The following is a 42,796-nucleotide window of genomic DNA, read 5'->3' as shown; positions in this document are numbered from 1 at the left end:
CGCCCGGTAACATTCCGAACCCGGAAGCTAAGCCTCTCAGCGCCGATGGTACTGCCCTGGAGACGGGGTGGGAGAGTAGGACGCCGCCGGACAACACTTCACGAACGGGGGTCAGAGCATTTGCTCTGACCCCCGTTCGCTTTTCCCGTTCCGCCGCCGGTTCGTAGCCGTGCAGGCGATCACCGAAGAGGTATCCACAACTGATGAGTGCTCCGCGACGCGGATCCGATGGTCCCGGGTCGGGCCGACCGACCGGCGATCCCCGATCGGGCTCGCGTGGGTCCCGGCCCCAGGCGAACCGGGGAGCCGCCGCCGGCGGTAACCGCCGTGACGGATCCTCGAGCTACCGTCCACGCGGTGACTGGCAGAGCCGTCGTCCGCGGGGTGAGCGCCCGCAGCGTCCGCAGGGTGATCGTCCGCAGCGATCGGACCGGCCGCAGGGCTCCTGGCAGGAGCGCCGCCCGCAGGGTGAGCGCCCGCAGCGTCCGCAGGGTGATCGTCCGCAGCGATCGGACCGCCCGCAGGGCTCGTGGCAGGACCGTCGCCCCCAGGGTGATCGTCCCCAGCGTCCGCAGGGGGATCGTCCGCAGCGCCCGCAGGGCGACCGGCCGCAGGGTTCGTGGCAGGACCGCCGCCCCCAGGGTGATCGTCCGCAGCGTCCGCAGGGGGATCGTCCGCAGCGGTCTGACCGGCCGCAGGGTTCGTGGCAGGACCGCCGTCCGCAGGGTGATCGTCCCCAGGGTTCGTGGCAGGACCGCCGCCCCCAGGGTGATCGTCCGCAGGGGGATCGTCCGCAGCGGTCTGACCGGCCGCAGGGCTCGTGGCAGGACCGCCGTCCGCAGGGTGATCGTCCCCAGGGTTCGTGGCAGGACCGCCGCCCCCAGGGTGATCGCCCGCAGGGGGATCGTCCGCAGCGGTCTGACCGGCCGCAGGGCTCCTGGCAGGACCGCCGCCCCCAGGGTGATCGCCCGCAGGGCGACCGGCCGCAGCGATCGGACCGGCCGCAGGGCTCCTGGCAGGACCGCCGCCCCCAGGGTGATCGCCCGCAGGGCGACCGGCCGCAGCGATCGGACCGCCCACAGGGCTCCTGGCAGGACCGCCGCCCCCAGGGTGATCGCCCGCAGGGCGACCGGCCGCAGCGATCGGACCGCCCACAGGGCTCCTGGCAGGACCGCCGCCCCCAGGGTGATCGCCCGCAGGGCGACCGGCCGCAGCGATCGGACCGCCCACAGGGCTCCTGGCAGGACCGCCGCCCCCAGGGTGATCGCCCGCAGCGCGTCGAGCACGCTCGGGGGAACTGGAAGGACCGTCGACCGTCGGATGCCCGAGGGTCGTCCGCCGGCCGGCCCGGAGGCGAGGTGCAGGATCGCCGTCCGCCCGTGCCCGCCGGCCCGGAGATCCCTGAGTGGGCCGACCCGCGTGACCTCGATCCGGCGATCCGCGCCGCGCTGCGCGGGCTCGACCCGCGGAACTCCGTGCAGGTTGCCGGTCACCTGGTCGTGGCCGGCTCGCTGGTCGACGAAGACCCCGAGACGGCGCTCGCGCACGCACGCGCCGCCCGCGACCGGGCGTCGCGGCTGGCCGTGGTCCGGGAGGCAGTCGGGGTGGCGGCATACCACGCCGGCGACTTCGCCGAGGCCGCGCGGGAGATCCGTGCCTACCGGCGCATGAGCGGCGACCACGGGTACCGCGCGGTGCTGGCCGACTGCGAGCGGGCGCTCGGTCGCCCCGAGGTCGCGCTGCGGCTGGTCGCCGACGCGCTGGCGGAAGGCGTGGACGCGGAGGAGACCGTGGAGCTCCGCCTGGTCGAAGCCGGTGCACGCCAGGACCTCGGCGAGCACGCGGCTGCCCGGCTCACCCTGGAGGCGGCTCTCGGCGGCCGCCGCGAGCCCGACGGCCTCGACCCGGCCGACGAGGGCCAGCTGCGGCTCGCGGCTGCCTACGCGGACCTCCTCCGGGCTCAGGGCGAGGACGAGCGCGCCGACCGGTGGTTCGACGAGGTGGCAGCGGTGGCCCCTGAGCTCGTCGGTGAGGAGCTCGGCGTCGAGTTCGCCGAGCAGGGCGACGACGAGGACCAGCCTGTCGACCTGACCGGCGATGACGTTGCCGTCGACCCCGCGGTGGACGCGGCCGTCGAGGACGAGCTCGTGGTGGACGCTGGTGCGGAGGACGACGCCCGCGGCGTGCCGGAAGCCGGAGAGCTCGCCGAGGCGGCCTCGGCGGACGACGCCGACGCTGACGCCGACGTGGCTCCGGTGGCGGCTGACGTCCCCACTCCGGTCGTCGGAGACCTCAGCGTGTCGTTCTCGAGCTTCGCGGACGATGTCGAAGCGGAGGTCGCCGAGCTGCTGGGTGAGGACACCGAGGAGGACGGGCCTGCTTCGGCGCACTGACTGCTGACAGCCCGCGGCGCTCCGTCCACATGCGGGCAGGGCGTCCACAGATCGGCCGCCGCAGGGCCACCGGCCTCGTCCGGCGGCGAGGCTGCGGTCATGACCGTGGCTGTGATCGACCGCAACGACGTGGTTCTGCGGGGGCGGGTGTCCGCCCCCGCAGAACTGCGCACACTTCCCAGCGGAGACCCGCTGGTCACCTTCCGGCTGGTGGTGCGCCGGCCCGTTCCCAGGGCCAGGGGCCAGTCGGTCGACGTCCTCACCTGCATCACCTACGACCGCGCACTGCAGCGGCGCATCGCCGCGTGGCAGCCCGGCGACGTGGTGGAGGTGGAGGGGGCACTGCAGCGCCGGTTCTGGCGCACCGGCTCCGGCACGGCCTCGGTGTGCGAGGTGAACTGCCGCCGCGGCCGCAAGATCCCCAGGTCGGCCGCACGGACGGCCGAGGAGACGGCGTGATCGACCCGTCCGCCGGCCCGACGCCTGCCCGGCCCTCAGCCGCCCAGCGGGCGCAGCACCAACCCGGTACGCGGCTTCGGCACGAACAGCGTCGACTTCCGCGGCATCCGTGCGCCGGCTCGGGCGACGGCGGCGACATCGGTGGGGGAGGGGGCCCGCAGCAGCACCGCCACCCCGGAGCGCTCGGCGGCGGTGCGCACCGCCTCCTCCAGGCTGTGCGCGATCAGCACCGAGTCCACCGTGTCGGGGCGGCCCCACAGATGCCCCATCAGGCCGTGGTGGGCGAGGACCACGTCGAGGTCCCGCCAGGACGCAGGGGCCTCGACAGGTACCGCCGCCCGGACGGCGGTGGACGCCGCGCTGAGGCGGACCAGCCGCCGGCCGTCGGTGAGCAGCAGCCCCCGCTCGGCCGGGTCGCCGAGCCAGGCCCTCGCCGCCGCGACCACCGCCGCCGCTTCCGCCCCGTCGACCGGGACGTCGGCGGTGACGAAGCCATGACCGGCGGCGGCCACCGCCGCCGGCAGTCCGAGGTCGGGGACGACCCGGTGGATCGGATCCACCCGCAGGCCGCCCGGCCCCATCGGGGTGACCAGCGCGAGGACGGCGTCGGTGCCCGAGGCGCACCGCTGGGCCCGGGCGTTGGCCCGTGCCGCCGCGAACCGGTGGTGCCCGTCGGCGATGACCGCCCCCGTCCGGCGCAGCGCCCTGCCCACCGAGTCGTGCACGGCCGGGTCGGCGACCCGCCAGAGCCGGTGGCGGACGCCATCGGTGTCGAGCAGCTCCATCGTCGGCGGCGTCTGCCGGACGGCCTCGGCGAGCTCGGCGACCTCGGGCTCGGGATCGTGCGCCAGCACGATCGGCTCCAGATCGGTCTGCGTCGCCGCCAGGAGTGCCCGCCGTCCCTCGACCGCTGCCGGGTAGGTGTCCTCGTGCGGGAGCACGGACGGCGCGTGCTCCGGGGGGAGGGTCACCGCACCGAGCCAGCCCACGGTCGCCGGGACCCCGTCGGCCGGCTGCAGCTCGTAGAGCCACAGGGCCGGGTCCGCGTCCCGCTCCAGGACACCGCTGGCCTCCCAGTCGCGCAGGGTTCGAGCGGCCTCCTCGACCGTCTCGCCGCCGCCGCCGGTGGTCGCGCGGGGCAGGATGAGCCGGACGATGTTGTGCGGATCGGCCTGGGCCAGCTGATCCCGGCGGGCGGGGCTGACCAGGTCGTAGGCTGGCGAGCTGACCCGGGCGAGGGCGTCGCCGTTCCGGTGCCCGTACGTCAGCGCGCGGAACGGGCGGACCTCGAGTCCGGGTACGGGTGGGGAGGCGGCCCGCGGGCCCGCCGACGACGACAGCACGACCAGAATCGTAGGTGGGGCGAGGTGGTCCGCCGGCCCGGAGCCGGACTGGCCCGGCGAGCGACGATCTGGCCGACGCGACCGACAGGAGGGCGGCGGTGTCCGAGAGGGTTCCCCGGGGGGACGGAGCGGAGGCCGCCACCGGTCCCGGCGGCGGGGTCTACGAGTGGTACCGGCGCGGGCTGGAGCTGCTCGACGACCGGAATCCGGCCGCCGCGGCCACCCTGCTCGCCCGGGCCGCCGACGCGGAGCCGGACTCGCGGAGCATCCGGGAGGCGCTGGCCCGGGCGCAGTACGACGCGCACCGGTACGGCGAGGCGGTCGCCAGCTTCGCCGCCCTGATCGCGGCCGACCCCACCGACGACTACGCGCACTTCGGCCTGGGCCTGGCCGCCGGCCGGGCCGGGGATCTCGGGGTCGCGGCCGAGCACCTCGCCCTCGCCGCGGCGATGCGTCCCGACCGGCCGCACTACGCCAGGGCGCTGCGCGACGTGCGCGCCCGCCAGACCAGGGAGTCGACATGACCGAGCCGGTTCCCACCCCGACGGGCCCGGGCCTGGCCGCCGGCTGCGCCGAGTCCCCCAGCGCGCGGTACGACGTGGCGCTGCTCGACCTCGACGGGGTGGTCTACGTCGGCCCCGACGCCGTCCCGGGCGTACCCGGAGCCCTCGCCGCCGCCCGCGCGGCCGGTATGCGGCTGGGGTTCGTGACCAACAACGCGTCACGCACCCCCGACGAGGTCGCCGCCCACCTCACCGAGCTCGGCGTGCCCGCGGACCCCGCGGATGTCATCACCAGCGCGCAGGCGGCCGCCGGCGTGGTGGCCGGCCTGCTCGGGCCGGCGGGTCGGGTCCTGCCGGTCGGCGGTCCCGGCGTGACCGCTGCTCTCCGGGCGGCGGGGCTCACCGTCGTCGGCGGCGCCGCCGACCGGCCGGAGGCGGTCGTGCAGGGCTACGGCCGGGAGGTCGGCTGGGTGCAGCTCGCCGAGGCGGTCGTCGCCGTCCGAGGGGGCGCCCGGTACGTGGCCACGAACGCCGACGCGACCGTTCCCTCGCCCCGGGGCCCGCTGCCGGGCAACGGCGCCATGGTGTCGGTCGTCCAAGGCGTCACCGGCGTCGACCCGCTGGTCACCGGCAAGCCGGATCCGGCCATGCACGCCGAGTGCGTCCGCCGCACCGGCGCCCGCCGTCCCCTGGTGGTGGGCGACCGGCTGGACACCGACATCGAGGGCGCCCGCCGCGCGGGGGCCGACAGCCTGCTGGTCCTGTCCGGGGTCACCGATCCGGCGGCCCTCCTGGCCGCCGCCCCGGTGCACCGGCCGGACCTGCTCGCCCCCGACGCCTCAGGTCTGCTGCGGCCGCATCCCCGCGTGACCGGGGAGGCCGGCACGTGGCGCTGCGGGGAGTGGTCGGCGCGCACGGCCGAGGGCGGCGGCGCGCTCGAGCTGATCGGACCGGCCGCCGGCGCGCCCGCCGGCGGCCGGGTGGACGACGACGGGCTCGACGCCCTCCGTGCCCTGTGCGCCGCCCACTGGGCGACCCATCCCGATGCGGGTGCGCCGACCGGCGTCATCGGCGCCGGGGAGGCGGCGGCCGTCCTGGTCGGCGGCTGGGGCCTGGCTCCTGCCGGCCGGCGGTGACCGGCCGTGCGGTCAGAGCAGCTTGCGCAGCCGGAGCAGGTCGCGCAGCCCCGCCTCGAGCTTCACCCGGCCGCTGGCCCACGCCGGGCCGAAGGACAGCCGGCCGTCGGTGAGCGCCACCAGGTCGTCACTGGCCATGGTCAGCCGGATGTCGGCCTTCGGTACGGCCGGGGTGTCGGCGACGGCGTGCAGGTCCCGCACCGCCCCCGAGCTCAGCCGTCCCAGCACGACCTGGTCGAGGTCGGGCAGCCGGCAGGACAGGCTGCGATCCAGCCCGGCCGCCGCCGGATTGGCGGCGAGGTCGCCGAGGATGCCGGTCAGGGCCGTCATGCATTCGTCCATCGTGGCCACGCGGGCGGGTCTCCCAGGAGTCGGCGGATCCGGTCGCACGACGCTATCGCGCTCCTCCGTCGGGGCCATCCGGGTCGGACCGGGCCGGTAACCTCCGCAGGAGACGCCGGGGAACCCGATCGAGCCCGTTCCCCGGCCATCCCGTCCCGCTCCCCGAGAGGCGAACCATGACCCAGCCGACCGCGCCGCGACCGGTGCCCGGGCCCTACGGCCCGGCGTCCGGTCCCGCGTCCGCCGCGGACCCGGGTCAGGGCGGAACCGCCGCGGAGCCGGTTCCCGCCGGCGCAGCGCAGCCCGCGGACGACGACGCCCGGCGTCCCGCGCCCGGCGGGCAGGCGCCGGAGGACCGCAGGTCGGCCGGCCTGGCCGGCCTGGACGGGCTGCCGGTGTCCGAGCACGTCGCGGTGTTCGAGGCCGAGCACGGCCGGCTGCAGCGCGAGCTCGGCACGATCGACCCCCGCTGATGGGCCGTCGCAGCAGGCTCGACGCCGAACTCGTCCGCCGCGGTCTGGCCCGGTCCCGGGAGCACGCGGTCGCGCTGATCGGGGAGGGCCGGGTCACCGTCGGCGGGCAGGCCGCGACGAAGCCGGCCACCGGTGTCGAGCCCGGAACGCCGGTGGTCGTGCGCACCGACCCCGACCAGCCGACCTGGGTGTCTCGCGGGGCGCACAAGCTGCTGGGCGCGCTGGAGGCGCTCCCGGTGGCCGTGGAGGGCCGCCGAGCGCTCGACGCCGGTGCGTCCACCGGCGGATTCACCGACGTCCTGCTGCGCCGCGGTGCCGCCGAGGTGGTCGCGGTCGACGTCGGCTACGGGGAGCTGGCCTGGTCGCTGCGCACCGACGACCGCGTGCGGTTGTACGAGCGGACCAACGTCCGCACGCTGACCCCCGAGGACATCGACGGGCCGGTGGACCTCGTCGTCGCCGACCTGTCCTTCATCTCCCTGCCCAAGGTCCTGCCCGCGCTCGCCGCCTGCGCCCGCCCCGATGCCGACCTGCTGCCCATGGTGAAGCCGCAGTTCGAGGTCGGCAAGGCGCGGCTGCCCGCCGGCGGGGTGGTGCGCGATCCGGAGCTGCGCGTCCAGGCCGTGCTGGAGGTCGGACGCGCCGCCCAGGAGCTGGGCTGGGGCACCGCCGGCGTGGTCGCCAGCCCCCTGCCCGGCCCCGCAGGCAACGTCGAGTTCTTCCTCTGGCTGCGGTCCGACGCCGGGCCGATCGAGGAGGACGCCGTCCGTCGAGCTGTCCAGGAGGGACCGCAGTGAGCAACCCGAGCACGGCCACGCCGCAGGAGCAGGGCGCCCGCCGGGTGCTGCTGACCGTGCACACCGGGCGGCGGGACATCGTCGAGCTCGCCCGCACCTCGGCAGCCCGGCTGATGCGCGGCGGGATCGGGGTGCGCGTCCTCGAGGAGGAGGCGCCCGATCTCGACATCGAGGGGGCCGAGGTCGTCCCCTGCGACGAGACCGCGGCCAAGGACGCCGAGATCGTGATGGTCTTCGGCGGGGACGGCACCTTCCTGCGCGCCGCGGAACTGGCGCGCTACACCGATGCCGCGCTGATGGGCGTGAACCTCGGCCGGGTCGGCTTCCTCGCCGAGACCGAGCCCGAGGCGGTGGAGGAGACGCTCACCGCGATCGAGAACTGCGAGTACTCGGTCGAGGAGCGGCTGGCCATCCGGGTGGACGTCCGGGACGGCGCAGGCACGGTCGTCGGCGGCACGTGGGCCCTCAACGAGGTCTCGGTCGAGAAGGCCGAGCGCTCGCGGGTGCTGGACGTCGTCATCGCCATCGACGACCGGCCGCTCACCAGCTTCGGCTGCGACGGCGTCCTCTGCGCGACCCCCACCGGGTCCACCGCCTACGCCTTCTCCGCGGGCGGACCGGTGGTCTGGCCCGACGTGGAGGCGCTGCTCCTGGTGCCCACCAACGCGCACGCCCTCTTCGCCCGTCCGCTGGTCACCTCGCCCGACTCGGTGCTCACCGTCGCCGTCCCCGCGGACGGGAACCGGGCCCGCGTGTCCGCGGACGGCCGGCGCACGGTGGAGGTGCCCGACGGCGGCCGGGTGGACGTCCGCCGCGCGAACCGGCCGGTGCGCATCGCCCGCGTGCACGTCTCCACCTTCGGCGACCGGCTGGTCGCCAAGTTCGGCCTGCCCGTCCGCGGGTTCCGGGACGCGCGGCACGTCGGCCCCGGGCACGAGCTGTTCCCCGGCCGGGACGTCCTGGCCCGCGACGTGGTGGTGCCCGACGGCGGGGACGGCGGCGTCCCGGCAGGGGAGGTGAGCGGTGGCGGCCCGCGCGAAGACGTCTGAGCGCCCGGTGCCGGCGCCGGTTCCCGCGACGCCGGCTCGGACGACGCCGGGGCGGCTCTCGGAGCTGCGGATCCGCGGCCTGGGCGCGATCGACGACGTCACCCTGGAGCTGGGCCGGGGGCTCACCGTGGTGACGGGGGAGACCGGGGCCGGCAAGACCATGGTCGTCACCGGGCTGACGCTGCTGTTCGGCGGCCGCGCCGATCCCGGCCGGGTGCGGGCGAACGGGCGGGCCGGGGTGGAGGGCCGGCTCGAGCTGCCGCCCGACTCGCCCGCCTGGGCGCGCGCGGCCGACGCCGGCGCCGACCCGGACGACGACGGGAGCCTGATCCTCGCCCGTACCGTCAGCGCCGAGGGCCGGTCGCGCGCGTACCTCGGGGGGCGCAGCGTGCCGGTCGGTGTCGTCGCCGAGCTGGCCGAGAACCTGCTGGCGGTGCACGGGCAGACCGACCAGCTCAGGCTGTCCCGGCCCGCCGAGCAGCGCCGCGCCCTCGACCGGTACGCCGGTGCCGACCACCTGGGCCTGCTGGACTCCTACCGGACGGCGTACCAGCGGTGGCGGTCCCTCGCCGCCGACCTGGAGCGCCGGCACGCCCAGGCCCGGGAGCTGGCCCAGGCCGCGGACGTGCTCCGGCACGGGCTGGAGGAGATCGCCGCCGTCGCCCCCGAGCCGGGGGAGGACGAGGAGCTGGACACCCAGGCGAAGCGGCTCTCCGACGCCGATGCGCTGCGGGCCGCGGCCGACGAAGCCCGCATGGCGCTGATCGGCGACGTCACCGGCGATCTCGGCGGCGGTGAGCTGCCGCAGGACGCCATCGCCGCGCTCTCGATCGCCGAGCGGGCGCTGGCCGGCTCCGACGACCCCACCCTGGTGCTGCTCGCCCAGGACCTCGCCGACGCCGTCGCCGTGGTCTCCGACGTCGCCGGCCAGCTCGCCGGGTACGTCGCCGACCTCGACGCCGACCCCGGCCGGCTGGCCGAGGTGCTCGACCGGCGCGCCGCCATCACCGCGCTGGTGCGCAAGTTCGCGGACGCCGGCGCCGGGGTGGCGGGAGTGCTCGCGTGGGCGGAGGACGCCCAGCACCGGCTGGCCGAGCTCGACGTGTCCGACGAGGCGCTGGCGTCGCTGGCCGCGGAGCGGGACGCCGCACGGGCCGAGGTCGACCGGCTCGCCGCCGGCATCTCCGCCGGGCGGCGGGCGGCGGCCGAGGGCTTCGCCGCCGAGGTCGGCCGGGAACTGGCCGGGCTGGCGATGAAGAGCGCTCAGGTCTCCTTCAGCATCGACAGCCACCCCGACGATCCGGGCGCCGACGGCATCGACGAGGTGGCCCTGCTGCTCGCCGCCCACCCGGGAGCGCCGCCCAGGCCGGTGCACAAGGGCGCGTCGGGGGGCGAGCTGTCGCGGGTGATGCTGGCCATCGAGGTCGTCTTCGCCGGTGCCGACCCGGTTCCGGTCATGGTGTTCGACGAGGTCGACGCCGGGGTCGGTGGCCAGGCCGCGGGCGAGATCGGCCGCCGGCTGGCGCGGCTGGCCCGTGACCACCAGGTGGTGGTGGTGACCCACCTGGCGCAGGTGGCGGTCTTCGCCGACACCCACCTGGTGGTGGACAAGGCGCCCGACACCGGCGCGGGCGTCACCGCCACGGACATCCGCTCGGTGCGGGGGGAGGACCGGGTCCGGGAGCTGGCGCGGATGCTGTCGGGCCTGGCCGACAGCGACACCGGGCAGGCGCACGCACGGGAGCTCCTCGCCGTGGCCGGCGCCGACCGCTGACGCCCCGGTCGGGTGAGCGGGGAGTGGTCGGGCCGTCACCCGGGTAGGGACCCGCGGTGACCTGCTTCTCCTCCGTCGACGAGTCCGCCCACTACGGCATGTCGGTGGCCGTCCTTCTCGGTCAGTACCGGGATGCGCTCGGTTGGGTGGAGGGCGGGGTCGACGAGCTCGGCACCGGTGACGCGACCGCGATCGCCGACGTCGTGGCCGGGCTGCCGGAGCTGCGGGTGCGGAGCTTCGACATCAACGCCGCCTCGGTGGACCGGGCCCGCGCGAACATCGCCGAACGCGGGGTGGCCGACCGGTACACGGTGGAGGCCGGCGACTTCTTCGACCACGCGGACGCCGCGGGTGGGCCGCTGGCCGCGACGGTGATCGCCAACCCGCCCTACATCCCCGCGCCGGACCGGGACATCCTCATGCCCGAGCTGTGGGGTGGGGTGCGCGGCAACGACCTCGTGCTGCAGCTGCTGAAGGCCGGCTACGCCAACGCGATCTGCGCGGTGGCGAGCTACTCCGACCCGGAGACGACGGTGCGGACGGCGCAGGACCTCGGCTACCGGGTGGCCAACTTCCTCGCGATGGGGCTGGACTTCGGCCCGTACAGCAACGAGCCGAAGGTGCGCGAGCACATCCGGCGGCTCTGCGCGGAGGGCCACGGGTGGGCCGGCGAGGACGGCTACCTGGTGGCGATCGCGCTGTTCACCCGGAACCCCGAGGTCCCCGGCGACCGCGCCGACGAACTCCTCAAGGCGCTCCAACTGTCTTGACGAGCGGGGGCCCGAAGGGTCTCCCGAGGCAGGACGGGCAAGCCGCGGCACGAAGGGGAGCAGGCACAGACCGGCGGACCAGAGGGCGAGCCGCCCCGCGAGGCGGCGTGAGGAGAGGCGGCCGGAGGCCTCCTCGACGAGGGCCGGGAACGGCTCAACGCAGCAGGGGAACGGCTCCTGGCCGCGGTGCCGTCCGGAGGACGGCGAGAGTCATGGCCGCGGTGTGATCCGGAGGATCACAGATGTCATCGCCTCTTGGCGTAACCGGCCAGCCCGAACTGCAGCAGCGCCAGCCCGCGGCGGCCCTGCCGGCGCAGCTCGGCGGACAGCTCCGGCCCGCTGACGCCGGCGAGCACCTGGTCGCGGGCGAGCTCCAGGAGCGAGGCGTACAGGCCGAGGACGGCGTGGGCGGCGAGCCACGGCTCGATCTGCCCCGGCCGCACCGCGGTCTCCTCGGTGATGAGGTCGGCGAGCGACGTGGTGAGCTCGCCGAGGATCTCCCGCTCGCGGATCTGCAGGGTGCGGCTGCCCCGGATCACCCGCGCCATGGCGGCGACCCCGTCGGCCGCCTCGGGGGTGCCGAGCAGGCTCACCGCGCCGACGACGAAGCTCCCGGCCGCGGCGGACACCGACTCCCCGGCGGGGCGTCGCCGCACCGCGTCCAGCAGGGCGGCGCGCATCGGCGGGTCGGCGTCGAAGACCAGGCCCTCCTTCACCGGGAAGTGGTTGAAGACCGTCTTCTCCACGACCCCGGCCCGCTGCGCGATCTCCACGACGCTGACCGCGTCGAAACCGCGCTCGTCGAAGAGCTCGGTGGCGGCATCGACGATCCGGTCGCGGGTCTGCTGGCGGCGGCGTTCGCGGATGCCGGTCCCGCGCCGGGCCCGCCGGCCGCGGCCGGGACCGGGCGCGTCACCGTCGGTGACGCCCTCGGCGGCCGGGGGCTGCGCGGCGGCCGTGCCGCGGACCCCGGCCGCGGCGGGATCGCCGGTGGCCGGTGCGGCTCCGGGGACCGGCACGGGCGGAGCCGGCGGGGCGACCGGCCCGGGCGTCGCAGGCCGGCCGCGCGGGGGAGCGACCGGTGGCGCGCCCAGTGCGACCGGGCCGCGTTCGGGGCCGGGTGCGGATCCGCCGAGGTCGGTGCCCGGTACGGCACGGATCACGGCAGCGCCGACGGGCGCCGCGGCGTCCTCCTCCGGCCTCGGGAGGGACGCTGCGGTCGAAAGGGCACCCGCCACACCAGTCACGGCAGCAACGCTAGTCACAACTCGGTAACGGTCCGGCGGAGGCGCTCCCGTCGGGCGCGCCGGCGTGTCGCCCAGAGGTGGTGTCGGACACGGTGCGTGACCGGAGCGTCGCCGAGGCGCGTCGGAGGGCTGACCGGCATGGCGCGCGTGGCAGCATGCGGTGTCATGCGCATCGGCACCGTTCGCCGCGGCCGGGCACAGGACACGGGGCCCGGCGTCGCCGGCCCCGTCCGTCTTGACCGCCGCACGAAGAACCTGACGAAGCGACTGCGCCCCGGCGACATCGCCGTCATCGACCACGTCGACATCGACCGGGTGAGCGCGGACGCGCTGGTCGGCTGCCAGGTGGCCGGAGTGGTCAACGCCGCGCCCAGCATCTCCGGCCGCTACCCGAACCTGGGGCCGGAGATCCTCATCAACGCCGGCATCCCCCTGCTCGACGACGTCGGCAAGGAGGTCTTCACCAAGCTCAAGGAGGGCGCCCAGGTCCGGCTCGACGGCACCCGTCTCCTCGACGAGGACGGCGCGGTCGCCGCCGAGGGCAGGGCGCACGACCCGCAGACGGTCGCCGCGGCGATGGCCGAGGCCAAGGCCGGGCTGTCGGCGCAGCTCGAGGCGTTCGCCGCGAACACCATGGAGTACATGAAGCGCGAGCGTGCGCTGCTGCTCGACGGGGTCGGCGTCCCGGACGTCACCACCTCGATCGAGGGCCGGCACGTGCTCGTGGTCGTCCGCGGCTACGACTACAAGGAGGACCTGCAGGCCCTCCGCTCCTACATCCGCGACTACCGGCCGGTGCTCATCGGGGTGGACGGCGGTGCGGACGCGCTCGTCGAGGCCGGCTACACGCCCGACATGATCATCGGCGACATGGACTCGGTGAGCGACGACGTCCTCCGGTCCGGCGCCGAGGTGGTCGTGCACGCCTATGCCGACGGGCGCGCCCCGGGCCTGGCCCGCGTGCAGGACCTGGGGGTCGAGGCCATCACCTTCCCCGCCGCGGCCACCAGCGAGGACATCGCCATGCTCCTGGCCGACGAGAAGGGCGCGACGCTGATCGTCGCCGTCGGCACCCACGCCACGCTGGTCGAGTTCCTCGACAAGGGCCGCGGGGGGATGGCGTCGACGTTCCTCACCCGCCTGCGGCTGGGCGGCAAGCTCGTCGACGCCAAGGGTGTCAGCCGGTTGTACCGCAGCCGCATCTCCACCACGGTGCTCGTGGTCATGGTGCTCGCGGCCCTCGTGGCCATCGGTGCGGCGCTGGCCGTGTCCGCCGTCGGCCGGGTCTACCTCGACCTGCTGCTCGACCAATGGAACAGCTTCGTCTTCTGGCTGGAGAACCTCTTCTCGTGATCGACTTCCGCTATCACCTGGTCTCGCTGATCGCCGTGTTCCTCGCGGTCGCGCTGGGGATCGTCATCGGCACCACCGCCCTGAACGAGCCCATCCAGGCCGACATCGAGGGCCAGGTCGCCGAGCTCGAGCAGGACAAGCGCGCGCTGGAGGACCGCACCCAGGAGCTGCAGGCGCAGCTGGACACCAGCTCGGCCTTCGAGGAGGCCGTGGCCGGGCCGCTGGTCGAGGGAACCCTCACCGACCGCAGCGTCGTCCTGCTGCCCACGAACGAGACCGTCACCCCGGAGGTCGTCGAGGACGTCACCGCGCTGGTGGCGGAGGCCGGAGGCACGGTGAGCGGCGTCGTCCGGCTGGAGCCGGAGTACAGCGACCCGGCCACCGCCTCGGCCCTGGAGAGCTACGTGACCGGCTCCGGTCTGCCGGCCGGGGTGCAGCTGCCCCCGGACGGCGACGCCGACGCCCTTGTGGCCTCGCTGCTCTCCCAGGTGCTGGTGATCCCGCCGGGTGGGCCGGTGCCCGACGCCGCCGCGCTGTCCTCGGTGCTCGCCGGGCTGCAGTCGCTGGACGTGCTGGTGGCCGAGGGCGCCTCCGTCTCGCCGGCCGACCACGCGATCGTGCTCACCGGCGACGGCTTCACCGGGGACGACGCCGAGCGCCGCAACGCAGCCCTGGTCGAGCTGGTCACCGCGCTCGACAGCACCGGCGCCGGCGCCGTGGTCTCCGGTGACGCGCCCTCGGCCCGCGAGAACGGCCTGATCGGCGTCATCCGGGCCGACCCCGCGCTGGCGGCCGCCGTCTCCACCATCGACAACATCGGCACCGTCGTGGGCCGGATCAGCACCGTGCTGGCCCTGGGCCAGGAGTCGCAGGGCACCTCCGGGATGTACGGCACCGGCGAGGACACCCAGCCGGTGCCGCCGCTGCCCGCCCCGGCGCAGTGAGCGCCCGCCAGCCGGTGCTGACCGCCCTGGCCGGCGCGGCCGCGGCCCGGGCCGCGCTCGCCACGGCCGCCGCGCTGACCGCGCGACCGGTGGGCGCGCCGTGGCGGCGGACCAACTACGCCGGCCGCCCGGTCAGCCTGCTCGGCGGGCCCGCGCTCGCGCTGTCGGCCACGGCCTCGGCGGTGCTCGGCGCCCCGGCCGGCACCCGCGCCGCGGCCGCCGTGGTCGGCACCGTGTCGGGGCTGGTCGGCGGCTACGACGACCTCGCCGGCGCCCGCCCCGAGCAGGCCCGCGACAAGGGGCTGGCCGGGCACCTGCGCGCCCTCCGCGAGGGGCGCGTCTCCGCGGGCGCGGTGAAGGTCGCGGGCATCGGCGCCGCCGCCGCCGTCGCCGCGCTGCTCACCGGCCGCCGCCGGGGCGCCGGCGCCATCGCCGACGGCGTGCTCACGACCGGCCTGGTCGCCGGCACCGCCAACCTGCTGAACCTGCTGGACCTGCGCCCGGGCCGGGCGGCCAAGGCGGGCGTCCTCGCCGCGGTCGCGGGCCTGCCCGGCCCCGCCGGGGGCCTGGTCGCCGGGCCACTCGGCGCCACCCTCGCGGTGCTGCCCGCGGACCTGCGCGAGCGGGTCATGCTGGGCGACTGCGGCGCCAACGCCCTCGGCGGGCTGCTCGGCCTGCGGCTCGCCGCGATGCCGTCGCCCGCCGCACGGGCCGGTGCGCTGGCCGTCGTCACGGGCCTCACGCTGGCCAGCGAGCGGATCAGCTTCACCCGCGTCATCGAGGCCACGCCGGGCTTGAGGGAACTGGACCGCCTCGGTCGCCTCCCCTCGTGAACGCGCGGCGGGTCGCGGGCGGGGTGGCCGGGGCCGCCGCGCTGATCGCGGTGCTCACCGTGCTGGCCCGGACCGCGGGCTTCGGCCGCACCCTGGTCTTCACCAACACCGTCGGCGCCGACAGCACCGGTGACACCTACCTGGCGGCGAACAACGTCCCGAACATCGTCTTCGAGGTCGTGGCCGGCGGCGCGCTGGCCAGCCTCGTCGTCCCGATGCTGGCCGGCGGCATCGCCGCCGGGGACCGCGAGCAGGTGCGGCGGACGGCGTCGGCGCTGCTGGGCTGGACCCTGCTGCTGCTCGTGCCGCTCGCCGTGCTGCTCGCCCTGCTGGCCGAGCCGATCGCCCGCCTGCTGCTCGGCGGCGGGGACGAGGCGGAGGTGGCGCTGGCCGCCCGGTTCCTGCTGGTGTTCGCGCCCCAGGTGGTCCTGTACGGGATCGGCATCGTGCTCACCGGCGTGCTCCAGGCCCATCGGCGGTTCGCCGGGCCGGCGGTGGCCCCGCTGCTGTCCAGCCTGGTCGTCGCGGGCGCGTACCTGGTGTTCGCCGCCATGGGCGGCGACCGGGAGGTCGCCGACCTGTCGACGCCGGCCGAGCTCGTGCTGGGCGTCGGGACGACGCTCGGCGTGGTGGCGCTGAGCCTCAGCCTGCTCGTGCCGATGCGCCGGCTGGGGCTGGGCCTGCGCCCGGCGCTGCGCTTCCCGGTGGGAGCGGCACCGCGGGTGCGGCGGCTGGCCGTCGCCGGGGTGCTCACGCTCGCGGGGCAGCAGCTGCTGGCGGCGGTCGCCATCCGGCTGGCCACCGACGGCCCCGACGGCACCCAGGTCGTGTACGCCGCCGGGCTGACCGTGTTCCTGCTGCCCTGGGCGGCCCTGGCCGTGCCGCTCGCGACCTCGGTCTACCCGGGTCTGGCCGAGCGGGCGGACGGCGGTGACGAGGACGGCTACCGCCGGGCCCTCGCGCCGGTGGTCGTGCTGACGGTGGCCGCCTCCGCGGTCGCGGCGGCGGCGCTGGTCGCGGCCGCCGGGCCCATCGCCCGCGTGTTCCTCGCCGCGGAGTCCCCGACGCAGGTGGCGGCGCTGCGGGACGCCGTCGTCGCCTTCGCGCCCGGCCTGCTCGGGTACGGCCTGGTGGCCGTGCTGACCCGTGCCCTCTACGCCCGCGGCCTGTGGAAGCAGCCGACCGCCTGGCTCCTGGGTGGCTGGCTGCTCGCCGTCGTCGCCGACCTCGTGCTCGCCGCCGTGCTGCCCGCGGCCGACCGCGCCACGGCGCTGGCGGCGGGGCACACGATCGGGGTCACCGTGGCCGGCGCCGGTCTGGTCGTCGCCGTCGTCCGCGCCGCCGGCCCCGGCGCCCTGCGCGGGCTGGGCCGCAGCGGCCCGGCCGCGGTGCTGGCCGCGGTCCTCGCCGGGGCGGCCGGGGTGTGGGTCGCCCGCGCGCTGGACGCCGACCCGGTCCCCGGCGGCGGCATCCTGATCACCCTGGCCACGGGCATCCTCGTCGGGGGCACCGTGCTCGTCGTCGCGCTGGCGGTCATGATGGGCACGGCCCGCGCGCAGCTGGCGGGGGCGGTCGGGGAGTTGCGGTCGACGGGCGGGCAGGAGGTGCGCAGTGGCTGAGCCGGCCCTGCAGGACCGCCGGATCACCGAGGTGCTGGCGACCAGCACCGGCGGCGTCGGCACGCACGTCCGCTCGGTGCTGCCGGCCCTCGTCGGGTCCGGCGCCGCGGTGCAGGTGTGCGGGCCGCGCGCGACCGAGGAGCTCTTCGGGTTCACCGGTCAGGCCGCCGCGTTCGCCCCCGTGGAGATCTCCGCCGGCCTCGCGCCGGGCGCCGACGCCCGCGCCGTGCAGGCCCTGCGGCGGGCGGTGGCCGGTGACGACCTGGTGCACGCCCACGGCCTGCGCGCCGGTCTGGTCGCCGCGGCCGCGCTCCGCCTGGTCCGGCCGCCCGCCCGGCTGGTGCTGACGCTGCACAACGCGCTGCCGGAGGGAGGAGGGCTCCGCCGGCGCGTGCTCGAGCAGGCCGAGCGCGCCACCGTCCGGGCCGCCGATCTGGTCCTCGCCGCCTCGGAGGACCTCGCGGAGAACGCCCGCCGGCTGGGTGCCCGCGACGTCCGGCTGGCCCCGGTGTCGGCGCCGCCGCTGCCGCCGGCGACGCGCACCCGCGTCGAGGTGCGGGAGGAGCTGGGCCTGGTCGACGACCGCGCGCTGGTCGTGGCCGTCGGCCGGCTGCACCCCCAGAAGGGCTACGACGTGCTCCTGGACGCCGTGGCCCGCTGGTCGGCCGACCAGCGGGTGCGCCCGGCGCCGCTGGTCGTCGTCGCCGGTGACGGCCCGCTGCACGACGAGCTGGCCGGACGGATCCGGGCCGAGGCGCTGCCGGTCACCCTGCTGGGCCGCCGCGACGACGTCGGGGACCTGCTGTCCGCCGCCGACCTCTGCGTGCTGCCGTCGCGCTGGGAGGCCCGGTCGCTCACCGCCCAGGAAGCGCTCCGGGCGGGGGTCCCGCTGGTGGCCACCCGGACCGGCGGGCTGCCGGAGCTGCTGGGGGCGGCGGCCGAGCTGGTGCCGGTCGGGGACGCCGGCGCGCTCGCCGACGCCGTCGTCCGGGTGCTCGGCGACAGCGCCCACGCCGAGGACCTGGCCGCGGCGGGGCTCCGGCAGGCGGCCACCTGGCCGGACGAGGCGGCCACGGCCGCCCAGTTGATCGACCTCTACCGCGAGCTGCTGGGGCCGCCGGTCCCACCGGGGACGTGACCGGACCGGCCCGGCGGCCGGGGCGCCGGGCGGCCACCCTGCTGGTGCTGCTGCTCGCCCTGCTGGGAGCCCTGCCGACCGCTGCCGGGGCGGCGGAACCGTACGCGGCCGACCGGGTCGTCGTGGTGGGCGTGCCCGGGCTCACCTGGGCCGACGTCGACCCGCAGGCCACCCCGGAGCTGTGGGAGCTGGCCGAGGGGTCGGCGATCGGCGCGCTGTCGGTGCGCGCCGCCCGCTCGACCAGCTGTCTGCTCGACGGCTGGGCGACCCTGGGCGCCGGCAACCGGGCCCGGTTCCCCGGCACCGACCAGGGGCTGCCGCCGGTGCCCCTGCCCACGGTGCCGCTGCCCGACGGCACGGCCGGCCCGGGGGAGGCGTCCGGGGACCCCGCGGCGGAGGCGCCGGCCGCCGAGGAGCCGCGCCTGGACACCTCCCTGACCCACTGCGGCCTGCAGGAGCGGGTGGCGGGGGTGGCGCTCGGCGACCCCGGGGCGACGGTGGCCCGGATCGCCGAGGACGCGGGCACGGTGCGCTTCGGCGCCGAGCCCGGTGCCCTCGGGGAGGCCGTCGGCTGCGCCTCGGTGGTCGGCCGGGCCGCGGCCCTCGCGGTCGCCGCGCCGGGGGTGCGGTTGCGCACCGTGGACGGCCTCCCGGGCGATCCGGCGCAGCTCGCCGACGTGCTGACCGGCTGCCCGCTGACGCTGGTCTCGCTGGACGACCTCACCGACGCCGGCGCACCGGGGGCCGAGCCGACCGACGACGGCACGCGCCCCGAGCCCCGGGCCGCCGCGCTGACCCGGATCGACGAGTCGCTCGGCCGGCTCCGGGCGGCCCTGGACGAGCTGCCGGGGGAGACGCTGCTGCTGCTGGCCGGCATCTCCGAGGTCAACGACGGTCGCCCGCAGCTGCACGTCGGGATCGCCGACGGCCCCGGGTTCGGCGACGGGTGGCTCACCTCGGCCAGCACCGGCCGCGCCCCGTTCGTGCAGCTGATCGACCTCACCCCGACGGTCCTGCGCGCCCTCGGCCTCGATCCGCCCGCGTCGGTGAACGGCCAGCCCCTGCGCAGCACCGACGAGCGTCCGGCCCTCGCCGCGGCGGTCGCCGAGCTGGAGCGGGTCAACGTCGCGGCGCTCACCCACCACCGCAACACCGGCGTCTTCTTCTGGGCGTTCGTGCTCGTGGGGGCGGCCGTGGTCGTCCTGGGTGCCGTGGTCCTCGGCGCGGGGGTGATCAGCGGCGGCGAGCGGCTGCGCCGGGTGCGGACGTGGCCGTGGGCGCGCCCGGCCCTGCGCCTGCTCTGCCTGGCCGCCGCCGCGCTGCCCGTGGCCACCTACCTCGCGGGGATCGCACCGTGGGAGCGGACGGCTGCGCCCCTGGCCGTCCTCGTCGCCGCCGTCGTGGTCGCCGACCTGGCCGTCCTGGCGGTCGCCGCCGGCGGGCCGTGGCGCTCCCGGCCGCTCGGTCCGCCGCTGGCGGTCCTGGGGATCACGCTGGCCACCCTCGTCGGTGACGTGCTCACCGGGTCCCGCCTCGAGCTCAACGCCCCGCTCGGCTACGACGCGATCGTCGCGGGGCGCTTCACCGGTTACGGCAACCTGAGCTTCGGGCTGCTGTCGGTGAGCGCGCTGACGGTGACCGCCGCGCTGGCGACGGCGGTCGGCCGGCGCGCCGCGCCCGGCCGTCGGCGGGCCCGCACCGGTGCCGTGGTGCTGGGCGCCGGGCTGCTGGCCGTCGCGGTCATCGGCGCGCCGCCGCTGGGGCGGGACTTCGGCGGGGTGCTGGCCGCCCTGCCGGGCTTCCTGCTGCTGGCGATGCTGCTGACCGGGGTGCGCATCACGGTGGTGCGGCTGGTGGGCATCCTGGCCGCCGCCGTCGTCGCCGTGGGCACCGTCGCCGTCCTCGACTGGCTGCGGCCGGCGGGGGAGCGGACCCACCTCGGGCGGTTCGTCGAGCAGGTGCTCAGCGGTGAGGCGTGGACGGTGATCAGCCGCAAGGCCGAGGCGAACGTCGGCATCCTGCTGGGCAGCCCGCTGGCCTGGATGCTGCCGGTCGCGCTGGTCGCCGCCGGCTGGCTGCTGCGACCCGGCGGGCCGCTGCGCAGCCGCCCCGGTGGCGCCGGCCGGCCGCCCCGCGGCCCTGCGGGCCTGGCCCCCGCGGACGGCGCCGTCCTCCGGGCCGCGCTGATGGCGTCCGCGCTGAGCCTCGCGATCGGTGCCGCGGTGAACGACTCCGGTGTGGCGCTGCCCGCCACCGCCGCGGCGCTGCTGGTGCCGCTGCTGGTCTGGCTGGCCGCCGCCCCCGACGGCGGGCAGCCGTCCGGGGCGGGGAACCCGACGGGTGGCACTGGCCACTCCGGCCGGGCCGGCGACCCGGACCGTGTTACGGTCGTCTCCCGTGGGTCGACCGTCTGGAACACGTGATCACGCCGGGAACTTCAGCCTCCTGCACAACAACCAGCCGACGAAGTTCGTCTTCGTCACCGGCGGTGTCGTGTCGTCTCTCGGCAAGGGGCTGACGGCCAGTTCGCTGGGCGCGCTGCTCGCCAGCCGGGGGCTGCGCGTCACCATGCAGAAGCTGGATCCCTACCTCAACGTGGATCCGGGCACGATGAACCCGTTCCAGCACGGCGAGGTGTTCGTCACCGAGGACGGCGCGGAGACCGACCTGGACGTCGGCCACTACGAGCGCTTCCTCGACATCGACCTCTCCGGCCGGGCGAACGTGACCACCGGCCAGGTGTACTCCGACGTGATCGCCAAGGAGCGGCGCGGCGAGTACCTCGGTGACACGGTGCAGGTCATCCCGCACATCACCAACGAGATCAAGGCCCGCATCCTCGCCGGCGCCGACAGCGCGGAGCGGGTCGACGTCGTCATCACCGAGATCGGCGGCACCGTCGGCGACATCGAGTCGCTGCCCTTCCTCGAGGCCGCCCGCCAGGTGCGGCACGAGATCGGCCGGGACAACTGCTTCTTCCTGCACATCTCGCTGATCCCGTTCATCGCCCCGTCCGGCGAGCTCAAGACCAAGCCGACGCAGCACTCGGTCGCCGCCCTGCGCAGCATCGGCATCCAGCCCGACGCGCTGGTCTGCCGGTCCGACCGCGACATCAACGAGGGCCTCAAGCGCAAGATCAGCCTGATGTGCGACACCGACGCCGAAGGGGTCATCTCCTGCCCCGACGCGCCGTCGATCTACGACATCCCCAAGGTGCTGCACCGCGAGGGCCTCGACGCCTACGTCGTCCGCCGGCTCGGCCTGCCGTTCCGGGACGTCGACTGGACGGTGTGGGGCGACCTGCTCGACCGGGTCCACGCGCCGAAGCAGACGGTCACCATCGCGCTGGTCGGCAAGTACATCGACCTGCCCGACGCCTACCTGTCGGTCACCGAGGCGCTGCGCGCCGGTGGGTTCGCCCACCGCAGCCGCGTGCAGATCCGCTGGGTGCCGTCGGACGACTGCGAGACCCCGGAGGGCGCCGAGAAGGCGCTGGCCGGCGTCGACGGCGTCTGCATCCCCGGCGGGTTCGGGGTGCGCGGCATCGAGGGGAAGCTCGGCGCCATCCGGCACACCCGGGTCAACGGCATCCCGACCCTCGGGCTGTGCCTGGGGCTGCAGTGCATGGTCATCGAGACCGCCCGCAACCTGGCCGGCATCGAGGGCGCGAACTCCACCGAGTTCGACCCGGAGACGCCCGCCGCGGTCATCTCCACCATGGCCACCCAGCTCGACGTGGTCGCGGGGCGGGGCGACATGGGCGGCACCATGCGGCTGGGCAGCTACCCGGCGCACCTGGAGAAGGGGTCGGTCGTGGCGGCCGCCTACGGCGCCACCGAGATCACCGAGCGGCACCGGCACCGCTACGAGGTGGCCAACGCCTACCGCGACCGGCTGAGCGAGGCCGGGCTGGTCTTCTCCGGCACCTCGCCCGACGGCACGCTGGTGGAGTTCGCGGAGCTCCCGCGCGAGACCCACCCGTTCTTCGTCGGCACCCAGGCCCACCCCGAGCTCAAGAGCCGGCCGACCCGGCCGCACCCGCTGTTCGCCGCGTTCGTGCAGGCCGCCGTCGCCTACCAGGAGGCCGCCCGGCTGCCGGTGCCGGTGGACGAGGACCAGCAGGTCGGCGTCTGATGCCCGGCCCGGCAACCGACCAGGGCCACGAGTACGCGGTGCTCGCCAGCGAGACGGTCTACGACGGCCCGATCATCTCCCTCCACCGGGACACGGTCGCGATGCCCGGGGGCGGGGAGAGCGTCCGGGACGTCGTCCGGCACGTGGGCGCCGTCGCGGTGGTGGCCCTCGACGACGAGGGGGACGTGGTGCTGCTCCGGCAGTACCGCCACCCGGTGGGCGCCTACCTGTGGGAGCTGCCGGCCGGGCTGCGTGACGCCGACGGCGAACCGCCGCTGGAGACGGCGAAGCGGGAGCTGGCCGAGGAGGCGCAGCTGGCCGCGGAAAGGTGGTCGCTGCTGACCACGCACTACAGCAGCCCGGGCTTCTGCGACGAGCTGGTGCTGATCTACCTCGCCGAGGGCCTCTCCGAGGTCGCGCGCCCCGAGGGCTTCACCGTGGAGCACGAGGAGCTGGACCTCACCGTCGAGCGGGTTCCGCTGGCGGCCGCCGTCCAGCGGGTGTTCGACGGCGAGATCCGCAACGCGGCGGCGGTCGTCGGGCTGCTCGCCGCGGCGCAGGCCCGCGCCGCCGGTCCCACGCTGCGCCCCGTCGACGCCGGCTGAGCGGCCGGCTCAGGACGGGCTCGGGTAGCGCCCGCTGAGCTCGGCACCGATCCGCGCCAGCTCGGTCCGGACCGCTGCGGGCTCGATCACCTCGACGTCGGCACCCCAGCCGGCGAGCGTGCGGGCGATGTCCAGCGGCGTCGGGGCGCCGAGCCGGACGCGGGCCCGTCCGCCGTCCTCGCCGTCGACCTCGCAGTGCCGCCCGAACTGGTCGTGCAGGATGCGGACGAACCGCGGCTCGATCAGCACCGTCGCCCAGGTGCGCGAGCGCCGCTGCTCCACCTCGCCGACCACCTCGCGCCACGCCGCGGGCAGGGCGAACCCGTCCGGCCGCCCGGCCGGCTCGTCGATGGCCTCGGCGTGCTGGATGCGGTCGACCCGGAAGGTCCGCTGCCCCCGGTCGGTCCCGGCGACCAGGTACCAGGTCTCGTCCTTGTCGACGAGGCCCCACGGGTCGACGAGCCGGTCGGACGGCCGGCGGGCGCCGTCGACGTAGGTCAGCCGGACCCGCCTGCGCCGGACGACCGCGGTCTGCAGCACGTCGACGACCGCCGGCCGGAGCCGGTCGCGGTCGCCCCACCCCGTGGGGTCGGTCATGGTCGCCTGCGCGGCGGCCTCGGCGTCGGCGCGGAAGGTCTGCGGCAGCGCGCGCACCAGCTTGCGCAGCGCCGAGCGCACCTCGTCGGGGACCGACGCCGCCGACCCGAGGAGGAGGAACAGCGCCCGGGCCTCCCCGGCGGAGAGGCCGGTGAGGTCGGTCCGCGCGCCGCCCACCAGCGACCAGCCGCCGCCGCGCCCGATCCGCGGGTACACCGGGACACCCGCGGTGGAGAGCGCCTCGAGATCGCGGCGGGCGGTCGCGACCGAGACCTCCAGCTCGCGCGCGACCTCGGCCGCCGTGACCCGGCCGCGGGCCTGCATCAGCAGCAGCAGCGCGACGAGGCGGTCAGCGCGCACGCACCCTCGATCCGCGTCGGGAAACTGCTCATTGGATGAGCAGTTTAGGGCCGAGCATGGGTGCATGACCGATTCCCGAGAGGACAGCCCGATGCTCCGCGGACTCACCACCGTCACCTACTTCGCCGACGACGTGCCGGCCGCCGTGCGCTGGTACGCCGCGGTCACCGGCACCGAGCCCTACTTCGTCCGTCCGGAGGAGGGCCCGCCGGCCTACGTCGAGTTCCGGCTCGGCGACCTCCAGCACGAGCTCGGCATCCTCGACCGCCGGTACGCCCCGTCCGCGCCGGGGCCGGCGGGCGCGGGCGTCGTCGTCTACTGGGCCGTGGACGACGCCCGCGCGAGCTTCGCCCGGTTGCTCTCCTCGGGCGCGACCGTGCACCAGGAGCCGATCGAGCGCGGTCCCGGCTACGTCACCGCGTCCGTCGTCGACCCGTTCGGGAACGTGCTCGGCGTGATGGCCAACCAGCACTACCTCGACGTGGTCGGTGGGCTGGTGGCGGGCTGAGGGCCGCCGGCCGGCAACCGCAGCCCGAGCCGGCCGAGCTCCAGGGCGGCGAGGTCCCGGGTGGCCGCCGGGTTCCCGGCTCGCCAGGCGGCGCCCGTGCCGGCCGGGAGCGCCGCCAGCCGCTCCAGGGGCGCCGTCGCCGCGGCGCGGGTGGCGAGCACGTCCAGATCGGCGCCGCTCGCCACCAGCCGCGCGGCCGCCGCCGCGTCCCGCGCGTAGCGCAGCCGGCCGGGCAGCCAGCGCACCACCAGCCAGCCGACCGGTAGCACCACGAGGACGACGGCGAGGATCGCGGCCAGCGTCTCGACCGCGCCCTGGGCCGACCTCCCGGCCCCGCCCACCGAGCCACCCGCGTCGGCGAGCGCCCCGAACGGCGCGGCCAGCTCGTCACCCACCACGGGCAGCTCCTCCGCCGTGCCGGCGGCCGAGCCCATGGAGTCCGCGACCGACCGGCCCAGCCCCTCCACCGCCCGGCCCGGCTCGGCCAGGACGAGCACCGCCCCGTGCGCGGTCCGGGCCACCAGCACCCAGAGCACCGCCCACGCCAGCACCCCCAGGTCGGCGGCCAGCTGGCGCGCCCGCAGGGCGGGGGAGTCGGCGTAACAGCGCACGGGGGCCTCCAGAGGCGGGTGGGGCGGCCCCGCCATGGTGGGTCAGACCGGCGGTCCCGGCAGCGCGGCGGCCCGGCGCCCGCCACCGCGGGGGCACGGGCGGTCACGAATCGGTGCGCAACCCCGGTACGGCACGGCGGCCATGCCTAGACTCCGGCCGAGGTGCGCCCCGACCGGGCCGCCCATCACGCGGGAGGGTCTTCCGTCACCACGGGAGCCGTCCCGCCGGGACCAGGAGGATTCGATGCGGGTCGGGGTTCCCCGAGAGGTGAAGAACCGGGAGTACCGGGTGGCGCTGACGCCGGCCGGGGTGACCGAGCTGGTGCGGGCCGGGCACACCGTGCTGGTCGAGCAGGGCGCCGGGGAGGGCTCCTCCATCCCCGACGCCGACCTCGTCGCGGCCGGTGCGCAGATCGTCGCCACCGCCGACGAGGTGTGGGCCGAGGCCGACCTGCTGCTCAAGGTCAAGGAGCCGATCGCCGAGGAGTACGGCCGGCTGCGGGCCGGCCAGACCCTCTTCACCTACCTCCACCTCGCCGCATCGCGGGAGTGCACCGACGCGCTGGTGGCCTCCGGCACCACCGCCATCGCCTACGAGACGGTGCAGACCGCCGACGGCGCGCTGCCGCTGCTGGCCCCGATGTCCGAGGTCGCCGGTCGCATGGCGCCGCAGGTGGGCGCGCACTGCCTGGAGCGGGCCCACGGCGGTCGCGGGGTGCTGCTCGGCGGCGTCTCCGGCGTCTACGCCGCCAAGGTGGTGGTCATCGGCGCCGGCGTCTCGGGCATGAACGCCGCCGCCATCGCCCTCGGCATGCAGGCCGAGGTGGTCGTCCTCGACCGCGACATCGACAAGCTGCGCGCCGCCGACCGGATCTACCGGGGCCACCTGCAGACCGTGGCGTCCAACGCCTACGAGGTGGAGCGCGCGGTCCTCGACGCCGACCTCGTCATCGGCGCGGTGCTCGTCCCCGGCGCGAAGGCGCCCACGCTGGTGAGCAACGAGCTGGTCTCCCGGATGAAGCGTGGCTCGGTGCTGGTGGACATCGCCGTCGACCAGGGCGGCTGCTTCGAGGACACCCGGCCCACCACGCACGACGAGCCGACGTTCCGGGTGCACGACTCGGTCTTCTACTGCGTGGCCAACATGCCCGGCGCGGTGCCCAACACCTCCACCCACGCCCTGACCAACGTGACGCTGCCGTACGTGATGGCGCTGGCCAACCAGGGCACCGCGGCGGCCGTGGCCGCCGACCCCGCCCTGGCCCACGGCGTGAACGTGGTGGCCGGCCAGGTCGTGCTCCCGGAGGTCGCCGAGGCCCACGGGATGGCCGCCGTCCCGCTCCAGGAGGTGCTCCGCTGACGACAGCGACCACGGCGGGCGCCGGTGCCGACGTGCAGCGCGTCGTCACCGGCTACCTCGACCACCTGACCGTCGAGCGCGGGCTGGCGGTGAACACCATCGCCTCCTACCGCCGCGACCTGCGCCGCTACACCGAGTACCTGGCGGACGCAGGCGTGCGCGGCCTGGGCGAGGTGGCCGAGTCCGACGTCTCCGGGTTCCTGGCCGCCCTGCGCCGGGGCGACGAGGACCACCCGCCGCTGTCGGCGACGTCGGCTGCCCGGGCGGTCGTCGCCGTGCGGGGGCTGCACCGGTTCGCCCTGCTGGACGGCCACGTGGGCAACGACGTCGCGCACGAGGTGCGGCCGCCGGCACCGGCGCGGCGGCTGCCCAAGGCGATCCCCGTCGAGTCGGTGATCGCGCTGCTCGAGGCGGCCGGGTCGCTGGAAGGCCCACGCGGGCTGCGGGACCGGGCGCTGCTGGAGCTGCTCTACGGCACCGGCGCGCGCATCTCCGAGGCCGTCGGGCTCGCCGTCGACGACCTCGACCGCGGCCAGCACACCGTCCGGCTGGCCGGCAAGGGCGGCAAGGTCCGGGTGGTCCCGGTGGGCAGCTACGCCCTGCGGGCGGTCGAGGACTACCTGGTGCGCGCCCGCCCGGCGCTGGCCGCGGCCGGGACGGGTGGGGTGCGCGGCGGGGCGCTGTTCCTCAACGTGCGCGGCGGGCCGCTGTCGCGGCAGAGCGCCTGGTCGATCCTGCGGTCGGCGGCCGAGCGCGCGGGCCTGGACGGCGAGCTCTCCCCGCACACGCTGCGGCACTGCTTCGCGACCCACCTGATCGACGGCGGGGCCGACGTCCGGGTGGTGCAGGAGCTGCTCGGCCACGCCTCGGTGACCACCACCCAGGTCTACACGCTGGTGACGGTGGACCGGTTGCGGGAGGTCTACGCCACCAGCCATCCGCGGGCGATCAGCTGACAATCGCATCGCTCGGCATTGGGCAACAGTTGTGTTCTGCTCGGCTTGACCAGTCACAGTGGTTGGCATTCGTCGCCATGTCGACACGTCGACGGCGTGCCGCCTTGGGAAGATGCTCCTCGCTCCCTAACGTCCTCCTCACCCCGAGCGGACAGGACGGCTGACCGCACCCGGAACGTCCGGACCGGGCCGAGCTGGAGGCGAACACCCATGGCGATCCGAGCGGACGCGGCCTCTGCCGTCGCGCGCCCGCACGACACCGACCCCGAGATGGGGGCGGCTGCGCTGCGACAGGACCCGGCCCGGGCGCGCCAGCGGCGCCTCCCGGACCCCAAGCCCCTGACCGAGCACGGGCCGGCCCGCATCATCGCGATGTGCAACCAGAAGGGCGGGGTCGGCAAGACCACGTCGACGATCAACCTGGGTGCCGCGCTGACCGAGTTCGGCCGGAAGGTGCTGCTCATCGACCTCGACCCGCAGGGCGCCCTGTCGGTCGGTCTCGGGATCCCGGCGCAGAACATGGACCGGACCATCTACAACGCGCTCATGGAGCGGCGGACGAGCCTGCGCGACGTCCGGGTGCCCACCGACATCCCGGGCCTGGACCTGGTGCCGAGCAACATCGACCTCTCCGCCGCCGAGGTGCAGCTGGTCAGCGAGGTCGCGCGGGAGCAGACCCTGCTGCGCGTGCTGGCCGACGTCCGCGACGAGTACGACTACATCCTCATCGACTGCCAGCCCTCCCTGGGCCTGCTGACGGTGAACGCGCTGACCGCCGCCCAGGGCGTGGTCATCCCGCTGGAGTGCGAGTTCTTCTCGCTGCGCGGCGTCGCCCTGCTGGTCGACACCATCGACAAGGTCAAGGAGCGGCTGAACCCGTCGCTGGAGATCAACGGCATCCTGGCCACCATGTACGACTCCCGGACCGTGCACTGCCGGGAGGTGTTCAGCCGGGTGGTCGAGGCCTTCGGCGACACCGTGTTCAAGACCGTCATCCAGCGCACCGTGCGGTTCCCGGAGACCACGGTCGCCGGCCAGCCGATCACCACGTGGGCGCCCACGTCGACCGGCGCCGCCGCGTACCGCGACCTCGCCAAGGAGGTGCTGGCACTGTGATCGAGCGGGCGAGATCACCCAGGGGCGCAGCGACTCCGGTCATGCAGCCGACGAGCGCCAGCGAGGAGGTGTCGGCATGACGCGCCGTCCTGTTCTTCCGGGTGCCTCGGAGCTGTTCCGCCGCACCGACACCACGGCGGCCCCCGAGGTCACCGAGCTGCCCAGCCTGCCGACGCCGGCGAGCTCGCCGGCGCTGCGCAGCGCCGGCACCGCCCGGCGGTCCAGCGAGGCGGCCGAGGCCGCCGCGCCGCTGACGCTCGTCCCCGGCGGTGCGGAGGCCGACGACCTCGCGGCCTTCCGCGGCGCCCCGGCGCAGCCGGGCCCGGCAGCGGTCCTCCAGCCGAAGGTGCCCACCCGCGGGCGGCCCATGCGCGGCCGCGCGGAGCGGACGAAGCACGACGAGAAGATCACCGTCTACATCTCCGCCGACGAGCTGCTCGCGCTGGAGACGGCGCGGCTGACCCTGCGGGCCGAGCACGGGCTGGCCGCCGACCGCGGCCGGATCGTCCGGGAGGCCATCTCGGTCCTGCTGGCCGACCTGACCGAGCGCGGTGAGGACTCGGTCCTGGTCCGTCGCCTGCACGGGCGCTGACATCCCTCCGGGGGAGCTGACATCGTCGTCCTCCGGACGACACCGCGGCCAGGTGTCGCCCGCCGGTCGGCACGGGCGGGTCCAGCCGTCCCGGCCGGGAGGCCTCCGGCCCCCGCGCCCGGGACGGCTCGCTCCTAAGCTGCGGTGATGACGGAAGCGCGGGCGGGTGGGCGCTTCACCGTCCGGCTGACGAACTTCGAGGGGCCGTTCGACCTGCTGCTGCAGCTGATCGGCAAGCACAAGCTCGACGTCACCGAGATCGCGCTGTCGACGGTCACCGACGAGTTCATGGCCCACCTCCGAGCGCTCGGCGACGAGCTGGACCTCGACCAGGCCAGCGAGTTCCTGGTGGTCGCCGCCACCCTGCTGGACCTCAAGGCCGCCCGGCTGCTGCCGGCCGCCGACGTCGACGACGAGGACGACCTGGAGCTGCTGGAGGCCCGGGACCTGCTCTTCGCCCGGCTGCTGCAGTACAAGGCCTACAAGCAGGCCGCCGCCTTCCTCCGGCAGCGCGACGAGGAGGCGGCCCGGCGGTTCCCGCGCCAGGTGGCGCTGGAGCCGCGGTTCGCCGAGCTGGTCCCCGAGGTGCTGCTGGACCTGACGCCGGCGCAGTTCGCCGCCCTGGCCGCCCGCGTGCTCGCGCCCAAGGTGCCCGAGCAGGTCAGCGTGGCGCACCTGCACGCGCCGGCGGTCAGCGTCGCGGAGCAGCTGCTGCTCGTCCGCAACCAGCTGGTGCGGGCGGGCACGACCAGCTTCCGGGCGCTCACGGCGGACTGCGGGCACACCCTCGAGGTGGTCGCGCGGTTCCTGGCGCTGCTCGAGCTCTACCGGCAGCAGCGGGTGGTGTTCGAGCAGCTGACGCCGCTGGGCGAGCTGCACGTGCGGTGGACCGGCGATGCGGTACCCGACCCGGCCGGAGCACCGGCCCCCGACGCCGACGAGGAGTACCGGTGAGCGAGCAGCCCCCGGACCAGGACCGCGGCCCCATCTCCTGGGCGGCCCTGGCCGCCGAGCTGGCGGCCACGCGGGAGCAGGCCGAGGCCCGAGGGGACGCCGATCCGACCGCCTGGGACGCCGTCGCCGCCGAGCTGGCCGCACGGGTCGCCGAGCGGCCGGTGGAGGAGCAGCCGGTGCCGGCCGTCCCGGCCGAGGAGGAGCCCGCCCCGGACGGCGACCCCGCTCCCGCACCCGAGCCCGAGCCCGAGCCGGAGCCCGAGCCCGAGCCGGAGCCGCTCGAGCTGCTCGACCCCGGCGAGCTGCGCGGTGGCCTGGAGGCCCTGCTGTTCGTGGTCGACGACCCCGTCGACGAGGAGACGCTGGCCGCGGCCCTGCGCTGCCCGGTCGCCCAGGTGCGCGAGGGCCTGGCCGCGCTGGCGGCCGGCTACGACGAGCGGTCGGCCGGCGTCACGCTCCGCAGGGTGGGGGAGGCGTGGCGGCTGTACACCCGGGACGAGCACGCGACCGTCGTCGAGCGCTATCTCGGCGAAGGACAGCGCAGCCGGCTGACCCAGGCGGCGCTGGAGACCCTCGCCGTCATCGCCTACCGCCAGCCGGTCACCCGCGCGCGGGTGGCGGCGATCCGCGGGGTCGGGGTGGACGGCGTGATGCGCACCCTCATCGGCCGCGGGCTGGTGCGGGAGGTGGGCAGCGACCCCGACAGCGGCGGCGGGCTCTACGCGACGACACCGCTGTTCCTGGAGCGCCTCGGGCTCCGCGGCCTCGACGAGCTGCCGGAGCTGGCGCCGTTGCTGCCGGACACGTCGGCGATGCTCGACGAGCACCCCGACGCCTGAGCGTCACGTCCCGGCCGGGTCGCCCAGGCAGCGGGCGCGCTCACTGGCGCCCGGCTCGTGCGGTGGCGGAAGGGCGCGCGGGCGGGTGGGAGACTGGACGGCGATGAACACCGCGAACCCGAACGACGAGAGCACCACCGCGGCCGGCGACGGCTGGTCCGAGGACATGGAGCTCGCCCCGGTGCACCCCGGCGACCGGGCGCCCGCCGACACCGGCGGCGACCCGCAGGGCGAGCGGCTGCAGAAGGTCCTGGCCCGGGCCGGCGTCGCGTCGCGCCGCGTGGTCGAGGACATGATCGACGCCGGCCGGATCAGCGTGAACGGCGCGCAGGTGCGGGTGCAGGGCATGCGGGTGGACCCGGCGCACGACAAGATCGCCGTCGACGGGGTCCGGCTCGAGATCCGCGACGACCGGGTCAGCTACGCCATGAACAAGCCGCCGGGCGTGATCACCGCCATGAGCGACGACCGCAACCGGCCGACCGTCGGTGACATGGTCGGCGACCTCGCCAAGGGGCTGGTGCACGTCGGCCGGCTGGACCAGGACACCGAGGGCCTGCTGCTGATCACCAACGACGGCGAGCTGGCGCACCGCCTGGCGCACCCGAGCTACGAGGTGCGCAAGACCTACCTGGCCCAGGTGTCCGGCTCGGTGCCGCGGGACCTCTCCCGGCGGCTGCGGGCGGGCATCGACCTGGAGGACGGCCCGGTGAAGGTCGACTCGTTCCGGGTGGTCGACACCCACGCCGGGCAGTCGGTCGTGGAGGTCGTCCTGCACGAGGGCCGCAAGCACATCGTCCGGCGGCTGCTGGCCGCGGTCGGGCTGCCGGTGTCCCGGTTGACCCGGACCGCCGTCGGCCCGATCGAGCTGCGGGCGATGCGCTCGGGCACCATCCGCAAGCTCAGCCGCGAGGAGCTCGGCGCCCTCCAGGAGCTGGTCGGGCTCTAGGGCCCGCGGTCAGGCCGGGCGCGGGGGAGCGGTGGACCCCCGGACGACGGCGGAGGTCGCCAGGGTGCGGTGCGGCTCGGTGAGCTCCTCGCCGGCGATGAGCGACAGCAGCATGGTCGTGGCCTCCTCGCCCATCCGCCGGATCGGCTGCTGCACCGTCGTCAGCGAGGGGTCGGCGAGCGCGGACTCCGGGATGTTGTCGAACCCCATGACCGAGAGCCGGCCGGGCACGTCCAGCCCGAGCTCGGCGGCCACCTCGAGCGTCGCCAGGGCCGAGAGGTCGTTCGCCGCGAAGACCGCCGTCGGCGGCTCGGGGCGCGCGAGCAGCTCGCGGGCCGCCGACCGCGCCAGCTCGGGCTCGAAGCCGCCGGAGCTCATCAGCGTCTCGTCCACGGGCAGCCCCGCGGCCGCCAGCGCCTCGCGGTAGCCCTGCTCCCGCTGCTGGGCCGACAAGAGGTCCGCCCGGCCGGTGATCATGCCGATCCGGGTGTGCCCCAGCCCGAGCAGGTGCGCCACCCCGAGCCGGGCGCCCTCGAGGTTGTCCGCGGCCACCGAGGGCAGCCGCGACGGACCGGTGTGCGGGTCGACGGCCACGACCGGCCCGTCGGCCTGGACGTCGGTCACGGTGGGGGTGACGAGCACGGCGCCGTCGACCAGCGACCCCATCAGCCGGGACAGCGACCGCCGCTCCCACCCCTCGCGCGCCTCGACGTGCCCGCCGGCGGAGTAGGCGATCAGCTCGTAGCCGGACCCGTGGATGGCGTCGGCGACGCCCTTGAGGACCTCCGTGCTGAACGGCTCGAAGTCCATGACCAGGACGCCGATGACGTTGGTGCGGTGGTTGCGCAGGCTCCGCGCGACCAGGCTCGCCTCGTAGCCGAGCCGGTCGATGACCCGGCTGACGTGGTCGACGGTCTCCGACGACACCCCGTACCGCCCGTTGATCACCTTGGACACGGTGGAGATCGAGACGCCGGCCTCGGCGGCCACCTGCTGCATCGTCACGCGGCCCCGGAGGGACGGTGCCGGGAGGACCGGCGTCCCGGCGCCCGGGCCCACGCCGACGCCCCGGCCGGCGACGGCGTCGCGGGATGAGTCGATCGACATGTTCACCCTCTCGTCGTCCGGACTGCCAGGGGCAGGCCGGCGGGGCCTCGACGGCCCGGTAGGTCTCGGTGGACGGCAGCCCCGCGTCGGGACTGAACCACATCCGGGGCCGGCCGTCCCCCTTCCGAGGCGGCCGGGGCCGCCGGGCACGACCGGCGGACCGGTCGGTCAGGGCCCGGCGGCGGGCGCCGGGTTCACCCCTTGACCGCCCCCTGGAGCCCGCTGACGATGTGCCGCTGCATCGCGAGGAACAGCACGAGCGCGGGGATCATCGCGATGGTGGTGAACGCCAGCACCCCGGCGGTGTCGGCCGAGTACTGGGTGGAGAAGTCGGCCACGCCCAGGGGCAGGGTGCGCGTGTCTCCCCGCAGCAGCAGCAGCGGCAGCAGGTAGGCGTTCCACGAGGTGACGAAGGCGAGGACGCCGACGGTGACCAGCGCCGGCATCGACAGCGGCAGCGCGATCCGCCAGAAGATCCCCACCCGGGTGGCGCCGTCGAGCATGGCCGCCTCCTCGAGCTCCTTGGGCAGCGCCGCCAGGAACGGCCGCAGGATCACCACGGTGACCGGGAGCGCGAACGCCGCCTGCGGCAGCGCCACCCCCCACCAGGTGTCGCCGAGCTGCAGGTCCTGCGTCACGAGGATGAACAGCGGGATGATCGCCACGGCCGCCGGGAACAGCAGCCCGATCACGAAGACCAGGAACACCGGCTCCCGGAACTTGAACTGGTAGCGGGCCAGCGGGTAGGCGGCCATCACGCCGGCGAGGACCGCCACCGCCGTGGTGATGACGGCGATCGCCGTCGAGTTGAGCGTGTACTGCCAGAAGGCGGAGTTGCTCAGGACGTTCGTGTAGTTGCTGAACACCCACGGATCCGGCAGACCGGCGGGGTCGCGCGCCAGCTGCGCGTTGGTGCGGAAGCCACCGAGTGCGCCGTAGAGCACCGGCCCCAGCGTCACCGCCACGACCAGCAACGCCACCAGGTAGACGAACGGGCCACCTCGCCCGTACGCCGTCGCTCGCCGTGCCATCAGCGTCGTTCCTCTCTCGGTGTGCGCCCGGCCGGGTTCATGCGTCCGCCTTCGTGTCGCGGCGCAGCACCAGGGCCTGGTAGGCCACCGCCATCGCGAAGCCGATGAGGAACAGCACGACCGACGCGGCGCCCGCGATGCCGAAGTTGCTGCGCTGGGTACCCATGCTGACCAGGTAGGTGGCCATCGTGGTGGTCGCGTTCGCCGGCCCGCCGCCGGTCAGGATCCAGACCATGTCGAACAGCTGCAGCGAGCCGATCATCGACAGGAAGATCCAAACGCGGATGGTCGGCGCGATCAGCGGGACCGCGATGCGGCGCTGGACCTGCCACCACGAGGCGCCGTCGAGCTGGGCGGCCTCGTACAGCTCGTCCGGCACGCCCTGGAGCCCGGCGAGGAAGAGCAGCACGGCGAGGCCGAGGTACTTCCACGTGAGGACGACGAAGACGGTGGCCAGCGCGAGGTCGGGGGTGCCGAGGAACCCCTGCTCGGGAACCGGGATCCCCACCGACGACAGCATCTTCTCGAGGACGCCGGTGCGCGGCTGCAGCAGCTGGAACCACACGACCCCGGCGATCACCTCGGCCAGCACGTAGGGGACGAAGATGATCGTCCGGAGCAGCCCGCGCGCCCTGATCCGCCGGTTGAGCAGCAGCGCGAGCGCCAGGCCCAGCGGCAGCTGCACCGCGATCGAGGCGAACACGATGATGAAGTTGTGCATGACCGCGTCGGTGAAGACCTCGTCGCCCAGGACGCGCACGTAGTTCTGCAGGCCGACGGAGTCGACCATCGGGCCGAAGCCCTTCCAGTCGTAGAACGACATCCGGGCCGCGGAGTAGACCGGGTACGCGACGAAGGTCGCCATCAGGGCCAGGGCCGGCGTCACGAACAGGACGATCTCGAGGCGCTGCCGGCGCTTTCCGCTCCGGCCGCGTCCGGTCACCCGGCGCGCGTCTGCGCCCCGGGTGACCGCTGCGCCGGGGTCGGTCGCCTCCGGCGCAGCGGTCACTCTGGTCATCGGTGGATCACTTCTCCATGTCGGCGGCCTGCACGGTCGCGTCCACGACGTCCTGCGCCGTCGCCTGGTCGGCGAACATGAGGGCGATAGCGTCGTTCATCGCCCCACCGATCGACGCGCCGAACGCGGTGTCGAAGTAGAGCTGGATGTACGGCGCCGCGTCGCGGACCTCGAGCAGCTGGGCCAGCGCCGGGTCGGAGACGGCGTCCGTGGCGGCCGGGTTGGTCGGCAGCCCCATGTCGTTCTCCGCGAACCCGGTCTGCACCTCGTCGGAGAGCAGGTAGTTGACCAGGTCGACCGATGCGTCGGGCGCGTCGGTCGAGACGGCCCACGCGTCGCCACCGCCGAGCTGGGCCTCGGGGTCGCCCTCGCCACCCTCGATCTCGGGGAAGGCGAACCAGCCGGTGTTCTCGCCCAGGCCCGCGCCGTCATCGGTGAGGCCCTGCATCACGCCGGGCTCCCAGTGTCCGGCCAGCTCCATCGCGACCTGGTCGGTGGCCAGCAGGCCCGAGGCCGAGCTGGCCCCCTCCTGCGCCGGCGTGGTGAGGAAGCCCGGGTTGAAGGGCTCGGTCGCCAGCAGCTCCTCGAGAGTCTCCCCGGCCTGCACGAAGCACTCGTCGGTGAAGTCGAGGCTGGTGACCGCGTCCTCCAGGACGTCCTGGCCGCACGCCCGCAGCGCCGTGTAGTACCAGTAGTGGGCGGCCGGCCACTTGTCGCCCGCGCCGACCGAGATGGGGACGATGCCCGCGGCCTTCAGCTTGTCGATGGCGGTGTAGAGCTCCTCCATCGTGGCCGGCGGCTCGGTGATGCCGGCCTGCTCGAAGAGCGCGGTGTTGTACCAGAAGCCCACGACGCCGAGGGAGAACGGCAGCGCGTACGTCTGGCCGTCCACCTGCCACCCGGAGACGCTGCCGCCGAGCTTCTCGATCGTCTCGTCCGCCTCCTGGGTGAGGTCGCGGACCAGGCCGGCCTCCACGTGGTCGGCGAGCTCGCCACCGCCGCGCTCCATGTAGACGTCCGGCACGTCGCCGCTCTGGAAGGCGGCCGCCAGCCGGTCGACCATGTCCTCGTGGGCCATGGCCACGACCTCGACCTCGACGCCGGGGTTGGCGTCCTCGAAGTCCGCCGCCACCTGCTCGTAGTAGCCGCGTCCGGGCTCGTTGTTCGAGTTGTGCCACCAGGTGATGGTGTTGTCGTCGCCTCCTCCTCCGGAAGCGCTGGTGTCCTCACTGCCACCGCAGGCAGTGGCCGTCAGCAGGACCGCGCTGCTGCACAGCACCGAGAGAGCTGCTCGCCCCGAACGCCGCATGTCTGAACCCCTTCGTTCCTCCGCACGCCGTCGTGGCGTGGAACACGTTCCGAGAACGTGACAGCCAGGGCTTGCGCTGTCAATCGTTGTCGATAACGATTTCGCGCCATGACCCCAGCAGCCGCCGTCGAGGCGGTCCGGTGCTCCGATGCCACGCTCACCGTGCGGCGCGCGGACGGTTCGCCGTGCGCCGACACCGAGGTGCTGGTCGAGCAGGTCCGGCACGACTTCGCCTTCGGGAACATCGGCTTCGACTTCGTGGGGCTGGCCGGCGAGGAGCGGGCGGAGGCCCCGGCGGACGTGTTCGGCGGCGCCGGCCGGGAGGCGGCCGGGCAGCTCGTGGACCTGTGGCTGGACGTGTTCAACACCGCCACCCTGCCGTTCTACTGGGCGGGCTTCGAGCCGGTGGAGGGCGAGCCCGACACCCGGCGGCTGCAGGCCGCGGCGGCCTGGTTCCGCGACCGCGGCGTGACGGTGAAGGGCCATCCGCTGGTCTGGCACACCCTCGCCCCGGACTGGCTCACGGGCTACTCCGACGCCGAGGTCGAGGAGATCGTGCGGTGGCGCGTCCGGCGGGAGGTCACCTCGTTCACGGGGCTGGTCGACGTCTGGGACGCGATTAACGAGGTCGTCATCATGCCGGTCTTCGCGAACGAGGAACGGCCGAACGCCATCATCAGGCTGTGCCGCCGCATCGGCCGGCTCCCCACCATCCGGCTGGCCTTCGAGGAGGCGCGCCGGGCGAACCCCGGCACGACGCTGGTCCTCAACGACTTCAACCTGTCCACGGCCTACGAGTGCCTGATCGAGGGGGTCCTCGAGGCCGGGGTGCAGGTGGACGCGATCGGCCTGCAGAGCCACATGCACCAGGGCTACTGGGGGGAGGAGCGGACGCAGGAGGTCCTCGACCGGTTCGCCCGCTACGGGCTCCCGCTGCACTGGACCGAGACCACCCTGGTCTCCGGGGACCTGATGCCGCCGGAGATCGTGGACCTCAACGACCACCAGGTCGACGCGTGGCCCTCCACGCCCGAAGGCGAGGAGCGGCAGGCAGATGACATCGTGCGCCACTACCGGACGCTGCTGGCCCACCCCGCCGTCCAGGCGGTGACCTACTGGGGGATCACCGACCGGGGCGCCTGGCTGGGCGCCCCCGCGGGCCTGGTGCGCGCCGACGGCAGCCCCAAGCCCGCCTACGACGCCCTGCGCGGCCTGGTCAAGGACGAGTGGTGGCTGGCGCCGACCCGGCTGCCGACCGATGCCGACGGCCGCGTCGCCGTGCGCGGCTGGGCCGGCGACTACACGGTGACGGCGGGGGACGGCATGGCCTCCTGGCGGCTGCGACCCGACGCGCCGACGCCGGAGGTCATCCTCGCCTGACCGGCGCACCACCCCGGGCGGAGCAGGATGCTGCCGGCGCAGCACCGGCCGCGGCCCTTCCCAGACACCGGCGGCTCCCCGGACCGCCGCTCTCCCGAACGACGACACAGGACGGACTTCCGCAGGCATGGTCATGAACGTCGACACCGGCTCCGCACTCTGGCGCGACCCGGACCTCTCCGCCGAGGACCGGGTCACCGACCTCGTCTCCCGCATGACGCTGGAGGAGAAGGTCGCCCAGCTCTACGGCGTGTGGGTGGGTATCGACGCGACCGAGGGCGAGGTCGCCCCCCACCAGCACGAGATGGCGGCCGCGCCGGTCGACTGGGACGAGCTGGTCCGCAGCGGGCTGGGGCAGCTGACCAGGCCGTTCGGGACGGCACCGGTCGACCCGCTGCTGGGCGCCAAGGGCCTCGCGGAGAGCCAGCGGCAGATCATGGCGGCCGGCCGCTTCGGCATCCCGGCCCTGGTGCACGAGGAGTGCCTCACCGGGCTGGCGGCCTGGACGGCGACCGCCTTCCCCTCGCCGCTGTGCTGGGCGGCGAGCTTCGATCCCGAGCTCGTGCAGCGCATGGGCGCCCTGATCGGGGAGAACATGCGCCGGCTCGGTGTCCACCAGGGGCTCGCCCCGGTGCTCGACGTCGCCCGGGACATGCGCTGGGGCCGGGTCGAGGAGACCATGGGCGAGGACCCGCACCTGGTGGGCACGATCGGCAGCGCCTACGTCCGCGGCCTGGAGTCCAGCGGGATCGTGGCCACCCTCAAGCACTTCGTCGGCTACTCCGCCTCGCGGGCGGGGCGGAACCTCGCGCCGGTCTCCGCCGGACCCCGGGAGATCGCCGACGTCTTCCTCCCGCCGTTCGAGATGGCGCTGCGGGCGGGTGCGCGGTCGGTGATGAACTCCTACACCGACATCGACGGGGTGCCCGCGGCGGCCGACCCGGCGTTGCTGACGACGCTGCTCCGCGAGACGTACGGCTTCACCGGCACCGTCGTCGCCGACTACTTCTCGGTCGCCTTCCTCCAGACCCTGCACGGCGTCGCCGGCTCGCCCGCGGAGGCCGCCGCGCGGGCGCTCGAGGCCGGCATCGACGTGGAGCTGCCCACCGTGGCCTGCTACGGCGAGCCCCTGGTGACGGCGGTGCGCGACGGCGCCGTGGACGAGGCGCTGGTGGACCGGGCGCTGCGGCGGGTGCTGCTGCAGAAGTGCGAGCTGGGCCTGCTCGACGCCGACTGGTCGCCGGACTCGCCGGCGGTCCTGGGCGGGGAGGTGGAGCTGGACTCCGAGGAGTCCCGGGCCGTCGCCGGGGAGCTCGCCCGCCGCTCGGTCGTGCTGCTCACCAACGACGGCACGCTGCCCCTGCGGCCCGGGATGCGCCTCGCGGTGGTGGGCCCCCGCGCCGACACCGCCCAGGCGATGCTCGGCTGCTACTCCTTCCCGATGCACGTCGGCGTGCACCACCCGGAGGTGGCCGTGGGCGTCGACATCCCGACGCTCGCCGACGCCCTGCGGACCGCGCCGGAGGCCTACGACGTCGTCGTCGCGGAGGGCTGCCCGGTCGTGGGCGGGGACGACGCCGGGATCGCGGCGGCCGCCCGTGCCGCCGCCGAGGCCGACGTCTGCGTCGCCGTGCTCGGCGACCAGGCCGGCCTCTTCGGCAACGGCACCTCCGGCGAGGGCTGCGACGCGGTGGACCTGCGGCTCCCCGGCCGCCAGGAGGAGCTGCTCGAGGCGCTGCTCGCGACGGGGAAGCCGGTCGTGCTCGTGCTCCTCTCCGGCCGCCCGTACGAGCTGTCCCGCCAGGTCGACCGGCTCGCCGCCGTGCTCTGCGGCTTCTTCCCCGGCGAGGAGGGCGGCCCGGCGATCGCCGACGTCCTCGGTGGTCGCGTGGCGCCGTCGGGCCGGCTGCCGGTGAGCTTCCCGCGGGCGGGGAGCAGCCAGCCGGCCACCTACCTCGCCTCGCCCCTGGGGCGGAAGACCGACGTCAGCACGGTGGACCCGACGCCGCTGTTCCCGTTCGGCCACGGGCTGGGCTACGGCGCCGCGACCTGGGGGCCGGTCCGGGGGCTGACCGGCTCCGAGTGGTCGACCGACGGGACCAGCGAGCTGTCGGTGGAGCTCCGCAACGAGACCGACCGCGAGGTCACCGAGGTCGTGCAGGTGTACCTCCACGACCCCGCGGCGGAGGTCGTGCGGCCGGTGCAGGCGCTCCTCGCCGCCCGGCGGGTCGACCTCGCGCCCGGCTCCGCCGTCACCGTGCGGTTCGCCCTGCACGCCGACCTCACGTCGTTCACCGGGCGGGCCGGCGCGCGCATCGTCGAGCCGGGGGCGGTCGAGCTCCGGGTGGGCGCCTCCAGCGGCGACGTGCGCGAGGTGCTCCGGCTGACCCTCTCCGGCGACCGCCGCACGGTCGGCTTCGACCGGCGGCTGCACCCGGAGAGCGTCGTCGAGCAGCGCGGCAGCGCCATCGGGCAGAGCGGGACCTGATGCCGCAGACCGACCTGCCCCTGGAGGACCTGCGGCGCTACGCCCCGCGGCTGCCGGCACCGGCGGACCTCCAGGAGTTCTGGGACGCCACGCTTGAGGAGGCGGGGCAGTGGCCGCTGGACGCCTCCTGGACGCCGGTCGACTCCGGGCTGGTGACGGTCGAGACCTTCGACGTCGCCTTCGCCGGGTTTGGCGGGCACGAGGTGCGGGCCTGGCTGCACCTGCCCGCCCGCGCGCTGCGCGGGGAGGAGCCGCTGCCCGCGGTGGTCCAGTACCAGGGCTACAACGGCGGGCGCGGCCTGCCGCATGAGCACGTCTTCTGGGCGTCGGCTGGGTTCGCCTCCCTGGTGGTGGACACCCGCGGGCAGGGCAGCGGCTGGACCGTGGGGGACACCGGCGACCCGGTGGGCTCGGCGGCCGCGCAGCCGGGGTTCCTGACCCGGGGGGTGGAGTCGCCGCAGGAGTACTACTACCGGCGGGTGCACACCGATGCCGTCCGGGCTCTGGAGGTGCTCCGGGCGCACCCCGCGGTCGACCGCGACCGCGTGGCGGTGACCGGGGTCAGCCAGGGCGGCGGGCTCGCGCTCGCGGTCTCGGCGCTCGCTCCGGGCGTGCGGGCGGTCATGCCCGACGTGCCGTTCCTCTGCGACTTCCCGCGCGCCACCCGCATCGCCCCCGGTGACCCGTACGGCGAGATCGTGCGGTACCTCAAGGCGCACCGGGACCGCGTGGACCAGGTGTTCGCGACGTTGAGCTACTTCGACGCCGCGGTCCTCTGCCGCCGGTCGTCGGCCCCCGCGCTGTTCTCCGTCGCCCTCATGGACCAGATCTGCCCGCCGTCGACGGTCTTCGCGGCGTACCACGCCTACGGCGGCCCGAAGGACATCACCGTCTACCCGTTCAACGACCACGAGGGCGGGGAGGCCCACCAGCGGCGCGCGCAACTGACGTGGCTGCGCGACCGGTTCGGGCGGCCCGCGCGACCGGCGGCCGGCTGATGCTGCGCGCACGCCTCACCGTCGACCCGGCGCGGACCGTCGGTCCGGTGTCCCGGCGGCTCTTCGGCGCCTTCGTCGAGCACATGGGGCGCGGGGTGTACGGCGGCATCTACGAGCCGGGGCACCCGACCGCGGACGAGGAGGGCTTCCGCCGGGACGTGCTCGAGCTGGTCGCGGAGCTGGGCGTGACGACGGTCCGGTACCCGGGCGGGAACTTCGTCTCCGGGTTCCGCTGGGAGGACGGCGTCGGGCCGCGGGAGTCCCGCCCCGTGCGGCTCAACCTCGCGTGGCACAGCACGGAGACCAACGAGGTGGGGCTGCACGAGTTCGCCTCGTGGCTCGACCAGGTGGGTGCGGAGCTCATGCTCGCGGTCAACCTCGGCACGCGCGGCACGCTGGAGGCGCTGGACCTGCTCGAGTACGCCAACCTGCCCTCGGGCACGACGCTCGCGGAGCAGCGGATCCGCAACGGGCGCCGCGAGCCGTTCGACGTGCGGATGTGGTGCCTCGGGAACGAGATGGACGGCCCGTGGCAGCTGGGCCAGCGCTCCGCGGAGGACTACGGCAAGCTCGCCGCCCGCACCGCCAAGGCCATGCGCCAGCTCGATCCCGGGCTCGAGCTCGTCGCCTGCGGCTCGTCCGGTGCGGGGATGCCGACCTTCGGGGACTGGGAGCGCACCGTCCTCACCCACGCCTACGACGACGTCGACTTCATCTCCTGCCACGCGTACTACGAGGAGAAGGACGGCGACCTCGGTTCCTTCCTCGCCTCGGCGACGGACATGGACCGGTTCATCGAGACCGTCGTCGCCACCGCCGACCACGTGCAGGCGGTGCGCCGGAGCGGGAAGACGATGCAGATCTCCTTCGACGAGTGGAACGTCTGGTACCTGTCCCGGGTGCAGGGGGACCTCGCGAAGCGGATGGACGACTGGCCGGTGGCCCCACCCCTCAGCGAGGACGCCTACACGGTCGTGGACGGCGTCGTCGTCGGCAGCCTGCTGATGTCGCTGCTCCGCCACGCGGACCGGGTGACGAGCGCCTCGATCGCCCAGCTGGTCAACGTGATCGCCCCGATCGGCGCCGAGCCGGACGGGCCGGCGTGGCGCCGGTCGACGTTCTTCCCGTTCGCGGTCACCTCGCGCCTGGCGCGTGGCGTCGCCCTCCAGGTCGGCGTCGACGGCCCCCGGTACGACACGGCGCAGTACGGCGAGGTACCCGTCGTCGACGCCGCCGCCACTGCCGACGCCGGCCGGGTCGCGCTGTTCCTGGTGAACCGCTCGCCGACCGACGAGGTCGAGGTCTCCGTCGACCTCGCGGCGCTCGGCGCGCGCACGGTCGAGGAGGCGCTGACGCTCTCCGACCCCGACCCGCACGCGGCCAACACCGCCGACCGGCCGGAGCGGGTCGGGCTGCGGCCCGACGGCCGGGCCGCGGTGGAAGGCGGCGCGCTGCGCGTCGTCCTGCCGCCGGTCTCCTGGACGGCCGTCTCCCTCTCCTGACCGCGGAATCCCCCTACCGGCGCGGCGTCCCCGCCCCAGCCGGACAGCCCCAGACCCGGCGACGAGGCCGGTGGAACAGAGGAGCACACCATGGCAACGGTCACCTACGAGCAGGCGACGCTCGTCTACCCGGGGGCGGACCGCCCGTCGGTCGACGGGCTCGATCTGGAGATCGCCGACGGCGAGTTCCTCGTGCTGGTCGGCCCCTC

Annotated in this window: 38 protein-coding genes and 1 rRNA gene; 30 read left to right on the top strand and 9 right to left on the bottom strand. The window is 75.3% G+C overall.

The window, feature by feature from the left end:
* The 3 genes from rrf to BD833_RS21270 all read left to right on the top strand — a co-directional run.
* Positions 1 to 92, top strand: a 5S ribosomal RNA gene (gene rrf / locus BD833_RS21285); the annotation flags it as partial.
* 1,287 nt (positions 93 to 1,379) lie between these two features.
* Complete coding sequence (locus BD833_RS21275) at positions 1,380 to 2,393, top strand: hypothetical protein (RefSeq protein WP_166535131.1); 1,014 nt, start codon at positions 1,380 to 1,382, stop codon at positions 2,391 to 2,393.
* Positions 2,394 to 2,492: 99 nt separating this feature from the next.
* Positions 2,493 to 2,852, top strand: coding sequence for a single-stranded DNA-binding protein (locus tag BD833_RS21270; protein WP_166535162.1), 360 nt, complete (start codon positions 2,493 to 2,495; stop codon positions 2,850 to 2,852).
* Between the two features lie 35 nt (positions 2,853 to 2,887).
* Here the strand turns inward: BD833_RS21270 and BD833_RS21265 are convergent, their stop codons facing one another.
* Positions 2,888 to 4,195 carry a DUF1015 domain-containing protein gene (locus BD833_RS21265; RefSeq protein WP_166535161.1) on the bottom strand — a complete coding sequence of 436 codons (1,308 nt, stop codon included), beginning with the start codon at positions 4,193 to 4,195 and terminating at the stop codon, positions 2,888 to 2,890.
* Between the two features lie 98 nt (positions 4,196 to 4,293).
* Between BD833_RS21265 and BD833_RS21260 the strand changes: the two genes are divergently transcribed.
* Positions 4,294 to 4,719 carry a tetratricopeptide repeat protein gene (locus tag BD833_RS21260; RefSeq protein WP_166535160.1) on the top strand — a complete coding sequence of 142 codons (426 nt, stop codon included), beginning with the start codon at positions 4,294 to 4,296 and terminating at the stop codon, positions 4,717 to 4,719.
* On the top strand, positions 4,716 to 5,834 hold the full coding sequence (locus tag BD833_RS21255; RefSeq protein ID WP_166535159.1) for an HAD-IIA family hydrolase: 1,119 nt from the start codon (positions 4,716 to 4,718) through the stop codon (positions 5,832 to 5,834). Before BD833_RS21260 ends, BD833_RS21255 begins: the two co-directional genes overlap by 4 nt.
* A gap of 12 nt (positions 5,835 to 5,846) precedes the next feature.
* Here BD833_RS21255 and BD833_RS21250 read toward each other — a convergent pair whose 3' ends face one another.
* Positions 5,847 to 6,164: an alkyl sulfatase C-terminal domain-containing protein gene (locus BD833_RS21250; protein ID WP_243737869.1), complete on the bottom strand. Its 318-nt coding sequence runs from the start codon at positions 6,162 to 6,164 to the stop codon at positions 5,847 to 5,849.
* A gap of 188 nt (positions 6,165 to 6,352) precedes the next feature.
* On the opposite strand from BD833_RS21250, the gene BD833_RS21245 reads away from it, so the two are divergent.
* Genes BD833_RS21245 through BD833_RS21225 form a run of 5 tightly spaced genes read left to right on the top strand, consistent with a single transcriptional unit; the run spans position 6,353 to position 11,039 of the window.
* The gene (locus BD833_RS21245) at positions 6,353 to 6,649 is read left to right on the top strand and encodes a hypothetical protein (RefSeq protein WP_166535157.1); all 297 of its coding nucleotides are present in this window, start codon (positions 6,353 to 6,355) and stop codon (positions 6,647 to 6,649) included.
* Positions 6,649 to 7,446, top strand: a complete 798-nt coding sequence (locus BD833_RS21240) for a TlyA family RNA methyltransferase (protein ID WP_166535156.1) — start codon at positions 6,649 to 6,651, stop codon at positions 7,444 to 7,446. Before BD833_RS21245 ends, BD833_RS21240 begins: the two co-directional genes overlap by 1 nt.
* The gene (locus tag BD833_RS21235) at positions 7,443 to 8,495 is read left to right on the top strand and encodes an NAD kinase (protein ID WP_166535155.1); all 1,053 of its coding nucleotides are present in this window, start codon (positions 7,443 to 7,445) and stop codon (positions 8,493 to 8,495) included. The genes BD833_RS21240 and BD833_RS21235 overlap by 4 nt, the downstream gene beginning before the upstream one ends.
* Entirely contained in the window at positions 8,470 to 10,269 is a 1,800-nt protein-coding gene (recN, locus tag BD833_RS21230; RefSeq protein WP_243737868.1) for a DNA repair protein RecN, read from the top strand. Before BD833_RS21235 ends, recN begins: the two co-directional genes overlap by 26 nt.
* Positions 10,270 to 10,325: 56 nt before the next feature.
* Positions 10,326 to 11,039, top strand: a complete 714-nt coding sequence (locus BD833_RS21225; RefSeq protein ID WP_166535154.1) for a class I SAM-dependent methyltransferase — start codon at positions 10,326 to 10,328, stop codon at positions 11,037 to 11,039.
* Positions 11,040 to 11,284: 245 nt separating this feature from the next.
* Here BD833_RS21225 and BD833_RS23145 read toward each other — a convergent pair whose 3' ends face one another.
* Entirely contained in the window at positions 11,285 to 12,058 is a 774-nt protein-coding gene (locus tag BD833_RS23145; protein ID WP_279536046.1) for a TetR/AcrR family transcriptional regulator, read from the bottom strand.
* Between the two features lie 393 nt (positions 12,059 to 12,451).
* On the opposite strand from BD833_RS23145, the gene steA reads away from it, so the two are divergent.
* From steA to BD833_RS21180, 8 genes are read left to right on the top strand one after another with little or no spacing between them, the layout of a single operon-like run.
* Entirely contained in the window at positions 12,452 to 13,639 is a 1,188-nt protein-coding gene (gene steA / locus BD833_RS21215; protein ID WP_166535152.1) for a putative cytokinetic ring protein SteA, read from the top strand.
* On the top strand, positions 13,636 to 14,583 hold the full coding sequence (locus BD833_RS21210) for a copper transporter (protein WP_166535151.1): 948 nt from the start codon (positions 13,636 to 13,638) through the stop codon (positions 14,581 to 14,583). Before steA ends, BD833_RS21210 begins: the two co-directional genes overlap by 4 nt.
* Entirely contained in the window at positions 14,580 to 15,416 is an 837-nt protein-coding gene (locus BD833_RS21205; protein WP_166535150.1) for a hypothetical protein, read from the top strand. Before BD833_RS21210 ends, BD833_RS21205 begins: the two co-directional genes overlap by 4 nt.
* Positions 15,413 to 17,035, top strand: a complete 1,623-nt coding sequence (murJ, locus tag BD833_RS21200; RefSeq protein ID WP_166535149.1) for a murein biosynthesis integral membrane protein MurJ — start codon at positions 15,413 to 15,415, stop codon at positions 17,033 to 17,035. Before BD833_RS21205 ends, murJ begins: the two co-directional genes overlap by 4 nt.
* Positions 17,028 to 18,173, top strand: a complete 1,146-nt coding sequence (locus tag BD833_RS21195; protein WP_166535148.1) for a glycosyltransferase family 4 protein — start codon at positions 17,028 to 17,030, stop codon at positions 18,171 to 18,173. The genes murJ and BD833_RS21195 overlap by 8 nt, the downstream gene beginning before the upstream one ends.
* Complete coding sequence (locus BD833_RS21190) at positions 18,170 to 20,596, top strand: alkaline phosphatase family protein (RefSeq protein ID WP_166535147.1); 2,427 nt, start codon at positions 18,170 to 18,172, stop codon at positions 20,594 to 20,596. Before BD833_RS21195 ends, BD833_RS21190 begins: the two co-directional genes overlap by 4 nt.
* On the top strand, positions 20,571 to 22,307 hold the full coding sequence (locus BD833_RS21185; RefSeq protein ID WP_243737866.1) for a CTP synthase: 1,737 nt from the start codon (positions 20,571 to 20,573) through the stop codon (positions 22,305 to 22,307). The genes BD833_RS21190 and BD833_RS21185 overlap by 26 nt, the downstream gene beginning before the upstream one ends.
* The gene (locus BD833_RS21180) at positions 22,307 to 22,912 is read left to right on the top strand and encodes an NUDIX domain-containing protein (protein ID WP_166535146.1); all 606 of its coding nucleotides are present in this window, start codon (positions 22,307 to 22,309) and stop codon (positions 22,910 to 22,912) included. The genes BD833_RS21185 and BD833_RS21180 overlap by 1 nt, the downstream gene beginning before the upstream one ends.
* A 9-nt stretch (positions 22,913 to 22,921) precedes the next feature.
* On the opposite strand, the gene BD833_RS21175 is transcribed toward BD833_RS21180, so the two are convergent.
* Positions 22,922 to 23,869 carry a helix-turn-helix transcriptional regulator gene (locus BD833_RS21175; protein WP_166535145.1) on the bottom strand — a complete coding sequence of 316 codons (948 nt, stop codon included), beginning with the start codon at positions 23,867 to 23,869 and terminating at the stop codon, positions 22,922 to 22,924.
* Positions 23,870 to 23,933: 64 nt separating this feature from the next.
* Here BD833_RS21175 and BD833_RS21170 point away from each other — a divergent pair, with 64 nt between their 5' ends.
* Positions 23,934 to 24,377 (top strand): VOC family protein, encoded by a 444-nt coding sequence (locus BD833_RS21170; RefSeq protein ID WP_243737865.1) that lies wholly within the window; start codon positions 23,934 to 23,936, stop codon positions 24,375 to 24,377.
* On the opposite strand, the gene BD833_RS21165 is transcribed toward BD833_RS21170, so the two are convergent.
* Positions 24,341 to 24,988 (bottom strand): hypothetical protein, encoded by a 648-nt coding sequence (locus tag BD833_RS21165; RefSeq protein WP_166535144.1) that lies wholly within the window; start codon positions 24,986 to 24,988, stop codon positions 24,341 to 24,343. The genes BD833_RS21170 and BD833_RS21165 overlap by 37 nt on opposite strands.
* A gap of 244 nt (positions 24,989 to 25,232) precedes the next feature.
* On the opposite strand from BD833_RS21165, the gene ald reads away from it, so the two are divergent.
* The 7 genes from ald (at position 25,233) to BD833_RS21130 (ending at position 31,754) form a co-directional block, all read left to right on the top strand.
* Positions 25,233 to 26,348, top strand: coding sequence for an alanine dehydrogenase (ald, locus tag BD833_RS21160; RefSeq protein WP_166535143.1), 1,116 nt, complete (start codon positions 25,233 to 25,235; stop codon positions 26,346 to 26,348).
* A gap of 32 nt (positions 26,349 to 26,380) precedes the next feature.
* Positions 26,381 to 27,304, top strand: coding sequence for a site-specific tyrosine recombinase XerD (locus tag BD833_RS21155; protein WP_208092808.1), 924 nt, complete (start codon positions 26,381 to 26,383; stop codon positions 27,302 to 27,304).
* Between the two features lie 210 nt (positions 27,305 to 27,514).
* On the top strand, positions 27,515 to 28,420 hold the full coding sequence (locus tag BD833_RS21150) for a ParA family protein (protein ID WP_243737864.1): 906 nt from the start codon (positions 27,515 to 27,517) through the stop codon (positions 28,418 to 28,420).
* A 76-nt stretch (positions 28,421 to 28,496) separates the two neighbouring features.
* Positions 28,497 to 29,012: a hypothetical protein gene (locus tag BD833_RS21145; protein WP_166535141.1), complete on the top strand. Its 516-nt coding sequence runs from the start codon at positions 28,497 to 28,499 to the stop codon at positions 29,010 to 29,012.
* A 147-nt stretch (positions 29,013 to 29,159) separates the two neighbouring features.
* A complete protein-coding gene (locus BD833_RS21140; protein ID WP_166535140.1) occupies positions 29,160 to 29,966 on the top strand; it encodes a segregation and condensation protein A in 807 nt (268 codons plus the stop codon).
* Entirely contained in the window at positions 29,963 to 30,805 is an 843-nt protein-coding gene (gene scpB / locus BD833_RS21135; RefSeq protein WP_166535139.1) for an SMC-Scp complex subunit ScpB, read from the top strand. The genes BD833_RS21140 and scpB overlap by 4 nt, the downstream gene beginning before the upstream one ends.
* Before the next feature lie 103 nt (positions 30,806 to 30,908).
* Positions 30,909 to 31,754, top strand: a complete 846-nt coding sequence (locus BD833_RS21130; protein ID WP_208092807.1) for a pseudouridine synthase — start codon at positions 30,909 to 30,911, stop codon at positions 31,752 to 31,754.
* A gap of 9 nt (positions 31,755 to 31,763) precedes the next feature.
* Here the strand turns inward: BD833_RS21130 and BD833_RS21125 are convergent, their stop codons facing one another.
* From BD833_RS21125 to BD833_RS21110, 4 genes are all read right to left on the bottom strand, one after another.
* Positions 31,764 to 32,861, bottom strand: a complete 1,098-nt coding sequence (locus BD833_RS21125) for a LacI family DNA-binding transcriptional regulator (RefSeq protein WP_208092806.1) — start codon at positions 32,859 to 32,861, stop codon at positions 31,764 to 31,766.
* 194 nt (positions 32,862 to 33,055) lie between these two features.
* Complete coding sequence (locus BD833_RS21120; protein ID WP_166535138.1) at positions 33,056 to 33,892, bottom strand: carbohydrate ABC transporter permease; 837 nt, start codon at positions 33,890 to 33,892, stop codon at positions 33,056 to 33,058.
* Positions 33,893 to 33,929: 37 nt separating this feature from the next.
* The gene (locus tag BD833_RS21115; protein WP_166535137.1) at positions 33,930 to 34,910 is read right to left on the bottom strand and encodes a carbohydrate ABC transporter permease; all 981 of its coding nucleotides are present in this window, start codon (positions 34,908 to 34,910) and stop codon (positions 33,930 to 33,932) included.
* Positions 34,911 to 34,917: 7 nt separating this feature from the next.
* Entirely contained in the window at positions 34,918 to 36,189 is a 1,272-nt protein-coding gene (locus BD833_RS21110) for an extracellular solute-binding protein (protein WP_208092805.1), read from the bottom strand.
* A gap of 138 nt (positions 36,190 to 36,327) precedes the next feature.
* Here BD833_RS21110 and BD833_RS21105 point away from each other — a divergent pair, with 138 nt between their 5' ends.
* The 4 genes from BD833_RS21105 (at position 36,328) to arfA (ending at position 42,587) form a co-directional block, all read left to right on the top strand.
* Positions 36,328 to 37,599 (top strand): endo-1,4-beta-xylanase, encoded by a 1,272-nt coding sequence (locus tag BD833_RS21105; RefSeq protein ID WP_166535135.1) that lies wholly within the window; start codon positions 36,328 to 36,330, stop codon positions 37,597 to 37,599.
* Positions 37,600 to 37,732: 133 nt separating this feature from the next.
* A complete protein-coding gene (locus tag BD833_RS21100; protein ID WP_243737863.1) occupies positions 37,733 to 40,087 on the top strand; it encodes a beta-xylosidase/alpha-l-arabinosidase in 2,355 nt (784 codons plus the stop codon).
* Positions 40,087 to 41,085, top strand: coding sequence for an acetylxylan esterase (locus tag BD833_RS21095; RefSeq protein WP_166535133.1), 999 nt, complete (start codon positions 40,087 to 40,089; stop codon positions 41,083 to 41,085). Before BD833_RS21100 ends, BD833_RS21095 begins: the two co-directional genes overlap by 1 nt.
* Positions 41,085 to 42,587 (top strand): arabinosylfuranosidase ArfA, encoded by a 1,503-nt coding sequence (arfA, locus tag BD833_RS21090; protein WP_166535132.1) that lies wholly within the window; start codon positions 41,085 to 41,087, stop codon positions 42,585 to 42,587. Before BD833_RS21095 ends, arfA begins: the two co-directional genes overlap by 1 nt.
* The last annotated feature ends 209 nt before the right edge of the window (positions 42,588 to 42,796 follow it).

The sequence above is a fragment of the Blastococcus xanthinilyticus genome, from assembly GCF_008124835.1.
Taxonomy (GTDB): Bacteria; Actinomycetota; Actinomycetes; order Mycobacteriales; family Geodermatophilaceae; genus Blastococcus; species Blastococcus xanthinilyticus.
This window is presented reverse-complemented; position numbering and strand designations above follow the sequence as displayed.

Bases quoted from the DNA above. Each gene is read 5' to 3' on its own strand.
- BD833_RS21270 (WP_166535162.1), top strand. From the start codon at position 2,493: ATGACCGTGGCTGTGATCGACCGCAACGACGTGGTTCTGCGGGGGCGG.
- BD833_RS21255 (WP_166535159.1), top strand. From the start codon at position 4,716: ATGACCGAGCCGGTTCCCACCCCGACGGGCCCGGGCCTGGCCGCCGGC.
- BD833_RS21250 (WP_243737869.1), bottom strand. From the start codon at position 6,164: ATGACGGCCCTGACCGGCATCCTCGGCGACCTCGCCGCCAATCCGGCG.
- BD833_RS21245 (WP_166535157.1), top strand. From the start codon at position 6,353: ATGACCCAGCCGACCGCGCCGCGACCGGTGCCCGGGCCCTACGGCCCG.
- BD833_RS21240 (WP_166535156.1), top strand. From the start codon at position 6,649: ATGGGCCGTCGCAGCAGGCTCGACGCCGAACTCGTCCGCCGCGGTCTG.
- steA (WP_166535152.1), top strand. From the start codon at position 12,452: ATGCGCATCGGCACCGTTCGCCGCGGCCGGGCACAGGACACGGGGCCC.
- BD833_RS21180 (WP_166535146.1), top strand. From the start codon at position 22,307: ATGCCCGGCCCGGCAACCGACCAGGGCCACGAGTACGCGGTGCTCGCC.
- BD833_RS21170 (WP_243737865.1), top strand. From the start codon at position 23,934: ATGACCGATTCCCGAGAGGACAGCCCGATGCTCCGCGGACTCACCACC.
- ald (WP_166535143.1), top strand. From the start codon at position 25,233: ATGCGGGTCGGGGTTCCCCGAGAGGTGAAGAACCGGGAGTACCGGGTG.
- BD833_RS21150 (WP_243737864.1), top strand. From the start codon at position 27,515: ATGGCGATCCGAGCGGACGCGGCCTCTGCCGTCGCGCGCCCGCACGAC.
- BD833_RS21145 (WP_166535141.1), top strand. From the start codon at position 28,497: ATGACGCGCCGTCCTGTTCTTCCGGGTGCCTCGGAGCTGTTCCGCCGC.
- BD833_RS21140 (WP_166535140.1), top strand. From the start codon at position 29,160: ATGACGGAAGCGCGGGCGGGTGGGCGCTTCACCGTCCGGCTGACGAAC.
- BD833_RS21130 (WP_208092807.1), top strand. From the start codon at position 30,909: ATGAACACCGCGAACCCGAACGACGAGAGCACCACCGCGGCCGGCGAC.
- BD833_RS21125 (WP_208092806.1), bottom strand. From the start codon at position 32,861: ATGTCGATCGACTCATCCCGCGACGCCGTCGCCGGCCGGGGCGTCGGC.
- BD833_RS21120 (WP_166535138.1), bottom strand. From the start codon at position 33,892: ATGGCACGGCGAGCGACGGCGTACGGGCGAGGTGGCCCGTTCGTCTAC.
- BD833_RS21115 (WP_166535137.1), bottom strand. From the start codon at position 34,910: ATGACCAGAGTGACCGCTGCGCCGGAGGCGACCGACCCCGGCGCAGCG.
- BD833_RS21105 (WP_166535135.1), top strand. From the start codon at position 36,328: ATGACCCCAGCAGCCGCCGTCGAGGCGGTCCGGTGCTCCGATGCCACG.
- BD833_RS21100 (WP_243737863.1), top strand. From the start codon at position 37,733: ATGAACGTCGACACCGGCTCCGCACTCTGGCGCGACCCGGACCTCTCC.
- BD833_RS21095 (WP_166535133.1), top strand. From the start codon at position 40,087: ATGCCGCAGACCGACCTGCCCCTGGAGGACCTGCGGCGCTACGCCCCG.
- arfA (WP_166535132.1), top strand. From the start codon at position 41,085: ATGCTGCGCGCACGCCTCACCGTCGACCCGGCGCGGACCGTCGGTCCG.